This window comes from Bacteroides sp. OM05-12, from assembly GCF_003438995.1.
Lineage (GTDB): Bacteria > Bacteroidota > Bacteroidia > Bacteroidales > Bacteroidaceae > Bacteroides.
Genome location: NZ_QSUN01000010.1, coordinates 1 through 57,671, shown reverse-complemented (window position 1 = coordinate 57,671; position 57,671 = coordinate 1). Strand labels below are relative to the sequence as shown.

Below are 57,671 nucleotides of genomic sequence, written 5' to 3'. Positions count from 1 at the left end.
AAGTAGATTCTTTCTTATATTATAAGGTAGGGAAACAAGTTTTTTCATACTTTTGCGGGCGAAATTGATAAACAAAACATCATGCAGAAAAACCTTGTTATTGTCGAATCTCCCGCAAAAGCCAAAACAATAGAGAAGTTCCTGGGGAAAGATTTCAAAGTTCTTTCTAGTTACGGGCACATCCGTGACCTGAAAAAGAAAGAGTTTAGTATTGATATTGATGATAACTTCAAGCCACATTATGAAATTCCAGCTGATAAAAAGAAATTGGTCACAGAATTAAAGGAAGAGGCTAAGAATGCAGAAGTTGTATGGTTGGCGTCTGATGAGGACCGTGAAGGAGAGGCTATATCCTGGCATCTTTATGAAGTATTGGGATTAAAGCCGGAAAATACAAGGAGAATTGTATTCCATGAAATTACTAAACCTGCTATTTTAAGAGCAATAGAGCATCCGCGTAATATTGATGTTAATTTGGTAAACGCTCAGCAAGCACGCCGTATTCTTGACCGTATAGTAGGTTTTGAACTTTCTCCTGTACTTTGGAAGAAAGTAAAGCCGGCTTTGTCTGCCGGACGTGTGCAGTCTGTTGCTGTTCGTCTGATTGTGGAACGCGAACGCGAAGTTCAGGCATTCAAAAGCGAAGCTTCATTCAGAGTTGTAGCGGTTTTTATGGTTCCGAATGAGAATGGTGCTCAGGTAGAAGTAAAAGCAGAGCTTTCCCATCGTTTTAAGACAAAGAAAGAAGCACAGGACTTTCTTGAAAGATGCAAGAATGCGAAGTTCACTATTGAAGATATAACTACCCGTCCGTTAAAGAAATCACCGGCAGCTCCGTTTACCACTTCCACTTTGCAGCAGGAAGCAGCACGTAAACTTGGTTTTACCGTTGCTCAAACGATGATTGTGGCACAGAAGCTCTACGAATCGGGAAAGATTACCTATATGCGTACCGACTCCGTTAATCTTTCAGAACTGGCGATTGATGCTAGTAAACTGACTATTATGGGTACAATGGGTGAAAGGTATTTGTTTACTCGTCATTTTGCTACTAAAACAAAAGGAGCACAAGAAGCTCATGAGGCGATTCGTCCTACTTATATGGATCAGCAGGAAGTTGAAGGTACGGCACAGGAACGTCGTCTTTATGACTTGATATGGAAACGTACGATTGCTTCACAGATGGCTGATGCTGAGTTGGAAAAGACTACGGCTACCATTACCGTCAGCGGAGAAAGCGATAAATTCGTAGCAACAGGAGAGGTCATTAAGTTCGATGGTTTCTTGCGCGTTTATAAAGAATCTTATGATGATGACAACGAACAGGAAGATGAAAGCCGTCTGTTGCCTCCTTTATCTAAAGGTCAGTCATTGGAGAGAAAAGCCATTGTAGCAACAGAACGCTTTACACAGCATCCTCCCCGTTATACGGAAGCAAGTCTTGTACGTAAATTGGAAGAATTGGGAATCGGACGTCCGTCTACCTACGCTCCTACGATATCTACTATCCAACAACGTGAATATGTAGAGAAAGGGGATAAGGAAGGAGAGGAACGTAAATACGATATCCTTACTTTAATGGGGGATAAGGTGGTAGAATCAACTAAGACAGAAATAGTAGGAGCGGAGAAATCCAAGTTGATACCTACTGATGTCGGTACGGTTGTAAATGATTTCCTGACGGAATATTTCCCGAATATTCTAGACTATAACTTTACCGCCAGTGTAGAAAAGCAGTTTGATGAAGTAGCAGAAGGCGATATTGAGTGGACGAACTTGATGCAAGCTTTCTATAAGAAGTTCCATCCGTCGGTAGAGAATACGTTGGCTACAAAAACAGAGCATAAAGTCGGTGAGCGTATCCTTGGTACAGATCCGGTTACGGGTAAAACGGTCTCTGTTAAGATCGGTCGTTTTGGTCCTGTGGTGCAAGTGGGCACGGTGGATGATGCAGATAAACCTAGCTTTGCACAATTAAAGAAAGGTCAGTCTATTGAAACGATTACGTTGGAGGAAGCGTTGGACTTATTTAAATTGCCTCGCACTTTAGGAGAGTTTGAAGATAAGACGGTGATAATCGGTACAGGTCGTTTCGGTCCCTATGTGCGCCATGATAATAAATTCATTTCTTTGCCTAAAGGTACAGACCCGATGGAAGTAACGCTGGAGGAAGCCATCGAATTAATCAAGGGCAAGCGTCAGGCAGAAGCACAGAAGTTGATTCGTACTTTTGCCGAAGATCCCGAAATGGAGATATTAAATGGTCGCTATGGCCCTTATATTTCCTATAAAGGTTCCAATTATAAAATTCCTAAAGATATAGAACCAAGAGACCTGAATCTGGAGGGTTGTTTTAAATTGATAAAATTGCAAGAGGAAAAGGCGGCAACGACTCCTAAACGCGGACGCTTTGCTGCTAAAAAGAAATAAGCAATTCTTCTTTTTTAATTAAGGAAAGAGAATCCTTCTACTAGGATATTTGAATATAATCAGCCGGACTGTCGAATCGTTCAGTCCGGCTGATTCTTTCGTTTACCCTAGGTCAAACGACAGGCTTCCCATGCGTAAACGACAGGTTGCCCATGGTGAAACGATTCGATTGAGAAGAGCGAAATATCTAAAATTATAGAGAACAATGGCTTAGCTCTAAAATGTTTTCATGATGTCCTCCAATGTTTTCTGCTGTCCTTCCAAATTCATCTTTTCATGCTTGATATTCTCTATAGTTGCGCTAAGTGATTCCTGAGTCAGTGCCATGATAGAAGCTATGTGCCTGTTTTGTACACCTTCTTTTAATAAAGCGCAAATACGAATATCATTGTCCGTAAGTGAAGGGTAGTCATGTTTAAGACGGGAAATAAAATGAAAGATGTCCTCTAGCAGACTTAGGTAAGCATGCCATTCCTGTTCTGATAAAGCGGCTTGTTCCGGTCTGTCGTTGAAAGTCCGTATTTTATATACGATCGGGTCCGTATTGTATAATGAGCGTTGTAGTGAAATAATGTCTTTTCTTAAAGCTATAATTTCAAGTCGTTGATCGGCTATTGTTTGATTGGCAGCATTAAGTAAACGTTCTTGCTTTCCCAACTTTTTTTCTCCATTACAAATCCGGAAATACCACCGGATAAGAATGATAAGTAGAATGAGCACTAATATCAACGTACTGAAAAATAATGTAACTATTTTCATAGTAATCGTTTTAATGTATCTGTTCGTGTCAAAGTTTTGGCACTATATTTAAGAACTTTTCTAACCCTTGTCGTATAGACTGTAACCCGAAATCTTCCGGTTTTAACTTCTCAAGAGGCATGAAGAAACACTCCGCTACATCATCATGCGCTTTGATTTTATTCGCGTTTTCTACTTTACAAAGGAAGAACATATCTAATGTATGAACTAAAAAACCGGAATATTCGTATAAATTGGGTATGGAAAAAAGGTATAAACTTTCATTTACTTCTATTCCGGTCTCCTCTTTTACTTCTCGCGCTATTCCTTCTTCTCCTGTTTCATACATATCGATAAATCCACCGGGCAGGTCTAATGTCCCTTTTGCAGGGTTCTTTGCCCGGCGGCAGACTAATAGTTCCATCTTATTGTTAAGAATAAAAGCTACCGTTGCTGCACTCGGATTGAAATAGTAAGTAAAGCCACAATCATCACAATGCTTGGACTTTTCATTATAAATATTGAAATGTGAGGAACCGCACTTGGGGCAATATTTGAATTGTTCTAATGGGTGCATAATTTATATTCTTTCTTTGACTACAAATATAAAATGTATTCGTATAAAAAGCAAAAGTTCCTTCCGAAAAGAACGAGAGGAACTTTTAAGTCATCCTAAAAACAATTGGTAACTTTGTGAATTTAAATCTGATCTTATGTGTTTTATTGTGCTGTTATTTCAATGACCCGGCTATTTGCATTAGTTGTTGTGAATGCATTGAGCCCGACTTTCATTAAATAATCACCGGAAAATATTTTTCCGTTGACATCTAGTGTGGACGCTACTCCCGGCATTAAATTTATTTCTTCCACTTTATACATCTGTTCAGGATTCAGTCCTTGCAGTTTTATCGGTAGAAGCTTTTCTTGAAAGCGGGGATGTATATCATAAGCGAATAGAACAGATTTGTTTTTGTCCGGTGCTACATACATGATACTCATGTGATTGCAATCATAAGGAGAAACGAGACGATATTGTTCTCCGTCAAGAATTACTTTCTTCAGACGTTTCCAGTTAGCCACTGCATCTTGGCAATAAGTAAGTTCATCTGCATTTAGATCCTTTAATCCTAAATCGAATCCGAGTTTGCACATGCTGGCTATATCTGTACGAAACTTAACACTGGTATTTTTGTTCCAGCTTGTAACGTGGGCACACATTGCTTTTGAAGGGAATATTTGTGAAAATCCCCATTGAATATAGATACGTTCTATAGGATCGGTATTGTCACTGCACCAGAACTCTGTGAAGTATTTCAGTGCTTCATAATCGCAACGGGCACCACCACCGGAACAAAGCATAATCGGCAGATTAGGATATTTTGCCTTTACACGATTAAATACGTTGTAAACACCACGGACATGGTCTATATATAACTGCCCTTGTTTATTTTCTAAGTATGGAGAATAGATGTTGGTAATAGGGCTGTTGCAATCCCATTTAAAATAAGCCATTTCGGGGTTCTCTGTCATTATTTTATCTACAACGTTGAATACATAATCTTGTACTTTAGGATTACTCATGTCTAAAACCAATTGATTACGGTAATAATAGGTTTCACGATTAGGTAACCGGATTGCCCATTCCGGATGGGCTTCAAATAAATCACTTTTAGGATTTACCATTTCCGGCTCAATCCAGATTCCGAATTTGACTCCGGCTTCTTTTGACAATTGAATTAGGGCAGGTATACCGCCGGGTAGTTTGGAACGCATTGCCTCCCAGTCGCCTAGTCCGGCATGATCGTCATTGCGTGGGTGTTTATTCCCGAACCATCCATCGTCCAATAAAAACATATCCACACCGAGATGCTTGGCTTCTTTCATTAGATTACCTAGTAATTCCTGATTAAAATCGAAATAAGTGTTTTCCCAGTTATTAAGTAAAGTCAGGCGATCACCTTGTCCGTTATTTATTTGATACTTGCGTGCCCACGTGTGCAAGTTACGACTGGCTTTGCCTGTGCCTTGATTGCTTAAAGTGAATATGAACTCCGGAGTTGTGAATACTTCATTCGGTTTTAATTCATAAGTGGAAGCATAAGGATTAATGGCCGGGATAACCCGTAGATTTCCTACATTGTCTATTTCAAAGGTAAAACGGAAGTTACCGGTCCATCCAATCGTTCCTACCAGTACATTTCCCTGTTGTTCTTGTGCCGGTTGTTCCAGTCCAAGTTGGAAAAACGGTTGAACGTGCATAGCAGCACGGCTACCTAATTTTGTATCGAGTATCTTCTTTCCGAATTGAAGTTGTTGAGTACTCATTTGTGCTTCACGTGCCCAATCACTACTGAATTCCGTAAGGAAATAATTTGCATTATTGAAATATAATATCGTAGAAGCGTAACGCCATAATGTTACTGGCTTTTTTTCCTGATGTTTGATTTCACTCCATGTTTTAATTATATTTTCTTTTGGATATGTGGCATAGTGAAGTGTAACGTCTACGGGATATTTATCATCGCGAAGAAGAATGATTGTTTCCGTGCCTCCGGTAATTTCTTTTCGTTCGGAAGAAACATATCGTAGGATAGTACTCGGATTACCATCGTTGTGTGTGATGGCAATAGCTGGTTCAAAATAATCTTCAGCTCCACTGCCGGCATAAACTTCCCATCCACGAGGAGTAACACTACCATCACTTCCTGCATGTACATAGTATGGAAGATTCTTTATATCAACTTCATTCATTAGTTTGCTTCCATAGTAAGATTGATAGAGTCGTCCGTTAGGTGCAACCTGTAAAATTAGGTCGGTGGCGTCTGTTGATATACGGATGAATTTCTGCTCTGTGGCTTTTACTTGCATGGCGCATAGCATAATTAATAATAATACAGTTAACTTTTTCATGGCTTTTATTATTTAAATGGTTTTCTAAAATTTAATTGATGCTCCCAGTTCTAAGGTGAATGGGCGTAGATAATTGCCGCTCATTAGGTGGTTGTTGAACTTTGCGGCATCCTTTTTACTAGTCAGTTCAGAACCGTTGATTGTGCCAGACGCTCCTTTTTGATTTAAAAAGTTTACAACACTTGCATTTAAACTAAGATGTTTGTTTACATTCCAGTTTATGCCAGCGAATGTTTCCCAATGACCATTGAAATACAAAGCGTCAGTCAGGTTTGCATAAGTTTTGCCGAAATAACGAAAACTTAACCATATACGCAAATTTTCAGTTATATTATAACTTGGGTCTAATTCAACAAGTATTTGTGGTATTTCTTTCACAATATTACCGCTTGCATCTAAGTTGAAAGTTTGTCCGTCTTTGAACGTAACGTCTACTTTATAATTGTTGTATTTAGGCTTTTGATAGGTGAACAATGCGTGTAAATGGAAACCTTTAAAAGGATCTATTTTTGCAGATGTTGTCCATCCGATTGTTTGGATACTGTATATTAGAAGCTTTGTCTGTGACTCTGTTGTTCCAGGTTGCGTAATGTTTTGTTGGTCGATATTATTGGATTTTGAAATGTAAGTAACCATTGAAGTGGCGTTAATCCAGTTGTTTTTATAGAATAATCCTCCACGTACCAATGGAATTACAACCTGTCTGTATTCTTCTTCGGAAGGACCTTTTCCTGCATATTCATTAATGCGAGGGTAACGTGTTGCCACAGTTCCATCGGCAGTAATACCAAAATTTCCGTTGATGTTATAAGTGATTTGTGCCGTAGCGGCATAGTTCAATTTGTCTTTGGTTACTTTCTGTGAACTGATTGTTTGTCCGGCGGTATTGACTGCATTAATATGAAAGTTTGCAAACCGGTCATAAGGGAGCTGTTCCGCATCCATGCGATAATATTCTAATCTTCCTCCATAGTAGATATTCAGATTATGGAGTGGACGCCAATTATCTGTAAAATAAAGTGCAAGTTTGTTTTCATATCCTTTCGTATATTCCGGGCTTAATTCATTAAAACCATAGAACTTATTCATATTACCGTTTTCATCTTTAAAAGAGAGAATAGTAGGATATTCGGTTACGGTTCCATTCCACTGTGTAGAACTTGAGTGATAATTAATACGATAGTACCATTCATTTAATCCGACTTTCCAATTATGCAAGCCATTATCTTTACTTAATTCGGATGTGATAAGGAAATTCTTTACTTTTCCGGTATGAAACCATGTACGTCTACCTTCCTTTAAACCGGAATAAAGTTCAGCGTCTTTATAATATAAGTTTTTGTCGGATGTGTCATCCAGGTTTATGCCATTCTCAATATGTGAGATAGTGCTTCCACCAAAATCTGTGTAATTGGCTGTCGCATCCATATATTTCATATTAAAGCTGAAAAGCATATTGTTGTTGAATCTATAATCGCTAAGAAAAGAAACTTCATTTGCTTTGTTCAGATCAAACTCATTGATACTGCCTTCCTTAATTTTTCCATCCATTACATCCATATAAGTCATACGTCCGTCCTCTGGTGCATAGGAACTAGTACCTAGTTTAAAGTCGGGAAGCTCTTTCACGCTACCGTCACCTACATAGATGAAAGGAGCTGCAGTTGTGACAGATGCCATGCGGCGGTCATAAGAATATTTATAAAGAAGACTGATTTTACCTTTGTCTGCAATTTTTTTGGTAATGCCGGCTTTATATATTTGTGTACGGTCATTGAAGTCCGTAAATTTAATTTTGAATGATCCGGGATCAAAGTTTTGATAAATACTTCCGCTATAAAGCCATCCTTTTCCTATTCCACCGGAAAGATTCATGTCGAATTGCTGTAAACCGAAATGATTGGCTTTGTAATTTAATACACCTTTAAATCTTTCACTGCCCAATTGTGTGAAAGAGTTTACTGCATAAGCGATGTTTCCGGTAGTGATAGCTGACTCGGAAGGAGTGAGTAGACCTATACGCTCAAGACTAGAATCACTTCTCCAATGTGCAGATACTTGGTGAATTGTTGAAGAATAAACAGCAGGTAACCCATTCTCATATACATTCACGTCTTCACTGGGTAGTCCTATTTGAATCTCTCGAGGTTTATTGGCATCTGAAGCATTGAGCATGACGTTTCGTCCGCTTTCTTCTTTTGTACTTATAGAATCTTTTTTTTCTTGTGCAGTTACTGTAAGACTTACGAAAGTGGTTGTAACAACAATCATTAATTTCGGTGCTTTAAAAAAATAATGTTTTCTCATATTATGAAACTATTGGTTAATATTCAAAGGTTTTCTAATCTGTCAATGGTGCAAATGTAGGGAAGAGCTAGTTATGAATTGGGATACAGATTTTGCAAGAATTAGTTGATATGTTGATTTTTAAGTGTGATGAAACATTTGTGTTATTTCATGCAACATTCGTTTGTTCTTTTATTTTAAAAGATTTATCTTTAAGCACTAAATTAAGATTATCTGCATGATATGAAAGATAAAAATAGATTGGCTTTGTTAGCTATCTTAATAATTTTGTATGTCTCCAGCTTTGCTTCAGAAGCTTCCGATTACTATTTCACTTATGTTAATAGTGAGAATGGTCTATCGCAATGTCATGTAAAGTCTATTTTACAGGATAGCCGTGGCTTTTTATGGTTTGGCACACAAAATGGGCTGAATCGCTACGATGGCATATCCATGCGTCTTTTTGATTGTTATGATAAGAAACAAAAGAGAGGGAATCAAGTTATTTCTGCTCTCTATGAAGATTCGGATAGTTGTTTATGGGTAGGGACAGATGATGGTATTTATATTTATAATCCGTCTAAAGAAAATTTTTCTTTTTTTGATGTACAAACAGACGATGGTGTGCTGATAGCTGAACAATGGATAGAAGATATTATATCTGATAAAAATGGTAATATATGGATTATGGCTCCTAATTTGGGCTTGTTTCGTTATGATAAACAGGATAAAGGATTGCATCATTACTTCAGTCGCATAACAAATAATAAAAGTAAAGACTATCCTCATTGCTTAACTGTAGATAAGAAGAATCAGGTTTGGGTCGGAACAAACGGCTCTGGTATATTTTTATATAATCCGGCTAAAGATAAGTTTGTTCAGTGCTCGGATTCTTTAGGAAATATTTCTTTGCAAAATGAGTTCGTATTTACACTTTGTGATTATAACGATGAATTGATTGTAGGTTCGTATGATGGGCAATTGATCAAGTTTGATAAACAAATACATTTAGTAAGACCTTTTGATGCAGTAGATGTTCATTATAAAATCATTCGCTGTATTACCCGTTTTGGAAATGATATTTGGGTTGGCACACAAAATGGTGTTTATATATTGAATGAATCAAATAAAACAGAAACACATATCCCTGGTAATACCTTGGCTTTGGATGGATTATCAGATAATATAATAGAGAAGATTTATAAAGATAAAGAAGGAGGAATTTGGATTGGCACTAATTTTGGTGGCGCAAATTATTTACCTAATCACAGTATTAATTTTAATAAATATTTGCCTACAGGAAAACAAGGATCTATAAACGGTCGACGAATCAGTGAATTAGGGGTTGATGGTAAAGGAAATATTTGGGTTGGTACACAAGATGGCGGAGTTAATAAGTTTGATCCTGCTACGGGCCTTTTTTCACAACCCAATTTAAAACAGGAACGTAAAAATGTCTTGAGTCTTTATGCGGATAAAGATGAAATTGGGATTGGTTATTTCCAGGGAGGAATAGATGTTTTTGATAAAGATGGAAAAGTACGGACTTATTCTTCAAGTCAGCTTCATTTAGATGAAGGGAGTCCGTTTGCTTTCTATCGGGATAGTAATGGGAACATCTGGTTGGGTGATGGTTGGAGTATTTTTCGTTCTATGGATAATGGGGATACTTTTCATCGTATGTCTCAATTTGGATATGCTTTTATGCAAGATATCTTAGAAGATGATAAAGGGCGTATTTGGGTAGCAACGATGGGTAACGGTGTGTTTTGTTATGATCCTGTGATGGATAAAATTAAGAATTATATGCCGGATACTAATGACAGTACCAGCATTAGTACAAAAGAAATAACAGGAATATCCAAAGATGCTAAAGGTAATTTATGGTTTTCTACAGATAGAGGTGGAATTTGTTATTATGCAGTTGATAAAGATTATTTTATCACATTCTCAGTAAAAGATGGTTTGCCCGATAATGTTTCTTATCGTGCATTAGAAGATAATGATGGTTATATCTGGTTTGGTACAAACAAGGGGCTTATTCGTTTAAATCCTGAAAATAGAGATATTCGTGTATTCACAAAACAAGATGGTTTACCCGATAATCAGTTTTCATATAAATCGGCAGTTAAAGGTAATGACGGAACTTTTTGGTTTGGGACTATAAATGGCTTAATATCATTTAATCCGTACCAGATAAAAAGAAACACATTTGTTCCACCTGTTTTTATCACCAATCTTTCTATTTTTAATAGAGAAATGAAAGTGGGTGAACCGGATTCTCCTTTGAAGAAGAGTATAACGATGACGGAGAATATTGTTTTACCTTACAATCGTTCAAATATTAGTTTTGATTTTGTAGCCTTAAGTTTCACATCCCCTAAAGCTAATCGTTATGCTTATAAGATGGAAGGAATTGATAAAGAGTGGATATATACTGATGAGACACATACGGCATCTTATGCTAAACTACCTCCCGGACATTACGTGTTTTGCGTAAAAGCAAGTAATAATGATGGTGTTTGGAATGAAAATGAACAGACAATTAGTATTGATATTTTGCCTCCTTGGTGGAAAACGTGGTGGGCATATTTATTGTATATAGTAGTGCTTATTGGCGTTTTTTATAGTTGGTTTCGCAACTATAAGCGTAAACAAGAGCATAAAGCAAAAGAAAAACAAAATCTTTTTGAAATAGCAAAAGAAAAAGAATTGTATCGGGCCAAAGTAGACTTCTTTACACAGATAACGCATGAGATACGTACACCTTTAACCCTCATAAATGGTCCGTTAGAAGCTTTGTGTGAAATGGATGTAAGAGACTCTGGTATCCGTAGAAATTTGCAGGTAATGAAACAAAACACGAATCGATTACTGACGTTAATAAACCAATTATTGGATTTCCGTAAAGTGAATTCAAATAAGTTTTTGATGATTTTCACAATGATTGATGTTAATAAGTTGTTGCTGGATACAAAGGAACGTTTTGAACCACTGATTACACAACAGCATAAAGATATTAAGTTGTCATTTCCTAATGTTACGGTAGTAGCAGCTGTGGATAAGGATGGATTGATAAAGATAATTAGTAACCTTTTCAATAATGCGTTGAAATATTCCGAATCTGTAATATTGGTAGATTTGCAGGTCGAAGCCACGACTTTCACCTTACGTATCAGTAATGATGGGAAACTAGTTCCTGTTCATTTGCGTCATAAAATATTTGAACCGTTTTTCCGTATTGATTGTAATAAAGAAAATAGTTCGGGCATAGGGTTACCTTTGGTGAAATCGTTAGCAGAGTTACATAATGGAGAAATTCATTTTGAGGAAGTGAATGGACTGAATTCTTTTGTGCTTACATTGCCGCTGAATCAAGAATGCGTGATTAAATTAGAACCAGAATCTGTTGGAGATAAAAAAGATGATGAGAATATTCTTCTTGCAAAATCTTCATATACTCTTTTGGTTGTGGAAGATAATGATGATATGCGTAATTTTATAGCTGAACGTTTATTGCCTTATTATGCAGTGGAAATGGCTATCAATGGCGAAGAAGGACTTTTGGTTCTGGAAAATAAAAGAATAGATTTGATTATTAGTGATGTGATGATGCCGGTAATGGATGGATTGGAATTATGCCGTCATGTAAAATCGGTTCTTGATTATAGTCATATTCCGGTTATTTTATTGACAGCGAAAAATGATCTTGAAAGTAAGATAAAGGGATTGGAACAAGGTGCGGACGCTTATTTGGATAAGCCATTTTCTTTTCGTTATTTGCTTACTCAGATAAGTACATTATTAAGAAATCGGGAGAAAGAACGTGAAGCATTTGCTCGGAGGCCGTTTTTTCCTATAAATAACTTGGAGATGAGTAAGGCAGATAAGCAATTTTTGAACCATTGTATAGAATTGATTGAGGCAAATTTGGCTGATCCGGAATTTAATGTAGAAAAGATGTCTGATCTTATTTGTATGAGCCGTTCTAATCTTCACCGCAAGATAAAGGCTTTATCAGGAATGAGCTCCATTGATTTTATTAGAACAATAAAGCTAAAACGGGCGGCTGAATTAATTCAGGAAGGAGAACACAGCATAGGAGAAATCAGTGAAATGATAGGTATTCAGTCTGCTGCATATTTTAGTAAGATATTCCAGAAACAATTTGGAATAACTCCTAAAGATTTTGCTATGCAAAACCGTTTTGCGAAAGAAAATTAAGAGTTGATGGAAAAATCTCTAATCTTAATAGGAAATGTTCAAAGGGATGTTTATCTTTGTTTCCTATATTTAACCGAAAAATATACAAACTATGATTACAAATCAATTACTGCACCCGAATAGCATTGTTGTTGTAGGTGCTTCTAATAATGTGCAGAAACCGGGCGGAGCAATATTGCGAAACGTAATAAACGGTGGTTATAAAGGAGAACTTCGTGCGGTGAATCCTAAAGAAGCTGAAGTGCAGGGCATTCTTTCTTATGCTGATGTTTCTTTAATTCCAGAAACGGACTTGGCCATTCTTGCCATTCCGGCTCCTGCTTGTCCTGCTGCCGTTGAAATTTTGGCGAAAGATAAAGGTGTAAAGGCTTTTATTATTCTTTCTGCCGGATTTGGAGAGGAGACACATGAAGGGGCAGAATTGGAAGACCGTATTCTTGAAACCGTAAATAAATATGGTGCATCTTTGATAGGTCCTAACTGTATCGGGTTAATGAATACGTGGCATCACAGTGTGTTTACACAACCTATTCCTAACCTTCATCCACAAGGGGTAGACCTTATTTCCAGTTCCGGTGCAACAGCAGTTTTTATCCTTGAGAGTGCTGTAACCAAAGGCTTGCAGTTTAATTCCGTGTGGTCTGTCGGTAATGCGAAGCAAATAGGTGTGGAAGATGTGTTGCAGTATATGGACGAACACTTTGATCCTGGAAAAGATTCAAAAATTAAGTTGCTTTATATTGAAAGTATCGGAGACCCGGATAGACTTTTATTCCATTCAGCCTCATTAATCAGAAAAGGTTGCAGGATTGCTGCTATAAAAGCTGGAAGTTCGGAAAGCGGAAGCCGGGCGGCTTCATCCCATACTGGAGCTATCGCCAGCTCTGATTCTGCTGTTGAGGCTCTTTTCCGTAAAGCGGGTATTGTTCGTTGTTTCTCAAGGGAAGAATTGACTACCGTCGGAGGTATTTTTACATTGCCTCGCTTGAAGGGTCGGAATTTTGCTATTGTAACTCATGCCGGCGGACCGGGAGTTATGTTAACGGATGCTTTGTCAAAAGGAGGTTTGAATGTTCCTAAACTGGAAGGTAAAGTAGCCGACGAATTGAAAAGCAAACTCTTTCCGGGTGCGGCAGTAGGCAACCCTATTGATATTTTGGCAACAGGAACTCCGGAGCATCTTGGCATTGCAATCGATTATTGTGAAGAAAAGTTTGATACGATTGATGCTATTCTGGTAATTTTCGGAACTCCGGGATTGGTGAAGATGTATGATGCTTATGAGGTTTTACATAAAAAGATGCTTACCTGTAAGAAACCTGTATTCCCGATTCTTCCGTCTGTGCATACTGCCGGTAAGGAAGTGGATGCTTTTTTAAAGAAAGGTCATGTGAACTTTTCTGATGAAGTAACTTTAGGTACGGCCCTTTCACGAATTATTAATGCTCCGAATCCTGCGGTAAAAGAGATAGAATTGTTCGGAGTAGATGTTCCCCGTATTCGTCACATAATTGATGATGTGCCGGAGAACGGTTACATAGCTCCAAATTATGTACAGGAATTGTTGAGTGCGGCAGGAATACCTTTGGTTGCAGAGTTTGTTTCTGCGGAAAAAGAAGAAGTTTTGGCATTTGCCCGCCGTTGTGGTTTTCCTGTGGTTGCGAAAGTAGTGGGACCTGTGCATAAGTCTGACGTAGGTGGAGTAGTACTTAATATTAAAACAGAAGAGCATTTGTCTTTGGAGTTCGACCGGATGATGAAGATTCCTGAAGCTACGGCTATAATGGTACAGCCGATGTTGAAAGGAACAGAGTTGTTTATTGGAGCTAAATATGAGGAAAAATTCGGGCATGTCGTATTATGCGGTTTGGGAGGCATATTTGTTGAAGTCTTGAAAGATGTTTCTTCGGGTCTTGCACCTTTGTCGTATTCGGAAGCCTATTCAATGATTCATTCACTCCGCGCTTATAAGATTATAAAAGGAACACGTGGACAGAAAGGTGTCAACGAAGATAAATTTGCTGAGATTATAGTTCGCTTGTCTACTCTCTTGCGTTTTGCCACTGAGATTAAAGAGATGGATATCAATCCGTTATTGGCAACAGAAACAGATGTTATTGCTGTCGACGCGAGAATTAGGGTAGAAAAATAAAAAAATATGTGGAAAAATGTAATAATTATATGCAGTATCTCCCATTTTGTCCGTTTATATAGTAAAGCCTTTTAAAAGACTTTGATTTTAGAAGAAGAATTAGGCATGATAAAGAAAAGTTGTAAGGCAAAATGGCTGCATTTATATAACAAAATGCTGTCAGGGCTTTTAGCCCTGATGGGTTTTGGTTCGTGTTCGGATGAAGACGAAGTAAATGAGATCGTCCCTATGTATGGGATGCCTGCTTCTATATATAAGGCAAAAGATAAATCTGCAGAAGTTGCATCGGATACAATGATTTGTGAATCCGGAGAAACATATATTTTAAATACTTTAAACGAGAGAAAGAATCATGCCGTTTGAACTTTCTCTCCGTAAACGTCTTGCGTTGGAAGCTGCGCGCAAGATAAGAAAAAACAATATCGAGCTTCATTCTCTCCGACAGTTATTTTGGGAATGTACTTTGCGTTGTAATCTTCATTGTCGGCATTGTGGCAGTGATTGTCAGAAGAACATCGAGAAAGAAGATATGCCTGTCGAAGATTTTATTTCTGTGATTGATTCTATTACCCCGCACGTTAATCCGCATGATGTCAGTGTTATTATTTCCGGAGGAGAACCACTCCTGAGAAATGATTTGGAAGAATGTGGACAGGCACTTTATGAACGTGGCTATCCTTGGGGATTCGTTTCAAATGGTTTCTACCTTTCTCGGGCACGGTTGGATAATTTGATGGATGCGGGGGTGCGCTCCGCGACCATCAGTTTAGACGGTTTTGCCGAGGAGCACAATTGGTTGCGTGGCAATAAAGAAAGTTTTGAACGTGCTACGAAAGCGATAAAAATGCTTGCAGAGGATGGTGAATTGTTATGGGACGTTGTTACTTGCATCAATCGGAAGAACTATCCGTATCTCGTGACTTTTAGAAATTTCCTAGTCAATCTGGGCGTGCGTAATTGGCGTATCTTTACTATATTCCCTGTAGGAAGAGCCGCTCAATCTCCGGAATTGCAATTAACGAATACTGAACTTATCGGTTTAATGGAGTTTATCAAACGTATGCGTAAGGTAGGAGGGATGCATATTTCTTTCGCTTGTGAAGGCTTTTTGGGAGAATATGAGGGAGAGGTACGTGACCATTTCTACTCCTGCAATGCCGGAATAAGCATAGCTTCTGTCTTGGCAGACGGTACGATCTCTGCCTGTCCGAGTATCCGTAGTGATTATCATCAAGGGAATATCTATAAGGATAATTTTATGGATGTATGGGAAAATGGTTTCCGTGAATTCCGTGACCGTGAATGGGCAAAGAAAGGACAGTGTGCCGATTGCAGTTTCTTCCGTTATTGTGAAGGTAATGGTATGCATCTGCGTGACAATAACGGGGAACTTTTGGTTTGCCACTATAATCGATTGAAATAATTAACCAGCCCAGCTTTCCCTGTCTAAATTACGATAGCCGATAGCCTCTGCAAGATGGGAACTTTTTATTTCCTCGCTTCCTTCCAAATCTGCAATTGTACGTGATACTTTTAATATCCTGTCATACGCACGTGCCGACAGATTCAGTCGTGTCATGGCATTCTTCAATAATATCAATCCTTTTTCATCCGGTTGTGCAAATTGTGATAATAGCTTTGGGGTAATTTGTGCGTTACAATAAATGCCTTTGTAATTGGCATAACGCCGTTCCTGTATCTGTCTGGCGTTAATAACCCGTTGACGGATGCTTTCGCTGGATTCTCCGACGCGTGTGTCTGATATTTTTTCGAAAGGTACGGGCACAATTTCTATTTGTATGTCGATACGGTCCAGTAACGGGCCGGAAATACGGCTAAGATATTTTTGTACAATTCCGGGATTGCATACACATGGTTTGGTGGGATGATTGTAATATCCGCATGGACAAGGGTTCATGGAAGCGATCATCATAAAACCTGCCGGGAAGTTAATGCTGTATCTGGCGCGTGAAACCGAAATCTGGCGGTCTTCCAAAGGTTGGCGTAGCACTTCCAAAACACTTCTGTTGAATTCCGGAAGTTCATCCAAAAACAAAATTCCATTGTGAGACAAACTAATTTCCCCCGGTTGAGGATAACTTCCGCCGCCTACCATTGCAACTTGCGAGATGGTATGGTGAGGACTTCGAAACGGTCGCTTGGTAATCAGCGAAGTATCTTTCCCCAGTTTACCGGCTACGGAGTGTATCTTGGTCGTTTCCAGACTTTCTCCCAATGATAAAGGAGGAAGAATGGATGGTAATCGTTTCGCCATCATGGATTTACCACTACCCGGGGCGCCAATCATAAGAAGGTTGTGCCCGCCAGCAGCGGCAACTTCCAAAGCACGCTTAACATTCTCTTGCCCTTTAACGTCGGAGAAGTCAACATCAAATTCATTTTGTTGAGCATAAAACTCTTCTCGCGTGTTTACAATAGTTTGCTCTAATGTCCTTTCACCATTCAAAAATTCAATAACCTCTTTGATGTTTTCTACACCAAATACATTCAGATTATTGACAACGGCGGCTTCTCGGGCATTCTGTTTCGGCAGAATAATACCTTCATATCCCTCTTCGCGTGCTTTGATGGCAATGGGCAATGCGCCTTTTATGCCTTGTAAACTTCCGTCGAGACTTAACTCTCCGATTATGATATATTTATGGAGCTTCTCATCGGATATGGATTTTACTGCGGCCAATATGCCTATGGCTAAAGGTAAATCATAAGAAGAACCTTCTTTTCGTATATCGGCAGGAGCCATGTTTACGACGATCTGGCTTGTCGGAAATTTATATCCGTTGACCTGTAATGCGGAAATAATGCGTTCATGGCTCTCTTTGACGGCGGAATCCGGCAATCCTACCAGGTAGAACTTGCATCCTCGGGAACTATTCACTTCAATGGTAACGACGGTAGCATCAATACCTTGAACTGCCGCCCCGAAAACTTTTACAAGCATGTATGTTTATTTGTTGTTTTTATTGTTTTTGCCGCTACTTTCTTTTAATACTTCTTCTAATTTGTCGGTTAGTTGTTTCCCGAATAAGTTAACAGCTATAATTTCTTTTTTAGGACCAATCAATACATTGGCAGGGAGCTTTTCTATACAGAACTGTTCTGCTGTACTTCCATCAAAACCATCGAGCTCTATCACTTGTTCCCAATTGAGTGTATCTTTTTGGATTGTTTCTTCCCATGCTTTTTTATCAATATCCAAAGAAATACCGAGCATTGTAAATGCCCTTTCTTTCTTGAATTTCTTACTAATTTTTTTCAGTGCTTGGTTTTCTTTTAAAGAAGCATCATCCCATGTAGCCCAGAAGTTAATCAATAGATATTTGTCTTTATAGTTTGCCAATGTCAGTAATTCTCCTTTTTTGTTTTTGATGCTAAAGTAGGGAGATATCTTATTGTTAATCCTTTCTTTTTGTTTTTTGGCGATTTCGCTCAGTTGCTTCATGGACGGCTGGTCTTGTAACTCTCCGTTTATTGACTTTATCAATGTCAGAATCGTTTTAAAATCCGGTGATGCCGTTTGGGCAAAATACTTATCTATTAAATAAAGGTTTGCATAAGAATTGGGATGTTGACGGATGAAGCTGTCGGCTTTAGCCGTAATCAGTTCTTGTTGTGTTATACCATTGATGGATTTGTGAAACTCATTTAAGTCCTCATTATGCACTCCTCCTTCTATGATAAAAGACTCTATCATGTTGGCATCTCCGTCTACTGTTACTTTTAGGTTTTTGTCGGCATAGATGGGATATTCTGTCGTCTCATTTATCAATAGTGTCAGAGGGGTGATTGTATCCAGGCGGGTGGTATACGTAAATGAACCGTTTTGGGTGATAATCGTATCTAGTTTACCCTTTTCGCTGAAATCGTTGTAGATGAAAAGCGTGTCGTTTTTTAGATTACTGATTGTTCCGTTCAGTGTAAAAGTGCGATTATCTTTTTGACATCCACATAAACAGAGCAGTAATAATATAATTGGAACTATCTTTTTCATACACAAGCTTACTTTCCTGCGAAAGTACTTATTTTGTTTTATAGACAGACAAAATTTCCTGATTATTTTTGATTAATTTAGTCAGAAGTATAAGAAGATAGTTTAGCATACGGTCGATTGTTTGCAAACTCCTATCGTTTGCAATCAATCGACCGTATCTTTGTCTTCAATCGTCCTATGATTTTTTCAATCAACTTTATGTTTTTAAAAACATAAAGGTCATTTCAAAATCACATAAGGGGACGTTGTCTATCGCTCAAGGAGGCATCACTTAACGCTCAAGGGAGCGATAGCTTACATCTACTGGAGCGTTGTCTATCACTCCCTTGGGTGATTTTGTTTGCTCTTTTTGCCAATTTCGCAGTTTCAACTTTTACTTGGACTTGCCTTCACCTTATCACTTTTTACTCTTATATTATTGATTACTATTTAATTAAAGTGAAGGCAGTTTTTTAGGCAATGGAAAATTGAAAATGGGAAATCGAAAATTTACCCTCCCATTTTCAATGCTCAATTCTCAATTGACATAACTTCCGATAAAAGAACTGCATTCACCTTCTACTCGCTATACATCAGCAATTTACGCTGCCGTAGTGATAAGTGAAGGTAAGGCGAATGTAATTTGAAATATGTGCATAAATGCCGATGTTTTGTTTGGATTGGTATTTTCTATACTTGCGGGAATAAAAAAACGGGACTATCCGAAGATAATCCCGTTCTTATAAGTTTAAATATCTATCGCTTATTTAATGATAGAGCTGATAGCATATTTTGAGAATTCGATATCGTTAGCAGCATATTTAGCTAAAGCTGGTTCTTTCTTGATAGCGCTAGCCAAGCTGTTAGTTACCATAGAACTGTTGTTAGTTCTTGCACCAAGAACAGCCATCAAGTAATCAGTGTAAGCGTCAGGATTCTGGATACCTGAAAGAGTGTTCTTAGCTTTGTTGTAATCCTTAGCAAGGATCTGAGCAAGAGCAGCACTGTTAGTCTTAGTATCACCGAATGCGTTTACAGCTCTTTCGTATTGACCTTGAGCAACGTATAAGTTACCAAGAGCTTCGTTCAATTCTTTAGCACCGGAAGCCTTGCCAAGATAAGTTTCAGCAGCAGCTTTATCACCCTTAGCCAATGCGATCAAACCGAGGTTCATGTTAACTTCAGGAGCGCTAGCGTTAATCTTAGCTGCTTTGTTAACGAAAGATTCAGCTTTTGCAACGTCACCGTTTCTGTAAGCGATTTCGCCTAAGTTGTTATATGCACGATAGTCGTTAGGGAATTGTTCTACTGTCAAAGTATAGATCTTTTCTCTCTTAGCTCTGTCATTAGTCAATGTTCCTGCATAAAGAAGTTCTTCTACATTCAGTTGTTTCGGATCTGAATCAACGAATTGCATGATTTCTTCGTCAGACTTACCGATTAAGTCATAGTTCAAAGTCAAACGAGAACGTCTTAATTGAGGAAGGATTTCGTCAGCCAAAGTTTTGTAAACAGAAGAGATGTTCTTGATTTCAGCTTCTCTTTGTTCAGGATCTTGATACATAGAAAGAACGCGAAGGATAAGGTCTTTATCCTGGATGTTTGATTTAGAAACCAATTCTTGGAATCCTTCCCAGTCTTGAGCGGTGTATTTAGAATCTACAGTAGCTTCAACTTTACCTTTCTTCAATTCTTTGTTTACATAGTTAGCAGTGTTACCTTCACGATTTTCTGCCAAACCTGTGTTCAACTTAACACCACCATCAGGAGATGCATAAGCAGAGATTTCGATATTGTTGATCTTCTTACCCTTTTGGTCAGCGTAAACATCAACTACAGTTTGATTGAAATCTTGAATTTCATTAGACTTCAATTCGCTTGCACGAAGATTAGCTTGTTGGATAAGGAACATGATCTTAGCTTCTTTAGCTTGTTTGATAATGCGTTGGAATGCATCTTCTGCATCAGCAGGATTTGCGCTACCAACTGTCTTGCCAAGCAATTCAGATGTAGAAATTACACCGTCTGCAATCTTGATAGAAGGAATATTAACTTCTTTCTTTCCAACTTTAGCTTTGAATTCAAGATATAACTCAGATTTAGCCATCTCAGGAACATAGTCGAAAGATGCTTTCATAGTGTAGTTACCACCAGCTTTGTAAGAGATAGTCTGGTCGTTGCCTTCTACTTTTTCACCTTGGAAAGTTGCAGGTTGACCTTTAACTTCGCCACCATTCCATTTTAAAACAGGAGTTACTTCAACAACTGCGTTCTTCTTTAGATACTTTTCCGGGAATTTTCCGTTGATTGTAACAGGAACTTTACCACCAACAGCTTCCAATACCTGAGGAGTAGTTGTGAAATATTCAGGCTTTAATTCGCCCATTTTACCGCAAGATGCTAATGCGATAACCAACGCCATTAGTAATGGCAAATACAACTTCTTAGTCATTGTTTGATATAAATTAAATGTTTGTAATTGAAATTCTCTCAAATTGTGAGCTTTTTGAAAGCTCTATTTTGAGGCAAAGATATTAAAAAGTCTCATATCTTCGTTATTGTTGTGCTAAAATTATAATAATTTATATGTAAAAATTAGGATTTGGACAGCATTCCCATAAAAAGGACATCTCTTTTGTTTCTCTATTTTATGAAATGTTATTTTCCTTACGGTATTTAATATTTCTCGGATGATGTTCGATGATTTCGCTTTTCAACATATTTCGGTCAATGTGTGTATATATTTCCGTTGTCGTAATTGACTCGTGTCCGAGCATGCATTGTATTGCCCGCAAATTTGCCCCTCCCTCCAGCAGATGAGTGGCGAATGAGTGACGGAAAGTGTGTGGACTTATGTTTTTGGTGATTCCGGCAGCTTCGGCCTGCTCTTTTATAATGTGAAAAATCATGATACGGGATAGGTTTGTTCCTCTTCTGCTCAGGAAAACAAAGTCCTCATAATCTTTTTTTATTTCTATTTGGTTCCGGTCTATAAAATAATGGGTTATTTCTTTAATTGCACGTGGAGAGATAGGTACCAAACGTTGTTTGCTGCCTTTTCCTTCCACTTTAATGAAGCCTTCCTTGAAATAGAGTTCGGATAATTTTAGGTTGATTAGTTCGGATACTCGTAAACCGCAACTATAAAGAGTTTCAAGTATGGCCCGATTCCTTTGTCCCTCTTTCTTGCTCAGATCTATTGAAGATATAATGGTGTCAATCTCTTCTACGGTTAAGACTTCCGGAAGTTTAAACCCCTTTTTAGGCGTTTCAAGTAATTCGGTAGGATCTGATTCTATATAGTCCTCTAGCAACAGAAATCGGAAAAATGATTTGATGCCCGATATGATTCTGGCTTGTGAGCGAGGATGTATTCCGATGTCATGTAGTCCTGCTGTAAATTCCTGCAAATTATCGAGCGTAACGTCAATGACATCTATGCCTTCAAGCGTCAGATATGCCATAAGCTTATCCAAATCAGTTAAATAAGCTGCTAAAGTGTTGGGCGAGAAAGACTTTTCTAATAATAAATATTGTTTATATTTCTTTATTATCAGATAGTTTTTATCCTTCTTGCCTGTTTTGTTAATAATTTCCATTTCTTTTTTTACCTTTGCAACTTGAAATAATGTTTCTACAAAGGTATCAAAACATTCGTAAATTATTGTTTTATGAGAATACAAATTATTAACGGGCCTAATATCAATTTATTAGGAAAGCGTGAACCTTCCATTTACGGAAATGTTACATTTGAAGATTATTTGGCAGAGCTTCGAAAGGATTATCCGGAGGTCGAGATAGATTACTTCCAATCAAACGTGGAGGGAGAGATGATAAATAGGATTCAGGAAGTCGGCTTTGATGTAGATGGCATTATTTTGAACGCCGGTGCGTACACGCATACTTCTATTGCGCTACAGGATGTAATTCGTGCAATTACTTCACCGGTTATTGAGGTGCATATTTCGAATGTGCATGCCCGTGAATCTTTTCGTCACGTGTCCATGATTTCTTCTGCGTGTCTTGGTGTGATATGTGGTTTCGGACTTCATTCTTATAAGTTGGCGGTAGAAGCCTTGTTGTTGAAAAAGAAATAAATAGGTATATATAAATAGGTATAAAGGTATGATGCTAAAGCAGACAAAAATCGTTGCTTCAATTTCAGATCAACGTTGTGAAGTAGATTTTATAAAACAATTATTTAATGCCGGAATGAATGTGGTGCGGATGAATACTGCCCATGCCAGCCGTGAAGGTTTTGAAAAGTTGATAGCGAATGTTCGTGCAGTTTCCAATCGGATTGGGATATTGATGGATACAAAAGGGCCGGAAGTGAGAACGACTGTTTTAGAAGGCGATGCGATTGAATTTAAGATAGGCGACCGAGTGAAGATTGTAGGTGATGCAAATCAGGTGACGACTCGTGAATGTATTGCGGTGACATATCCTAATTTTGTACGTGATCTGGCCGTTGACAGTGATATTCTTATTGACGATGGTGACTTGGCGTTAAAAGTAATTGAGAAAACGGATGACGCTTTGGTTTGTGAGGTTCAGAATGAAGCTGCTTTGGGTAGTCGTAAAAGCGTTAATGTGCCGGGTGTGCGCATTAACTTGCCGTCGCTGACGGAGAAAGACCGCAATAATATATTGTATGCAATAGAAAAAAATATTGATTTTATAGCACATTCTTTTGTCCGTAACAGACAAGATGTATTGGATATAAAAGCAATATTGGATGAGCATGGCAGCGATATAAAGATTATTGCCAAGATAGAAAATCAGGAAGGCGTAGATAATATTGATGAAATTCTTGCTGTAGCTGACGGAGTGATGGTTGCCCGTGGGGATTTGGGTATTGAAGTGCCACAGGAACGTATTCCGGGTATTCAGCGTATGCTTATCCGTAAGTGTGTGATGGCTAGAAAACCGGTAATCGTGGCTACACAGATGTTGCATACGATGATTAATAATCCACGTCCTACACGTGCGGAAGTTACGGATATTGCTAATGCTATTTATTATCGTACGGATGCGCTGATGTTGAGTGGTGAAACAGCCTACGGGAAATATCCGGTAGAGTCGGTAAAAACGATGACTAAAATTGCTGCACAGGCAGAGAAAGATAAATTATCGGAAAATGATATTCGTATACCATTGGAAGAGAACAGCAATGATGTTACCGCATTTCTTGCTAAACAAGCAGTGAAAGCTACTAATAAGTTAAAAATACGTGCGATTATTACAGATAGTTTCAGTGGACGTACGGCACGCAATTTAGCCGCTTTCCGTGGTAAGTATCCGGTATTGGCTATTTGCTATAAAGAGAAAACGATGCGTCATTTGGCTCTGTCATATGGGGTAGAAGCTATTTATATGCCTGAATTGGCTAACGGACAGGAATATTATTTTGCGGCTTTGCGTAAACTTATTAAAGATAATGTTTTGCATGAAGATGAAATGGTTGCTTACTTGAGTAGTGGCAAGCAAGGTACTCAAACTTCGTTCCTTGAAATTAACGTAGTGGGCGATGTGTTGAAATATGCAGATGATTATGTGCTCCCTAACCGGAACAGATATTTATAATGTATGGAAGAGACGGAATCTATAGACGAATATATTCTGAAGCATATTGATGATGAGGGCGACTATTTGCACGCCCTTTATCGTGATACGAATGTAAAATTGCTCCGTCCCCGAATGGCTTCAGGACATTTGCAGGGACGTATGCTGAAGATGTTTGTAAAGATGATCCGTCCAAAACAGATTCTGGAGATAGGCACATACAGTGGATATTCCGCTCTTTGTATGGCTGAAGGCTTGGAAGAGGGAGCGATGTTGCACACATTTGAAATTAATGATGAACAGGAGGATTTTACACGTCCGTGGCTGGAAGGTTCTCCCTATGCGAAGAAAATAAAGTTTTATATAGGTGATGCTTTGGTACTTGTTCCTCGAATGGATGTTGTATTTGATTTGGCATTTATAGATGGAGATAAGCGTAAATATTTGGAATATTATGAGATGGTATTGTCTAAGTTGTCCAACGGAGGATATATCATTGCCGATAATACGCTTTGGGATGGACATGTGCTGGAGACTCCGCATAGTAATGATTATCAGACGATAGGCATTAAACGTTTTAATGATTTTGTGGCTACGGATGAACGTGTTGAGAAAGTAATCCTTCCGCTTCGTGATGGTTTGACGATTATAAGGAAGAAATAGTGTATATAATAATGAAAGGAGATAAGTATGGAAACAACCAGACAAAATAAAATTTCCCGCTTGATTCAAAAAGAGTTGAGTGAGATATTCTTGCTTCAGACGAAAGCAATGAATGGTGTGTTGGTTTCTGTCAGTGTAGTGAGAATCAGCCCTGATATGAGTGTGGCACGTGTATATTTAAGTATATTCCCTTCTGAAAAGAGTAAGGAAATCGTTGAAAATATCAATAACAATACTAAATCAATCCGCTTTGAACTGGGTACACGTGTGCGTCATCAGTTGCGTATCATTCCGGAATTGAAGTTTTTTGTTGACGATTCATTGGATTATATTGAAAAGATAGACCAATTATTGAAATAGTTGAATCTTCCTTTTTACATAGCCAAGCGTTATTTATTCTCGAAAAAGTCACATAATGCGATTAATATTATTTCGGGAATATCTGTCTGTGGTGTCTCTTTGGCGACACTGGCTATGGTTTGTACGCTTTCTGTAATCAATGGATTTCAGGATATGGTGGCTACTTTTTTTACGGTTTTTGATCCGGAAATAAAAGTAACTGCCGCTATGGGCAAAACTTTCGATGTGAATGACGATCGCATAAAGCAACTGCGTTCATTACCGGAAATTGCAGTTTTTACTGAAACATTGGAGGATAATGCAATGGTACAGTATAAGGACAGGCAAATGATGGCAACGATAAAAGGGGTGCAGGATAATTTTGAGCAACTTACTTCGATAGATAGTGTCCTCTATGGTAAGGGGGAGTTTGTACTCCACGACGAAGTGGCAGATTATGGAGTGATAGGGGTAGAGTTGATGTCGGTTCTCGGTACAGGGGTACAATTTGTTGATCCGTTGGAAATATATGCACCTCGACGCGGAGAAAAAGTGAATATGGCAAATCCTGCTGCTTCTTTTACAAAAGAGTTCTTATTCTCTCCCGGAGTTGTATTCGCTGTAAATCAACAGAAATACGATGCTTCTTACATACTTACATCATTAGACTTTGCCCGGAAACTATTTCATTATGATACGGAAGTTTCAGCAGTAGAACTTCGTTTAAAGCCGAACCAGAATATAACTTTGATGAAAGGTAAGATTGCGGATATGCTCGGAAAAGATTTTGTAGTGCGTGACCGCTATGAACAACAAGAAGACATTTTCCGTATTATGGAGATAGAGAAACTAGTTTCTTATCTCTTCCTCACTTTTATACTTTTAATTGCTTGTTTCAATGTAATTGGTTCCTTATCTATGCTCATTATTGATAAGAAAGAGGATGTGAGAACGCTTCGTAATCTGGGTGCGGACGATAAGTTGATCTCTCGTATTTTTCTTTTTGAAGGACGAATGATATCCATGTTCGGAGCTGTGACCGGTATCGTTTTGGGATTAATACTTTGTTTGATTCAACAGAAATTCGGTCTTATCTCTCTTGGAGGTGATGGTAATTTTGTTGTGGATGCTTATCCTGTCAGCGTACATTGGGGCGATGTCTTACTTATATTCTTAACAGTTTTAATAGTAGGATTCCTTTCCGTTTGGTATCCGGTACGTTATCTTAGTAAGAGATTGTTGGATAAATAATCACTTAAAGAATTATTTATCCAACCATATTTCCGGATTCAGCTTCGCTGTTTCTTTTCGTAATTGAAAATGCAGTACCGGGCGTCCGGCATCTGAATAAATTTTTCCGATGATATCTTTGGTTTTTACTTTATCTCCTTTACTGACCGAAGCGGAGGAGAGGTTACAGTAAACAGATATATAGTTCCCATGACGGACTAAGACTCCTACCAGACCATTGTATTGGAATACGGCCGAAACTTCACCGTCGAAAATTGCGCGTGCCATTGCTCCCGGTTTTCCTTGAATGTCAATGCCTTTATTGTCGAGCTTTACATTTTTCAATCCTTCTACTGCGTATTGACCGTAGTGGCTGACAATAAGATGCGGACCGGTAATAGGCATTGGAAGTAAGCCTCTATTTTTCTCGAAATTACCGGAAAGTTGTCTGTCTGCTTTGTCCATGGAATAACGTTCCATCGGCTCACTTTTTTTAGGTGTAGGAGATGATTTCTCTGTAGAAGAAGTTCCTTTACCTGTGGATTCTTTCTTCTTGGCAGCTTCGCGGCGTGCTTCTTCTTCTGCGCGTTTTTTAGCTTTGGCTATTTCTGCCTCAATCAAGCGATCTATTTGTGCATTCAGTTTATCTGCCTGTTTCCGTTTTTGACGGATTTCGTTTTGCAGACCTTTCTGTTTCTTTTGTAAGCTGGAAAGTATGGTTTTCTTTTCTTTTTCCTGATTTTCAAGTTTTATTTTTTCTTGTTCGCCTTCTTTCAGTAAGACAGTCTTTGCTTTACGAGTCTGCTCCAACTCTTTTTGTTTTACACGAATTTGCTCTTGTTTTTTCTTTATTTCTTCGCCTTGAATTCGTTGATAAGTTGCATATTCTTGTACATAACGCATTCGCCGATAGGTTTGGCTCAAACTTTTGGCAGAAAAGATAAACATGAGTTTCTCCTCTATTGACTTGTTCTTGTACATGTATTGTACGGACGATTCGTATTTCTTCTTGCGGTCTTGTAAGTCTTTCTCCAGCTTTCGGAGTTGCCGTTGAAGAGAAGCAATCTCATTCTCAAGCACTCTTACATCAGCTTCTATTGCGTTGATGTATTTTCTTCTTTCTGCTATCTGGTTGGTAAGCAATGCCAAGCTGCTTAATTGGCTACCTACATCCTTTTTAGTAGAACGAAGTAGCGTTTCCGATTGTGCTATTTGCTTTTGCAATTCACCACGTTTGTTTTCCAGGTCTTTTATCTTTGGCGTGGATTGTGCAAAAGATGTAAGGCTGATACAGACTGTTACCAACAGAATAAGAAAGTGTTTCATAAGCTAAGCAACAGTTTAAGTAGTTCGTTTGTACTTATTTGTTTATATTTTCCGGAAACTGACGTTTTTGCTATTCGTATTTTGTCCGTTCCCATCTTAGAAAGATCTATTTGTGCTTTAGCTTCTTTTCCTATTCCGGCAAGAGTAATGTTCATTTGAGACGGAAAACTCTGTTTGTTTAACGGCTTAAAATCCCTGTATTCCCATTTTAGTTGGTATTTAGCTAAAGCGAATATATCTGTATTGGTGAGTTGCTTGTTTGGATCGGTCGTAAAGTTATAGTCGAATTTCTTGGTTTTCTTTAAACGGATAGTAGCTTTGTTGTTTTCTTGCCGCACAGTAAAGGCTGACAAATCCGACGGAGTTACTTCCTGTTTGCCCGGTAGAAACAGTTCGTTAAAGAATAATGCCTGAAGCGTATAGAAATTCATATCCCCATTGGCAAGAAATGAGAGGGTGGATATTGGTACATATACATATCGTTTGTTGATGCGGTCAATAACCAAGACACTGTCTTTGCTTATTTCAATCCGTGCCACTTCTATTCCTAGAATAGGAGCAATGGATAGCTGGATTAAATCATTCTTTTTCATTTTCAATGAACCGTTGACGGATGTCTCTTTTCCATCTAAATTGATAGTTAAGCGCATTTTAGATGAGAATGAGTCAAAGGACGGAGCATTTTTAATGACCTCTTCCAAGTATTTGGTATCGGATAATTCTTTAATACCTCCTGATGAATCCATAGATTTGGATGTTTTACAGGAAGCTACTAGTATAAGCAGTAAGTAAACAGGTAATATCTTACATATATGTAATAAAAATCGTTTCATTATTCCGCAATGTATTTCTTTCGTTCTATCTTTTTGTCGAGTGTTTTCGATTCACACCCCATTTCTTTCGCTTTGAACCAAAACTTTAGCGCTTCTTCTTTTTCACCGTTCATGAAGTAAATATCGCCACAGTGTTCTACGATGACGTCACTTTCTTCTCCACCGTTCTTCATAGCATCGTCGATGTAAATCTTAGCCTCGGCATATTTCCCTTTTTCGAATAATATCCATGCGTATGTATCTAAATAAGTAGAGTTCTTAGGTTCCGCTTTTACAGTCTTATAACTCATTTCTTCTGCTTTGTCCAAGTCTTTTCGTTCCACAGACAAATAATAAGCGTAATTATTTAATGCACCGATGTTATCCGGATTATAGACTAAGGCTGAATCATAGGCAGCATAAGATTCTGCTGCCATCTTCTTCTCATGATAAATATCTCCCATGATGCTATAAAAATCAGATACTACGAGCTTGTTACTTTCAGCACTTACCATGCCCACTCCTTTCCGGAAAGTTTTTAAAGCATCTTCTTTTTTATCTGTTTGGAAATAGGAAAGCCCGAGGTAGAAGTAAAACTCCAATGTTTCGGGTGAATATTCTATCGCTGGCTCGCAGATGTTTATGACCTCTTCATAATTATTGTCTTTTATTGCGTAGCTAAGTAACTGCAAACGTGCCGCTACATTCTCCGGATCTATCTCTAAAATGCGATTTAAAACAGGTATGGATTCTTTCTCCATTCCTTTGGAAATAAGATATTGTGTATAGAGCATTGGGATTTGTGCATCTTCCAGTTTTTGCTTCATCATGGCATCAAAAAGCGCAATGATTTGTGTGCTGTCTTTGTCGGACTGCTCGGACTGAATGATTAATTGCCGCATAATGGTAAGTTTGGCATCCGTATCGACATTCTTGTTCAGTAAAACGGTATCCAACTGTTGGCGGTACAACTCTTTCTGACCTGTTTTGTCGTAATATGTAGCCATAGATAGCAGCGCCATTGCATTGTTCGGCTCTATTGCAAGTACTTTCTGATAAGTATCGTATGCTTCTTGTGTCTTCCCATTATTTAGATATACATCACCGAGAATGGATAAATATCTCATATCGTTCGGGTATTCTTTTGCCAGATTTTCGATTTCCCTAAAAGCTTTTTTATCGTCACCCATCGTCAGATAAATGCGGAACTTCTCCATGCTGATTTGTTCGGATTTACCTTGAGTAGCCTCTAAACGATCAAGCGTATGAATTACATTCGGATAGTCTTTTACACGGTTGTACAAGTCTATCAATGCTAATAGAGATTCTTGTCTGCCGGGAAATTGTTCAAACATATCTTCGTATACTTCAATTGCTTTTTTTACATTTCTGTTGGATTGATAAAATGCGGCCAGAGTTTGCTTGTACCAGAAGTTATCCGGTGCTTCCTCTACGGCTTTAATCATACAAGATAGTCCCGTCTCCAGTTGTTTTAGGAATAGATAAAATTGTGCAATCTCGTATAAGGCGGAAGCGGCGTTCGGATTGATTTGCAAGCAATGTTTGTATAATTCGAAAGCAGCATCATAATCTCCTTTTTCTTTCATGCGTGCAGCTTCCAGAAAGAAATAATCATATTTTCTCTGTGCTTCAGGACTGAGCGTTTCAACAGCTGTGACCTTTGCCTTTCTCTTAGAAGATTTTGAATCCTTTGATGCTTTGCTTGGGGAAGCGCAGGAAGATATAATAATAGTAAGTATTAATAGTATGCCCGTCAATAAAGCATGTTGTAATGTATTTTGCTGTTTCATGACTTTTTTACTTTTTACCCGTATGACCGAAACCACCTGCTCCGCGTTCTGTCTCATCCAGTGTCTCCACCTCTACCCATGTTGCTTGTTCATGTTTGGCTATAATCATTTGGGCAATGCGTTCTCCATCTTCAATAATGAAATCTTCGGATGACAGGTTTACGAGAATAATGCAAACTTCCCCTCGATAATCCGCATCAATCGTGCCGGGTGAGTTTAATACAGTGATTCCTTTCTTGATGGCTAAACCGCTACGGGGACGCACTTGAGCCTCATATCCTTCCGGTAGGGCTATATATAATCCGGTAGGGACAAGGCAGCGTTGCAAGGGTTTCAATACGATAGGTTCTGTTAAGTTGGCACGGATATCCATTCCTGCGGAAAGTCCGGTAGCGTAAGCAGGAAGCGGATGCTTTGATTTATTTATGATTTGTACGTTCATGAGGCTATTTTATTATATAATAATGTGCGAAAATACGGATTTCATTGCAATAATCTAAACATTTTCATAAAATTAAGCGAATCAGAGGATAAAGGAGGTAATATTAAAGGCTTTTTTATACTTTTGCATATAAAAGATATTCAAAAAGGAAGTAGGATTATGATGAATTGGAGGCAATTAATATCGACGAAGCGTTTTGGAATGGAAGAGTTCCATGAAGCGAGGAAAGATGATCGTTCTGAGTTTCAACGGGATTACGACCGTCTTATTTTTTCGGCTCCTTTTCGTCGTTTGCAAAATAAAACTCAGGTGTTTCCGTTACCGGGCAGTATTTTTGTCCATAATCGTTTAACGCATAGTCTTGAGGTTTCTTGTGTAGGTCGTTCTTTGGGACATGATGTTGCGAAAGCCTTACTTTCCTCTCATCCGGAATTGGAGGATTCTCATGTTTCGGAAATTGGTTCCATCGTGGCAGCTGCTTGTTTGGCTCATGATTTGGGCAATCCGCCTTTCGGACATTCGGGCGAGAGAGCTATTTCTACTTATTTCTCGGAAGGAAAAGGCGTTAGATTGAAGCATGACTTGTCGGATGCCGAGTGGGAAGACTTGATACATTTTGAAGGTAATGCCAATGCACTGCGTTTGCTTACCCATCAGTTTGAAGGAAGACGAAAAGGTGGTTTTGTTATGACTTATTCCACTTTGGCGGCAATTGTGAAATATCCGTATTCTTCCGGTTTGGCAGGAAAGAAATCCAAGTTTGGTTTTTTTCTGAGTGAAGAAGAGGGCTTTCGCAGGATAGCCGAGGAGTTGGGGTTGATATGTTTAAGTGAAAAACCCTTGAAATATGTCCGCCATCCGTTGGTTTATCTGGTAGAGGCTGCCGATGATATTTGTTACCAGATGATGGATATTGAAGATGCGCATAAATTGAAAATACTTACTACAGAGGAGACTAAAGGGCTTTTCATGGAGTATTTCGATGACAGGAAGAAGGAGCGTGCGGAGACAATCTTTAAAATGGTGACCGATGTCAATGAGCAGATTGCATATTTACGCTCTACGGTTATAGGATTGTTGATTCGGGAATGTACAAACGTTTTTATTGATAACGAACAGAAAATTTTGTCGGGAGACTTTGAAGGTGCGTTGATAAAGCACATAAGTGATCGTCCACGATTGGCCTATGAAAGTTCTGCATCTTTGTCGTTTAAAAAGATATATCGTTCGAGTGATGTTTTAGATATAGAACTGGCGGGTTTTAGAATTATTAGTACTTTGATTGATTTAATGATAGAAGCCGTTACTTCACCGGAAAAGGCATATTCGCAATTATTGATAAGCCGGGTATCAAATCAGTACAATATGAATGCTTCTACTCTTTATGGAAGAATTCAAGCGGTTCTCGATTATATTTCCGGAATGACGGATGTGTATGCTCTTGATCTTTATCGGAAAATCAATGGGAATAGCCTGCCTGCGGTTTAGGAATTGAGTCTAAAACAAATCACGGTTGTTTATCTACATAAATTCTTATTTTGGTATATATTTTTAAATTACTTGTTATTGCCTTCACCTTAGCACTATTTGGCGTAAGTTGTTGTTGCATAATCAATAAAAGTGAAGGCATTTTTTGAAGTTAAAAAGTATATGTTTAAAATTTGGAATTTTACCCACTATTTACTGCTTTTCACTTCCTTAAAAAAGTAAATTCACTGGAATTAATTGATAATCAGATGGAAGATCGAAAACGTGATAAGGTGAAGGATGATTCTAGTAATTTCTTTTTTCGTAGTAAACAAGATAAATCATCGTGGTGTTTGTAAAAATCACCTTGATGTTTTTTACAAACACCGTTAGTTTTGAAAAAAACATCAGGTCGATTGCAAACAAACATACGGTCGATTGTTTGCAAACGATAGGAGTTTGTGAACAATTGACCGTATATTAAGTGGCAGTTTTCATTTTTTTATGGGAATGGTCTGTATGTATAGTCATCATTTATTTTCTATTAAAAATATATTGCAATTGGTTTACAATGTCTTCTCCATTTATGTTGATTATAGTATCTACTTTTTCTTGTTCTATATAAACAACGCTGGAATTGTAGAATAAGTCTTTCGGATCATTTATTATTGAATGTTTGATAATGACATTGGGATTTGTTAATCTTTTATTCTCGAAAGCATCTAAGTCTACGTTTATGCCTCTTGAATTAATTATGATAAGCGCCCTGTTGTCATTTACGTGATTTTTGATGGATTCGGAAAATGATAATATACAGTTTCCACATCCTATATCATTGACCACATATATTTTGTTGATATTTTGATCTAGTTTTATATTATATTGTTTATTTAGATAGTTTTTTATCTCTGTTGTCTGAGCATCTTCTTTGTGAGTACATTGCAGAGACGATAATGTCACTACTAAAAAACAGCTATAAATCCAGAAAGTCAAATGTCCTTTTTCCATATTCTTTATCTTTAGTAATTTTTTCTATCATTATTCCTTTGGATGTTATCATTGCAGCTTTGGGGTTATATTCATCTGTATTAAAAACGATCTCTCTCTCTTTATTAAAGAGATTGTCATAAATATAGATTTTAAAAGGATAGCCGAGCTCATCTACACTACTAAAATCTTTGGAGGTTCTTAGAAAGATATAGTATTTATGATTTTTATCATTATAAAGCATATTAGTTATTCTGCACTCTTTGTAAAGTTCTTGTTCTGCGAGTATATCTTCAGAAATTTTGATGTCATTGGCAAACACTATTCCTTCAGGTATCCTATAATTTGAAGGTATTACAGGTATTGTATCTTCTATTTCAAGGGTTCTGAAGTTTAGTTTATAAATATTTCTGTCATGTGCGCTGATAAAAAATAGATCATTATTTAAAAGGGCATATTCCTTGTCACTGGCTCCATATGATTTTATCGATTTAGATTTATTGTAATAGAATTCATTTAAGGTAAATTTTATTTTAGGAGAGTTACTAAAGATGGATTCAACTTTGCATAACATTGGAGAATGCATTCTGTTTTTGAGAATGTATTTGTAATATTCAAGATTGGAAGCAAACGTTGTATCTCCTTTTTCCTTTTTGCCGTCCCATGTTGTAATGAATATTGCATTATTCTCTTTAATGATAGAATTAGGGAAAAAACTACCCCAGAATCGGTATTCATCTTCATTTGTTAAGTTAGACAGGGCACTTAAATCAGTCTTGAAATAAAAAGAATTATTTCGTTTTATTCCGGCCATTATTCTGTTATGATAGGATATAACGATGATAGAGTCTTTAGAAATGATTGATATCCGCCCTATTCTCCCTATGCTGTCTTCTGCTTGCTTTAGTGATATGGAGTCTGTGGATTTTCCTGATAAATCGTAAAATCTGATATAAGGATTAAAGTTTGTTTTTACAAAGAAAATTTCTTCTTTATCGTTTGTTTTGTCTTTATATATTCCTTGATGTGTTTTTAATTCTTCGAATCCTACGTTAAATGTAATTGTTTTATGAGAGTTTTCTTTTTCTTTGTCACATGCAATAAATGATAATGATGCAGTGATAAGTATTGTTATTTTAAAATAGGATGATGTATTCATGATTTATGATTGGTTTTTTACTCTTTCATAAAAGTTAATATTACCTCTGTTACAATTATGTAGAGAGGTAATATGGAGTTTTTATTTATTCCTGTATGCTACTGGTACAACTAGTTCTGTTCTATTATTGCCTGTGCTATTATAGATGTAGAATTCAGTGTTACTGGTTGCGTTGAAATCTTTTTTCAAAACGACTTTATTGTCATTTACTAGCTTTTGTAATTCTGAACCCATAATTGTTTGATTCCATACTGTTCTAGAATCAGAAATTACAATAACTTCTGGGAGACAGCTCCCGTTACCATCAAAACAGTCAACTCCGCCGGTTGCATACATTCTCATTTTTACTTGATCTTTTGTATGGTTAGTAGAAGTAAGAGCTTTTGTTTCTACACCGTTAATTTGGTTAATAAAATTTTGAATTGCATATTCGTTATCGGATACCATTTTTACTTGTGTCATATTATTAGGTGTAATAATTTCTTCTTCATTATTACAGCTAGACATAAGCGTAACGCCTATAAAAAGCATTATTAAAATAGATATAATTTTTGTTCTCATGATTTAAATTTTATAATGTTAGATACTATATTCCCATTTAAAATCATTATCTTTACTCTTGCTTATAGTTGCAAAGCAACGATTTTTATCGGCAGGGAAAGACGGGAATTATTTCTCATTTCCTGTCGATTCAGTTTTATTATTCTAATGGCTGTAACTGTCAAAACTGAATTCAACTTAAACAGGTACAGCCAAATTGCTGATTTTGTTTTTACCTAGCTTGAAAATAGAGTTCATAATTAGGATGATTTAGAAAGACAATAATTTATTCTGTGAGTAAAAAATCTCCCGAAACTTCGTTCCCTTCAGCATCTTGAAAATAAATGCTATATTCTCCATTCTGATATTGAGCTAAATCTACATAAATAGATTTCGCTGTGTTGGTGGTAATTTCACGTTGATAGATTATTCCATCCGGACCAACTACGGTTACAAATACTTGTTGTACTTTTTTTGTAAAATGGATTCCTAATAAAGCTTCACTGATATCTACATGGACAGGTACTATATATTGATTAGTTTTACTTGATGGGTGTCGGTCACTTAGTTTGATTTCATGGTCTGTGGCAAAACTATCCATGCATAATACCATCCATCCGATAATTATTATAAATGCATTTTTCATAATCAATTAAATTTAGTTAGCGTTTTATTGATTGTTTGATACAAAAATAGAGGCAAGAAGTGAATTATGCAAGGAAATGATTGGACAGTTAGGTGGACATTTGTGTCTTATCTTATTATGTTAAGTATATAATATACAGTCAGATATGAAAATATGAATAAAAAAAACGTGGACATTTGGTCTCGTGGGTTGGAATTAGAAGAGAAGTAAAGGACTTTTGGCTTGTATTTTCAATAATCTTTTAAATATTCTTCTAAAGAGATGCCGTCTTGACTGAGATTCATTCTTTCTCGTTTAATGCGGTATTTGCGTTTTTTGAGTGCTTCCTCGTTCATTTCTAATAAAATTATTATATTTTGATTGTTAACTCCCATCTTTAACAAACAGCAAATATAGATGTCATCATTGGTTAGATGAGGATATTCAGTACGTAAGCGTTCCTCGAAGTTATTGTAACAGAAATTGATGGCAGAGAAGAGATTTGCAAGTTCTTGTTCAGACAATATTAATTGGGCTTTAGCTTGTTTCTTTTGGTAAAGATTTAAAGAATTCATAGCTTCTATTCTCTGTACTGTTTTATTCATTTTGAATATTTGTTCTTTTAGTTTTTTCTGTTGTTGTATGTATGATTGGAGCTCTTTTTCCTTCAATGATATATCTTCTTTTAATCCTCTTTCTTTCAGGATATACTCTCTTAATTTATTTTCTTTGTCTTGAACTGCTTGTTTATTCTGTAGTAATTCATTGGTCTTTTGTTGCAGTTGCCGTACGGTCTGCTCCAATAATGTATCTTTGAGGCGGATAATGTTTTCTTTTTTTCTTTCTGATTTATTGTATATATAATAAGTTACAAAAAGAGTAATAAGCAGTACGATGGTAATAGCAAGTATGGCAATACCACGCCTTTGGAGTTTTGCTTTTGATTGTATGTTTTCATTTTGTATCAATGAATAATCATATTTTTTTTGAAGTTCCATTAAGTTACGGTCTCTTTCATAGATTTCAATGGAATCTTTATAAGAGGAGTATAACCTGCTCCACATTAGTGCTTTTTTGTAATTACCTAAGCCTTCTTCTATTCTGGACATTTCGTTTTGGTAGCTGGCAATATTGTAGAGATTGTCAGTTCTTTTACCTTTTTCAATATAATAATAGGCTGAATCGTATTGTTGAAGATCATTAAATATAAGTCCTTTCGTTGCCCAGACATACAGTAAATAAACAGAGTCATTATGAGAATACTTTATGGACTCATTGATTTTTTCTAATGCAGTTGTGAATTGATTGTTTTGCAGGTAAGACATGCTTAAATGCTGATATAACCAAGAAATTTGTTCGTCGCTTTTTAAGTGTTGTGCCAATTTGATTCCTTCCCATACATAAGCTTGAGCCTGTTGAAAGTCTTCTTTGTACATATAGCTCCATCCTATTTCTCCAAGTACGTTGATTAGGCTGACAGTATCTTTGTTCTGTGTTTCATATTCTTTGGCTTTCATTAATTTATTTATTCCTTCTTCGTAAGGAAACTCTGTTTGCAGCAATCTGCCCCAATGATAATAGAGCAAGGCTAATAATTTATTGTTTTGGCATCCGTTTGAAGCTATTGCTGCTTTTTGGAAGTAGGTAAGTGCTCTTTTGCTGTCTTTAGTATCTCGGCAAACTTGTGCCATATAGAAATAACTCCATGCTTTGCGGAGAGAATCTTTTCGGGTAGAATAATAATCGACAGCTATGTGGATGAGTGAATCATTTTCTACCGGAATATAATTCTTATATTGAGCTTGTGTCATAAGTAGGGCATAGAGTGCTGCGTTTTCTCCATATAAGTGTTGCGGATTATTGAATTTCTGTAATATATGCAATGCACTATCTGCATGTTCTGTCATTAATTTGTCAACAGAAAGTAGTAAATTATGTTTTTTATTGATATTATATTGCCATGAGAGTATACCTGCTGTTGTAAGAATAAAAAGAGAGGTAGTGATTATGATTAGATTTTTTTTCATAGTTTATCCTGTTTTGCAAGCAAATATATATAAATATTTTTGAATGCAAAGCAGGCTTTCCCAAGAAAGATAAAAGTAATGTAAATAATTTGTTTATTTACTTGTTTACATCGCTTGGAACATCGGTTTGTTTAGGTTTTTAGAGAATTCTTTTCGATGAATCTTATAAAAAACTATTTTATTTTTGTGATAACTTTATTCGCTCCAGATGTCAGTTGTAAATCCTGAGGATGCTCTTTGATATAAGACTCGATATGACGAATTCTTTTATCTTCAAGTATCTCATCTACGGCAATAAGAATGCCGGTTTCTTCTACATCTCCAAAACCATAGTTGATGGCAGTTCCGAACATACGCATCGTTGGAGAAAGGCTCATATAGGCATTTACCAATGGAGGTATATTATATCCTAATTTTCTGATTTCGCTATTTAGTATTTTATAATCTTCTTTGAAAGTATCTTTATTAAATAGGCGGGCAAGTGTCTCAGGATGTGTTTCCAGTTCCAGCGGTTTCATTGGAGTTATCAGTCCGTCCTTGTCTTCAAAATGTTTGTTTAAGAAATGAAGTATCATATCTCTTCCTTTGCGATTGTAGCTAGGATACATGGTGACCTTTCCGAAGAAATATTTCACGTTGGGCATGACGACGGTTAGTGCTCCCAATCCGTCCCATAAATTATCTAAAGCAAACAGACCTTTGGAACCGGCACGGGTTGATTGGTATTCTAATGTTACAAATGAGCGCCCTAGTTCTATTGTTGTCGGAAGATATTCTTTAATAAATTTATCAGAGAAATTAAACATATGCGACGTGGCCAAAATGGGTTTTCCTTTTTCGTCAAATTGGACGTCAGTTCCGAGAAGATAACGATAACCGCCTAAAATCTCTTCAGCCTCCGGATTCCATACAATTAATTGTTTGTAAGGGTTTTCCATTGTGTCATATTCGTCAATATCCAAAGGTAATCCTGTGCCTCCTCCGGCAGCCCGAAATGCTATCTCACGTAGACGACCGATTTCACGCATGACATTTGGAGAGTCTTGGTGAGTAATTATGTAAATTTCATTATTACTTTTATTAGTGAAACGTAAACGTTTATCCTCAGTCAGTTCTGATTTTAATATTTCCTTACTTATAGGAGCAATAATCTCTTCCATGTGTCTATTGTAATTTCTTCTTTTTACCTATTTACAGTTTATATACAATCTCTTTCACATATTCTGCCCATTGAGCAGGTGTTTTTGATTTATCGAATGTTTGCCATGATATTGGTTTACCAATCGTAATAGTAAATGTTTTATGCCGGTTTTTAAACATTTCATCGGCAAGATAAACCATGGCAATGTTAAATTTAATTCCAAGCATTTTACTGATGTTCGCCAGATTGTAAAAAAAGTTGGAGTTCCTGCCTTCGAAATGGATAGGAACAACATCGCGTTGGCTCTTTACACTTTCAACAATGAAAGATTTTTTCCATTCCAAATCTTTTATAACGCCATTTTGTCGACGGGAACAAAGCCCTGCAGGAAACATAATAAGATGGTTATCCGACTTGAATCCTGCTTCTACCATTGCAGGGAAGTTTCTACCTTGTGAACCGGTTTTATTTACCGGAATAAAAAGTGGAGCAAGATTACGAAGATTCATTAATAGATCATTAACAAGGTATTTTACTTTACCATTGTAATGTTTTCCCAAGATATATCCGAGTGCTACTCCATCTTGTCCTCCAAGCGGGTGATTGGATACGAATGTGTAAAGTCCGTCTTTCGGAAGATTTTCTTCTCCTTTTACTTTGATGTGGATATCCAAAAAATCCATTGTTGCTTCTAGGAAATCTACACCGATTTTATCTTTGGATTCTGCCAAAAAAGGATTGATTTCGTCTTGATGGACGATTTTTTTTAGATACGAAATAACGAACTTAGGAATGTACTTATATTTATCCGGTGCTTTCGTACGTAAGATATTATCTATGTCAATCAAAAAAACAGAGTCTTCTGCCATTGCCTCTCTTAAATTATGAAAGTGCAAAAATAACTCATCTTTTTAATAAATCGCAAAAAAAACGAAAAAAGGAGATGAAAAATAGATATTTTGTTCTTATTCGTCGATAAAATGTAGAATTTGAATTAGGATTGGCATATTTTTACACGTTATACCCGTTGGAATAATGGCTGACAATTAATTACACTCAAACTAAAATGTCTGATTTAATTTTTGCTGCATTCATTGCCTTGAGCTTGTCTTTGAATCGGGTATATTTAATTTTTAGAATACTCTGCAAATCAACTTAATATGTTAAAAATAGCCTGTTGATAACTTATTTAAAAAAAATGCATGGAAAGTTGTGGGGAATTGTGGTGAATTGTGTATTTTTACAGCTCGAAATGTATAATAAGGTGTGGGATATGCAATTTATCGGTAATGTAGAGGCGAAAATGGATGCAAAGGGAAGGGTCTTCTTTCCGGCTTCATTTAGAAAACTCCTTCAGGCAGAAGGACGTCTGATTATGCGTAAGGATATTTATCAGGATTGCCTTGTTCTTTATCCGGAAGATATATGGAATCGACAGCTTGAGGATTTGCGTAGTCGTTTGAATCGTTGGAATCCCTCTCACCAAATGTTGTATCGTCAGTTTGTTTCGGATGTGGAAGTCATTAATCTTGATGCTAATGGAAGAATCTTAATACCGAAACGCTATCTGAAAATATGTGGGATAGTCTTGGATGTTCGTTTTATTGGTATGGATGATACTATTGAGATTTGGGCAAAAGAGAAAGTTGATGTCCCGTTTATGGAGCCGGAGGTATTCGGTAGAGAGCTGGAGAAAATAATGAGTGCAGAACCTTTTAATGAGAAACGTGAAGAATGAATGAAAATGTTATATACCATGTACCGGTGTTATTGAAAGAAAGTGTGGACGGAATGAATATTCGTCCTGATGGTACTTATGTAGATATGACATTTGGCGGTGGTGGTCATTCCCGTGAGATACTTGGTCGTTTAGGTGATGGAGGTAGGTTGTTGGGGTTTGATCAGGATGCGGATGCGGAGAATAATATCGTAAATGATGAGCATTTTACTTTTGTTCGTAGTAATTTTCGGTATCTGAAGAATTTTTTGCGGTATTATGATGTTGAAAGTGTAGATGCAATTCTTGCTGATTTAGGTGTCTCATCTCATCATTTTGATGATGTCGACAGAGGCTTTTCTTTTCGTTTTGATGGAAAACTGGATATGCGGATGAATAAACGTGCAGGAATAACTGCTGCGGATATTGTAAATACGTATGATGAGGAAAAGTTAGCGGATATATTCTATTTATACGGAGAGTTGAAAAATAGTCGTAAACTGGCAGCTTTCATCATAAAAGCGCGAGCTGACAAACAAATAGAAACTACTGAAGATTTTTTGGAGATTATAAAACCATTGTTTGGACGGGAACGGGAGAAAAAGGAATTGGCTAAGGTGTTTCAGGCTTTGCGTATTGAAGTGAATCGGGAAATGGATGCTTTAAAGGAGATGCTGAATGCTGCCGTTGAGGTCTTAAAACCGGGTGGGCGATTGGTTGTCATTACTTATCACTCTTTAGAAGACCGAATGGTGAAGAATATGATGAAAGCAGGAAATGTAGAGGGCAAGGAAGATAAAGATTTCTTTGGTAATTTAATGACGCCTTTTAAGTTGGTTAATACAAAAGTGATTGTGCCCAATGACGATGAAATAGCCCGTAATCCACGTTCGAGAAGCGCAAAATTGAGAATAGCAGAAAAGAAGTGAGTGATATGGAAGAACAAAATATTATAAACGAGACATCAAAAGGGCAGAAGCAAAAAAAGAATACTTCTGGTAAAGGAATGTCGTTGAAAAGCATCCTTGGCGGAGATATTTTAGCCAATGATTTTCTCAAGCGGCAAACTAAGCTTTTAATTTTAATTATGATATTGACGATATTTTATATCAGCAATCGTTATTCCTGTCAGCAGGAGATGATAGAAATAGATAAGTTGAAAAAGGATTTGACGGATATTAAATATGATGCTTTGACACGTTCGTCAGAGCTAATGGAGAAAAGTCGTCAATCTCGTATAGAGGAATATATATCTACGCAGCAAAGCGAATTACAGACAGCTACTAATCCTCCTTATTTAATAAAAAAGTAAGTTATGCCGGTGAATAAGAAAAGTATCATGACACGTTATTCGCTCATCACGTTGGTGATGGCGCTGACTGGTGTGATTATTATCATAAAAGCAGGTATTACGATGTTTGCGGAAAGAGATTATTGGCAGGCGGTGGCAGATCGTTTCAAGAAAGAAAATGTTATAGTAAAACCTAACCGTGGCAATATCATTTCTTCTGATGGTAAACTGATGGCAAGTAGTCTTCCCGAATACCAAATATATATGGATTTCCAGGCCGGTGGAGAAAAAAAAGATACGATGATGATCAATCACATGGATGAGATATGTGAAGGTCTGCATAAAATATTTCCGGATAAAAGTGCGAAAGAGTTCAAACAGCATCTCTTGAAAGGACGTAAAAAGAAAAGTCGTAATTATTTGATTTACCCAAAGCGCGTTTCTTATATACAATATAAAGAAGCGAAGCGGTTGCCTGTTTTCAATCTTACTAAATATAAAGGAGGGTTTCATGAATTGGCATTTAACCAACGAAAGCAGCCGTTCGGTTCTTTGGCTACACGTACGTTGGGTAGAGTATTTGCTGCCAAAGACTCAGCTGTGAATGGTTTGGAACTTTCGTTTGACAGTATATTGAAAGGTAGGAATGGAATAACCCATCGCCAAAAGGTGATGAATAAATATCTGAATATTACGGATGTCCCCCCTGTTGACGGGTGTGATATTATTACAACTATTGATGTCGGTATGCAGGATATAGCAGAAAAAGCATTGGTCGACAAGCTAAAAGAGATTGATGCCAACGTGGGTGTTGCTCTTTTGATGGAGGTTTCTACCGGTGAGGTGAAAGCTATTGTCAATATGACGAAATGTAGTGACGGCGTTTATCGTGAAATCAAGAACAATGCTATATCCGATATGATGGAGCCTGGTTCTGTCTTTAAGACTGCTGCTCTTATGGTGGGATTGGAAGATGGAGTAATTAGTCCGGATGATGGCGTTGATACAGGTAATGGAGTGATGATGATGCATGGACGTCCTATGAAAGATCATAATTGGCGTAGAGGTGGGTATCAATATCTGACTCTTCCACAGATCCTGATGTATTCGTCTAATATTGGTGTGTCTTATCTTATTGATAAGCATTATTTTGATAATCCGGATAAATTTGTGGACGGTATTTATCGTATCGGAATTAATCAACCTTTACATCTGCAAATACCCGGTGAAGGAACTCCTAATATACGTCGTCCTAAAGATGGTCGTTGGTCTAAAACTGCGTTGGCATGGATGTCTATTGGATATGAAACACAAATTCCGCCAATGAACGTATTGACATTTTATAATGCTATAGCAAATAATGGTGTAATGGTGCGTCCTAAATTCGTGAAAGCGATTGCTAGGAATGGTGAGATTCTGAAAGAGTATCCTACAGAAATCATGAATCCTGCTATCTGTTCACCAAAGACTTTAAAGATAATTCAGGATATGTTGGAAATGGTGGTAAGTAAAGGTTTAGGGAAATCGGCCGGTTCCAAACAATTCCATGTCTCCGGTAAAACAGGTACGGCACAGGTTTCGCAAGGTGCGAAAGGTTATAAATCGGGTCAAGTAAACTATTTACTTAGTTTTGCCGGTTATTTCCCGTCCGAGACTCCCCAATACAGTTGTATGGTAGCAATTCAGAAATCCGGCACTCCGGCTTCCAGCGGTTGGTCTGCGCAAGTCTTCAGTAAAATAGCGGAGAGGGTTTATGCGAAAAATCTTACTGATAATCTAGCGAATGCAATAGACTCGAATTCTGTAGTAATACCTAATGTGAAGGCTGGTGATGTTAATAAATCAAAGTATATATTGGATGCCCTAAAAATTCAGAATCAACCTCAGTTTACGTTGGCAAAGTCTGATAAACCAATTTGGGGAAGCGCGCAAGTAAGTCCGAATGCCGTGATTTTAAGCCATAGGGATATTTTAAGAGATTTCGTTCCGAGTGTTATCGGTATGGGGGCGAAGGATGCGGTATATTTATTAGAAAGTAAAGGTCTGAGAGTCAATCTTTCCGGAGTGGGAAAGGTATACTCCCAAAGTATTTCGCAAGGAACACTTGTAAGAAAAGGCCAGACAATTGGATTGATTTTAAAATAAATGTAATAAGCCATGAAATTAGAAGAACTTCTTAAACATATACAAGTCAGCGAGATTGTAGGGAGTCAGCAAGTTGAAATTACGGGTGTAAATATGGATTCCAGATTAGTTCAGTCCGGACATTTATTTATTGCAGTAAAGGGCACACAGGCTGATGGGCATAGTTATATCTCTAAAGCAATAGAAAAGGGAGCTGTCGCTATTTTGTGTGAAACCATTCCGTCTGAACGTTTGAAGGAAGTAACTTATATTTGTGTACAAGACAGTGAAGACGCTGTCGGGAAAGTGGCTACGGCTTTTTATGATGATCCGACTTCTAAACTTGAGTTGGTTGGTGTAACCGGAACAAATGGCAAAACGACAATTGCCACCTTATTATATAATATGTTTCGTCATTTCGGTTATAAGGTAGGTTTGATTTCTACTGTTTGCAATTATATTGATGAAGAAGCTATTCCGACTGACCATACTACTCCGGATCCGATTACCTTGAATAAGTTGCTTGGGCAGATGGCCGATTCTGGATGTAAATATGCTTTTATGGAAGTTAGTTCGCATTCAATTGCACAAAAACGGATAAGTGGATTGAAGTTTGCCGGAGGCATCTTTACTAATTTGACGCGTGATCATTTAGATTATCATAAGACGGTTGAAAATTATCTGAAAGCTAAAAAGAAGTTCTTCGATGATATGCCGAAGAATGCATTTTGCCTGACTAACTTGGATGATAAGAATGGGTTGGTGATGATGCAAAATACCAAAGCGAAGGTCTATACTTATTCTCTGAGAAGTTTATCAGATTTTAAAGGAAAGATATTGGAATCCCATTTCGAAGGTATGATTCTAAATTTCAATGAAAAAGAGTTGGCTGTCCAATTTATCGGTAAGTTTAATGCATCCAATTTGTTGGCTGTATTCGGGGCTGCTTGCTTGTTGGGTAAAAAGGAAGAAGACGTATTGGTCGCTTTAACAACATTGCGTCCTGTTGCCGGTCGTTTTGATTCAATGCGTTCGTCGAAAGGGTATACGGCAATTGTAGATTATGCACACACTCCTGATGCCTTGGTGAATGTATTGAATGCAATCCATGAAGTTTTGGAAGGAAGAGGGCAGGTAATAACTGTCGTAGGTGCCGGAGGGAATAGGGATAAAGGAAAACGACCGATTATGGCGCAAGAAGCTGTAAAAGGAAGTGATCGAGTTATCATAACCTCCGATAACCCCCGTAACGAAGAACCGCAGGATATTATTGACGATATGATGGCGGGGCTGAATGCAGAACAGAGGGGTAAGGTCTTAACAATTGTAGATAGAAAAGAAGCTATCCGTACGGCATGTATGTTGGCACAGCCGGGAGATGTCATTCTTGTTGCTGGTAAAGGCCATGAGAATTATCAGGAAATTAAGGGAGTAAAGCATCATTTTGATGACAAAGAGATATTGAAAGAAGTGTTTGAACATGAATAATTAGATGTTATGTTATACTATTTATTTCAGTTTTTAGAGAAGTTTGATTTTCCCGGAGCAAGAATGTTCGGTTATGTATCATTCCGTTCATTAATAGCCGTTATCCTTGCATTACTGATTTCTGCAATATTCGGTTCCAAATTTATTAGTATATTGAAGAGGAAGCAGATAACCGAGACACAACGGGATGCATCAATTGATCCTTTCAACGTCAATAAGAAAGGGGTACCGACAATGGGAGGAATTATTATTATTGTAGCTACACTTATACCTTGTCTCTTATTGGGTAAGCTTCATAATGTCTATATGATCTTAATGCTCATTACTACTGTCTGGCTTGGTACTCTTGGTTTTCTGGATGATTATATTAAGGTGTTCAAGAAGGATAAAGAAGGATTACATGGGAAGTTTAAGATTATTGGTCAGATTGGTCTTGGGCTGATTGTCGGACTAACACTTTATCTGAGTCCAGACGTTGTTATACGTGAAAATATCGAGATGCAACGTGCTGGTGAAGTGGTAGAAATAGTTCATAAGAGCCAAAGTGTGAAGTCTACGCAAACCACTATTCCTTTTTTTAAGAATAACAACTTTGATTATGCCGATTTAGTAGGTTTCATGGGAGATTATGCTCAACCTGTAGGATGGATTATTTTTGTGTTGGTGACAATTTTTGTAGTAACGGCAGTATCCAATGGTGCTAATTTAAATGATGGAATGGATGGTATGGCTGCGGGCAACTCGGCCATAATAGGACTAACCCTTGGTATATTGGCTTATGTGTCTAGCCATATTGAATATGCGGGATATCTTAATATTATGTATATTCCCGGAAGTGAAGAACTGGTAATTTATATCAGTGCATTTATCGGAGCTCTAATAGGATTTTTATGGTATAATGCATTTCCGGCACAAGTCTTTATGGGAGATACGGGGAGCCTGACAATAGGTGGAATTATTGCAGTATTGGCTATTATTATTCATAAAGAATTATTGATTCCAATCTTATGTGGCGTCTTTTTAGTTGAGAATTTATCCGTGATTCTTCAAGTCAGATATTTTAAGAAAGGAAAGAAGAGAGGAGTTGCTCAACGAATTTTCAAAAGGACACCTATTCATGATCATTTCAGAACGACAATAGCTCAGTTGGATCCCAACTGTACCTATATATTTACTAAGCCAACCAATGTATTCCATGAATCGAAGATTACGGTTCGATTCTGGATTGTTACGATTGTATTGGCTGCAATAACGATTATAACTTTAAAGATAAGATAAAAATGGCTAAGAGAATTGTCATATTAGGGGCTGGTGAAAGTGGTGCCGGAGCAGCTGTTTTGGCAAAAAAGAAAGGCTTCGATGTGTTTGTATCGGATATGTCTGTCATTAAAGATATATATAAAGAACTTTTGGTTTCTAAAAATATTCAGTGGGAGGAAGAACACCATACGGAGGAATTGATATTGAATGCGGATGAAGTTATAAAAAGTCCCGGTATACCTAATGATGCTCCGATGATTCTTAAATTGAAAGCTAAAGGAATTCCTGTTATATCTGAAATAGAATTTGCAGGAAGATATACAAATGCAAAGATGATTTGTATTACCGGTAGTAATGGTAAGACTACTACTACTTCATTAATTTATCATATTTTTAAGAGTGCAGGGCTGAATGTCGGGTTAGCTGGAAATATAGGACAAAGTCTGGCATTACAGGTTGCGGAATGTAATTATGATTATTATGTGATTGAGCTGAGTAGTTTTCAGTTGGATAACATGTATGATTTCCGTGCTAATATTGCTGTACTAATGAATATCACTCCTGACCATTTGGATCGTTACGATCACAAGATGCAGAATTATGTGGATGCCAAATTCCGTATTATTCAGAATCAGACAGATGAGGATGCTTTTATTTTTTGGAATGATGACCCGATTATCCAGCAAGAGCTGCATAAATATGGCATTCATGCGAGACTCTATCCGTTTTCTGCTATTAAAGAAGAGGGAGTAAAAGCTTATGCAGAAGATCATAAGGTCTATTTTACAGAACCAATGGCTTTCAATATGGAACAAGAGGAATTGGCTTTGACCGGTACACATAACTTATATAATTCGCTTGCTGCCGGTATTTCTGCAAACCTTGCCGGTATACGTAAAGAGTGTATCCGTGCAGCATTGAGTGATTTTAAAGGAGTGGAACATCGTCTTGAAAAGGTCACCCGCGTACGGGGTATTGATTTTATTAATGATTCCAAAGCGACGAACGTGAATTCTTGTTGGTATGCACTTCAAAGTATGACGACAAAGACAATTCTGATTTTGGGTGGTAAGGATAAAGGAAATGATTACACGGAAATAGAGTCGTTGGTTAAAGAAAAGTGCAGTGGTTTAGTCTATCTGGGATTACATAATGAAAAGTTACATGATTTCTTTGATAAGATGGGATTGCCAGTTGCGGATGTTCAAAGTATGAAAGATGCAGTAGACGCTGCATATCAAATGGCTAAAAAAGGAGAAACTGTGTTGTTGAGTCCTTGTTGTGCAAGTTTTGACCTTTTTAAAAGTTACGAGGATCGTGGTGATCAGTTTAAAGAATGTGTTAGAAACTTATAATACTAAATAATGGATTTTGTAGGTAAATTATTCAAGGGTGATAGGGTGATATGGATTATATTCCTTTTCCTGTGTTTGATATCCATCGTGGAGGTCTATAGTGCGTCGAGTACGTTGACTTACAAGAGCGGGAATCATTGGGGACCTATTACGCAGCATATTATCATTCTTACAGTTGGTGTCGTCATCGTTTTACTTGTTCACAATATCAACTATAAATGGTATCAGGTATTACCTATTTTTCTCGTACCTTTTTCTGCTATTTTGTTAGCTGTTGTTTCGTTATTAGGGGCAATGACGAATGGTGCAGCTCGTTGGATGAATATTTTCGGAATCCAGTTTCAACCTTCTGAGATTGCTAAGATGGCAGTTGTTATTGCGACAGCACTCATCCTATCGAAAATGCAGGAAGAAAATGGTGCTAACCGGAAAGCGTTTAAATATATAATGTGGATTACCGCTGTAATTTGTTTGCTTATTGCACCGGAGAATCTTAGTACGGCTGCTTTGCTTTTTGGAGTAGTCGTTTTGATGATGTTTATAGGTCGTGTGCCTTTTGGTCAGCTTGGTAAAATGATTGGAATACTTGCTCTTGCCGGAGCATTGGGAGCCGGTACTTTGGTTGCTATTCCTTCGGATACATTACATAATACTCCGGGGCTTCACCGTTTGGAAACATGGCAGAATCGCTTTAAGAATTTCTTTGAAAACAAAGATGCTGTACCTCCCGAGAAGTTTGATATTGATAAAGATGCACAGATTGCTCACGCTAATATTGCTATAGCAACAAGCAATGTTGTCGGTAAGATGCCGGGAAACAGTATTCAACGCGATTTTCTGTCTCAAGCATTTTCTGATTTTATCTTTGCCATCATTATCGAAGAGTTAGGCTTGATAGGTGGTGCTTTCGTCGTATTCTTATATATATGTTTGTTGGTACGAGCCGGAAAGATAGCTAAAAAGGCAAAAGGGAATTTCGCTACTTTTCTTGTTATGGGAATTGGACTGATATTGGTTACCCAGGCCATATTGAATATGTGTGTTGCAGTGGGATTGTTCCCCGTTACGGGTCAGCCCTTGCCTCTCATTAGTAAAGGAGGAACTTCTACGCTTATTAATTGTGTTTATATCGGTATGATTTTAAGTGTAAGCAGATATACATTGGAGCAAGAAGAAAAAGAAAAATTAGCAGGGGAAGCCTTAATACAGGATGAACCAACAGCGGAGTCTTTGCAAGATGAGGTTATTATTGAATAAATAGTAGGATTGTCTGTTGATTTAGATAGTTTATTTATACTTTTGTTTGTTGATATACAACTGGAGAATGAAAGAAAATTTGAGAATAATAATCAGTGGCGGAGGAACCGGAGGACATATCTTTCCGGCTGTTTCTATCGCGAATGCTATTAAAGAACAGCATCCTGATGCAGAAATTCTTTTTGTCGGTGCAGAAGGCCGGATGGAAATGCAGCGTGTGCCTGCTGCCGGATACAAAATAGAAGGCTTACCTATTTGCGGGTTCGACCGTAAGAACCTGTTGAAAAACTTTGCGGTGCTGTATAAGTTGGCAAAAAGCCAGTTGAAAGCACGAAGGATTATAAAGAAATTCAGACCATATGCAGCTGTTGGTGTAGGAGGATATGCAAGCGGACCTACTCTTAAAGTCGCAGGAATGATGGGCATTCCTACATTAATACAGGAACAGAATTCTTATGCCGGAGTAACGAATAAGCTGTTGGCAAAGAAAGCCAAAAAGATATGTGTGGCTTATGATGGTATGGAGAAGTTCTTCGAAAAAGATAAGATTATCCTAACTGGCAATCCGGTGAGACAAGGCTTACTGAATGCGCATATTACAAAAGAAGAGGCTGTTGCGTCTTTTGGCTTAGATCCGAATAAGAAAACGATATTGATTGTTGGAGGCAGTCTTGGTGCCCGTACTTTGAATCAATGTATGATTGCCGGATTAGGAAAGATAAAAGCATCGGATGTACAGTTTATCTGGCAGACTGGTAAAATCTATTTTGAACAGGCAAAGACGGCTGTTGCCAAGGCTGGAGATTTACCTATGCTATATGTGATGGATTTTATTTCTAAAATGGAAGATGCTTATAGTGCCGCAGATTTAGTAATATCTCGTGCCGGCGCAGGATCTATTTCTGAATTTTGTTTGTTAAGTAAGCCTGTAGTGCTAGTTCCTTCTCCAAATGTTGCAGAAGATCACCAGACAAAGAATGCATTGGCTTTGGTTGAAAAAGATGCCGCATTATATGTTAAAGACAGTGAGGCAAATGAGAAGCTGCTGGATGTGGCAATGGAAACTGTTCATAAAGAAGATATTTTAAAAGGTTTAAGTGCGAATATTGCTAAATTGGCTCATGTTGATTCGGCAAATATCATTGCAGAAGAAGTTTATAAGTTGGCGGAGAAATATAAAAAGGGACATGGATATTGATACCATTAAATCGGTCTATTTTATCGGTGCGGGAGGCATAGGCATGAGTGCACTGGTACGATTCTTCCTTTCTAAAGAGAAGAAAGTTGCCGGGTATGACCGTACTCCAAGTGAATTGACCGAAAAGTTGATAGAGGAAGGGGCTGATATACACTATAAGGAAGATGTTGATTTGATACCGGATAGTTTTCGGAGTAAAGAGGAAACATTAGTCGTTTATACACCGGCTATACCTCAGGATCATCAGGAACTAAAATTCTTTGTAGAGAACGGTTTTGAAATCCACAAGCGTTCGCAGGTATTGGGTATGATAACCCGCTCGGCTAAAGGTTTGTGTGTTGCCGGTACACACGGTAAGACGACGACTTCTACCATGGCTGCACATCTGCTGCATCAATCCCATATTGATTGTACTGCTTTCTTGGGAGGAATCTCAAAGAATTATGGTACAAATTTAATATTGTCGGATAAAAGTGAATTCATTGTTATCGAGGCTGATGAGTTTGACAGGTCATTCCATTGGTTGTCTCCTTATATGTCCGTAATTACGGCTACCGATCCTGATCATTTGGATATTTATGGTACGAAAGAGGCTTATCTTGAAAGTTTTCGTAAATATACAACGCTTATCCAACCGGGAGGCTGTCTGATTATCCGTAAGGGAGTAACCTTAAAACCGGAAGTACAGGACGGAGTGAAGGTGTATACTTATTCTAAGGATGAAGGAGATTTTCATGCAGAGAATATACGCATCGGTAATGGGGAGATTTTTATTGATTTTGTTACTCCGACGGAGACGATTAGAGATGTTCAGTTGGGGGTTCCGGTAACCATTAATATAGAAAATGGTGTTGCCGCAATGGCGTTGGCATGGCTTAATGGTGTGACGGCAAAAGAGATAAAGGATGGGATGGCAAGTTTCAGAGGTGTAGACCGTCGTTTTGATTTCAAAATAAAGAATGATAAAGTGGTGTTTTTGAGTGACTATGCCCATCATCCGGCTGAAATAAAGCAAAGTGTGATTTCTATCCGTGAATTATACAGGGATAAAAAGATTACGGCAATATTCCAACCGCACCTGTATACACGTACCAGGGATTTTTATAAAGAATTTGCCGAAAGTCTTTCGTTGTTGGATGAAGTGATATTGGTTGATATCTATCCGGCTCGCGAACAGCCGATACCGGGCGTAAGCAGTCAGTTGATTTATGATAATTTGCGTCCCGGAATTGAAAAGATGGTTTGTCGCAAGGAAGATATATTGGATGTTTTAAAGGATAAGAAGATAGAAGTTTTGATAACTCTTGGAGCAGGGGATATAGATAACTATGTACCTGAAATCCAGAAATTGCTTAATAATAGATGATAAAGAAGGTCTTATTATTCATTGTTTTATTGCTTATCATTGCATATTTGATTATTGCATTGACAGCCTTTAGTGGTAAACCTGCCGACCAGGTCTGCCAAAGGGTTGAATTGATTATAAAAGACAGTGTCAATGCCGGATTTATAACCAGAGACGAAGTGGGTAGCCTTTTACGAAAGAAAGGGCTTTATCCGATTGGAAAGAAGATGGAAAGTATACGGACGGATTTGCTTGAAAAACAATTGAATGAACATCCTTTAATAGAAAATGTTGAATGTTATAAAACTCCTGGAGGCTCTCTTTGTGTCGAAGTTACCCAGCGTTTGCCCATTCTAAGAGTAATGAGTAATAAAGGGGAAAACTATTATATTGATAATAAAGGCAAGATTATGCCACCGGAAGCGAATTGTGTAGCCCATCTGGCTATTGTAACCGGAAATGTAGATAAGACGTTCGCAACAAAAGATTTATATAAGTTCGGTTTGTTTCTTCAGAATGACAAGTTTTGGGATGCGCAGATTGAACAGATTAACGTAACACCTGAGAAAGAAGTAGAATTGGTTCCTCGTGTTGGTGAGCATATTGTGTTCCTTGGTAAGATTGATAATTTTGAAGAGAAGCTGGCTAAGTTGAAACTCTTTTATGAGAAAGCTTTGAATCAGGTAGGATGGAACAAATATAGCAGAATCAGTTTGGAATTCAATAATCAGATAATTTGTACTAAAAAGGAGTAAGATATGGCAGTAACAGATTTTATTGTGGCTATCGAACTGGGGTCGTCCAAGATTACCGGAATAGCGGGAAAGAAAAATAGTGATGGGAGTATTTATGTACTGGCTTGTGCCAGTGAAGATTCATCCTCATTCATTAGAAAGGGAGTGATTTATAATTTGAATAAAACTGCACAAAGTCTGACTTCAATTATCAATAAGTTGGAGGGTAAACTGGGTGCGACTATCGCTAAGGTGTATGTCGGTATAGGCGGTCAGTCCTTGCGTACAGTTAAGAATACGGTTGTCCGTCACTTAGAAGGGGAGAATACGATTTCGGAAGAGTTGGTTGCCGAAATTAATGATGAAAATATTCAGGTTCCTTTAATTGATTTGGATATTTTGGATGTAGCACCGCAGGAATATCGTATCGGAAATAACTTTCAGATAGATCCGGTAGGTGTGTTGAGTAATCATATTGAAGGCCGTTTCTTAAATATCATAGCCCGTGATTCTGTTAAGAAGAACTTGGAGAAATGTTTTGCTCAGGCAAATATTGAAGTTGCCGACTATTTTATATCTCCGATTGTTACCGCTGATGTGGTATTGTCTGATACAGAAAAGCGTTCTGGTTGTGCATTGGTTGATTTAGGAGCAGATACTACTACGGTTTCCGTATATAAAAACAACATTCTGCGTCATCTTACGGTATTGCCTATCGGCGGAAACAGCATTACACGTGATATATGTAATCTCCAAATCGAGGAGTCTGAGGCCGAGCAGTTGAAAAAGCAATACGGAAGTGCTGTTAATGAACCGGAGGCAGAAGGCGAATCACCCAAGACTGTAGAACTTAATGATAAACGTGTCATTGAGGAAAAGATTTTGAACGATATAATAGAAGCACGTACAGAGGAAATTGTAGCCAATATCTGGAATCAAATTCAGGTGTCCGGTTATGAAACGCAGCTTTTGGCAGGGATTATCCTGACAGGCGGAGGGGCTAATTTAAAGAATATTGAAGAAGTCATTCGTAAAAAGACCAAGATAGAAAAGATTAAGATCGTTCGTTCTGTTTTGCAGGGAGTAAAAGCCTGTGAACCGGATATGATAAAAAGTGATGCCACCTATAATACTGTTCTGGGGCTCATGTTTGCCGGAGAGGATAATTGTTGTAAACCGGAAGAAGTTAAACCTGTAAATTCGTTGTTGGAAGATGCTGAAGAAGAGGGGGGAGCAGCTGTCACTCTTGATGAAGCAGAAAGAAAACTTCGGGAAGAGGACAGAAAGCAACGTGAAGAGGAAAAACGATTGAGGAAGGAACAGCTGGAAGAAGAAAAACGGCGCAAGAAAGAAGAGAAAAAGAACAAGAAAAGTTGGTTTGATAAGGTGAAAGAGTCCGGAACAAACGCACTTGGAACTCTTTTCGACGATGAAGATAAATAAAACGAGTAATTTACATCATATAAAAAAGGTACAGTTATGACAGATAATAATCAACTTATGCCATTTGATTTCTCCGGCGATGAAACTCCCAGTATCATCAAAGTTATCGGTGTGGGAGGCGGAGGTGGTAATGCCGTTAATCACATGTATAAAGAAGGCATACATGGTGTAACATTTGCTCTTTGTAATACGGATAATCAGGCTCTTGCTAAATCTCCTATCCCGGTAAAATTGCAGTTGGGGCCTACGATAACCCACGGACTTGGAGCCGGGAATAACCCTCCTAAGGCAAAAGATGCCGCAGAGGAGAGTATTGAAGATATAAAACATTTATTGAGCGATGGCACTCAGATGGTGTTCATCACAGCCGGTATGGGTGGTGGAACCGGTACGGGAGCAGCTCCGGTGGTTGCCCGCGTAGCCAAAGAAATGAATATCCTGACAGTCGGTATCGTTACGATTCCATTCTTGTTTGAAGGTAAAGAGAAAATCATACAGGCTATCGAAGGGGTGGAACAGATAAAACAGAATGTGGACGCATTGATGATTATCAATAACGAACGTCTTCGTTCTATTTATTCCGATCTTACCTTTATCAACGCATTTACCAAGGCGGATGATACCTTGTCTATCGCCGCAAAAAGTATTGTCGAAATTATTACCGAACAAGGTATTATGAATCTTGACTTTGCCGATGTAAGTACTACGTTGCGTAATGGCGGTGTGGCTATCATCAGTACCGGATTGGGCGATGGAGACAATCGTGTGGAAAAAGCCATTCAGGATGCGCTTCATTCGCCTTTGCTTAATAATACGGATATTGTCAATGCGCAGAAAGTGTTGATTAACCTGACATTTAGCGAGAGTGCCAATTTTATGATGGATGAAGTTGGTGCTATTCATGATTTCATGAAGAAACTTAATCCGAATGTAAAAGTCATTTGGGGATATGCGACGGATAATTCTTTAGATACATCCGTTAAAATAACGCTTTTGGCATCCGGTTTCGATGTGAAGGATTTTGCCGGAGAAGAGATTACCGACGAGATAGAAGATGCAAAACAGAAGAAGATAACCGATGTTTACGGTGCGGATCTTATTTCGGGCATACAGCGTGCACGTGCCAAGAAACGTCATCTTTATATCTTCTCTCCGGAAGATTTGGACAATGACGATATTATTTCAATGGTAGAGATGTCACCTACTTACCAGCGTGATAAAGCTACATTGGATACTATCTGCTCGAAAGCGGTTGTCGAAACGGAAGCATTTGAAGAGGATGCCTCGGATGAAAACTCTAGAATAATAACATTTTAAAAACAGAATAGATTATGGACTTATTTGATCAGATCAGCAATGATATCAAGGAGGCTATGAAGGCCAAAGATAAAGTGAAACTGGAAACGTTGAGAAACATTAAGAAATTCTTTCTTGAAGCTAAGACTGCTCCGGGAGCAAATGATACGTTGACAGATGAGGCTGCGATGAAAATTATACAGAAACTTGCCAAACAGGGGAAGGATGCAGCCGAGATTTATATCGGGCAGGGGCGTCAGGATCTTGCCGATGAGGAATTGGCTCAGGTAAAAGTTATTGAAACCTATTTGCCGAAGCAAATGTCTGCCGAAGAATTGGAAGCTGCTCTTAAAGCTATTATTGCAGAGGTAGGAGCTACAGATGCAAAAGATATGGGTAAAGTGATGGGTGTAGCTACCAAACAACTTGCGGGAAAAGCAGAGGGACGTGCTATCTCCAGTATGGTGAAGCAGTTACTAGGGTAATACAAGATACTTTAAAATTAAGATACGGTCGATTGTTTGCAAACGATAGGAGTTTGTCGGCAATCGACCGTATCTTTGTTTACAAACGACCGTACGATTTTTTTAATCAATCTGATGATTTTTAAAAACATCAAGGTTATTTTATAAATCGCCTAAGGGAGCGTTGGTGATCACTCAAGGGGACGACAGCTACCGCTCCCTTGAGCGTTGGCTTACATCTACTGGAGCGTAAACTGATACTCCCTTAGGCGTTTTAGTTTATTTATTCTGCCAATTTAGCTGTTATTCAACTTTTACTTTGACTTGCCTTCACCTTAGCACTTTTGCTCTTATATTATTGATTACTATTTAATTAAAGTGAAGGCGCTGTTTTTTGAAGTGCACCCCCAAAGTTGGATAGTTAATTTTGTACCGTCCCATTTTTAATTTTCAGCTGTCTTGTCCTGCTATAGGTTGACTCAAACAGATCATCAAATGAGTTCAAAAGAATTAAAAAAAGTAGTACAACGTCGTGGTCAAATGGGCAGGGCTTATCCAGTTTGCTTACGTACAGCAGTCCTCCGCGATTATCTTAGCGGTATGTCTCGTTCTGAGGTTGCCCGTAAATATTCTCTTCCTGATGCTAGTATAATTTCACACTGGAAGCGTAAATTTGCATGCACAGAAGATTTGAAAGCATCCACCATTATGGTAAAGCGTCGTAATAAACGTCTTTTGCAGACAGACATGGAATCCGCCCAGTCTAATCGTATCCGTGAGCTTGAGCGTGCCCTTTCCAAAACTCAAAAGGCACTGTCAGACAAGGATAAGCAACTGGCAGAAGCTACTCTCCATTTCCGTTTGAGCGAGACGATGATAGATTTGGCTGAAGAGAAGTTCGGTGTCGAGATTCGAAAAAACTTTGGTTCCAAGCCGTGAGCAGGCTTCATGGCATTGACGGGGTTAGTATCCCCTCCTGCTGTGCACTGCTTGGATACTCTAAACAAGCCTATTACAAACACTTGAATCGCGGGCAGAAGTCTGCCCTTGCGGAAGAGATTGTCCTTCGTGAGGTTGTGGCTATCCGCAAGGAACTTCCCGTTCTGGGTGGAAGAAAGCTACTGCATTTGGTACGGCAGCGTCTTCCCGCAGGTACTGTTCCGGGGCGTGATGCATTCTTCGACTTGCTCGGAGTCAACGGGCTGTTGGTCAGGAAGCAGAGGACATCCCGTCCTGTGACCACCTTGTCCTGGCATCATTTCCATAAGTTCAGCAATCTATGGAAAGGGCGCATTCCGGATGGTCCGAGCCAGGTTTGGGTAGCTGACATCACGTACATAAGGCTGCGTGACGGCACATTCATCTATCTGAGCCTGCTGACCGATGTGTATTCCCATAAGATAGTGGGCTGGTATCTGTCCGCTAACCTGGGCATGGAAAGTCCTCTCGCCGCACTGAAAATGGCTTTGGAGAACCTGCCTTCCGGGCACAGGCTGATGCATCACTCTGACCGCGGGGTACAGTATTGCAGCAAGGCATATGTGGAACTGCTGCAATCGCACGGAATACAGATTAGCATGACAGAGAACGGTGACCCTAAGGAAAATTCTGTTGCCGAAAGGGTGAATGGCATCCTGAAAGAGGAGTGGTTAAACAGGGAAACTATAGAATCTTTGGAGCAGGGAAGGGAGCGGATAGCAGAGATTATAGGGATCTACAACAAGAGAAGACCGCATCTGAGCAATAGCTACCTTACTCCTGAAGAAGCGCACGGACAGAGTGGCATATTAAAGAGACAGTGGAAAACATACTATAAAAACAAACAAGATATGTA

General features: G+C 38.0%; 46 protein-coding genes. 27 read left to right on the top strand and 19 right to left on the bottom strand.

The genetic code is table 11. The features are described from left to right. The first annotated feature begins 81 nt into the window (after nt 1-81). Nucleotides 82-2,430 (top strand): type I DNA topoisomerase, encoded by a 2,349-nt coding sequence (topA, locus tag DXB63_RS09930; RefSeq protein WP_122126260.1) that lies wholly within the window; start codon nt 82-84, stop codon nt 2,428-2,430. 216 nt (nt 2,431-2,646) lie between these two features. Here topA and DXB63_RS09925 read toward each other — a convergent pair whose 3' ends face one another. The 4 genes from DXB63_RS09925 to DXB63_RS09910 form a co-directional block, all read right to left on the bottom strand. After that, nucleotides 2,647-3,189 carry a hypothetical protein gene (locus tag DXB63_RS09925; protein ID WP_122126259.1) on the bottom strand — a complete coding sequence of 181 codons (543 nt, stop codon included), beginning with the start codon at nt 3,187-3,189 and terminating at the stop codon, nt 2,647-2,649. Between the two features lie 28 nt (nt 3,190-3,217). Then, nucleotides 3,218-3,745 carry an NUDIX domain-containing protein gene (locus tag DXB63_RS09920; protein WP_122126258.1) on the bottom strand — a complete coding sequence of 176 codons (528 nt, stop codon included), beginning with the start codon at nt 3,743-3,745 and terminating at the stop codon, nt 3,218-3,220. A gap of 143 nt (nt 3,746-3,888) precedes the next feature. Then, nucleotides 3,889-6,078, bottom strand: coding sequence for an alpha-galactosidase (locus DXB63_RS09915; protein WP_122126257.1), 2,190 nt, complete (start codon nt 6,076-6,078; stop codon nt 3,889-3,891). A gap of 24 nt (nt 6,079-6,102) precedes the next feature. Next, nucleotides 6,103-8,385, bottom strand: a complete 2,283-nt coding sequence (locus DXB63_RS09910; protein ID WP_369869599.1) for a TonB-dependent receptor — start codon at nt 8,383-8,385, stop codon at nt 6,103-6,105. 222 nt (nt 8,386-8,607) lie between these two features. Between DXB63_RS09910 and DXB63_RS09905 the strand changes: the two genes are divergently transcribed. From DXB63_RS09905 to DXB63_RS09890, 4 genes are all read left to right on the top strand, one after another. Further along, the gene (locus DXB63_RS09905; RefSeq protein WP_122126256.1) at nt 8,608-12,588 is read left to right on the top strand and encodes a hybrid sensor histidine kinase/response regulator transcription factor; all 3,981 of its coding nucleotides are present in this window, start codon (nt 8,608-8,610) and stop codon (nt 12,586-12,588) included. A gap of 91 nt (nt 12,589-12,679) precedes the next feature. Then, nucleotides 12,680-14,740: an acetate--CoA ligase family protein gene (locus tag DXB63_RS09900; RefSeq protein ID WP_122126255.1), complete on the top strand. Its 2,061-nt coding sequence runs from the start codon at nt 12,680-12,682 to the stop codon at nt 14,738-14,740. A gap of 81 nt (nt 14,741-14,821) precedes the next feature. Beyond that, nucleotides 14,822-15,103, top strand: coding sequence for a hypothetical protein (locus DXB63_RS09895; RefSeq protein ID WP_122126254.1), 282 nt, complete (start codon nt 14,822-14,824; stop codon nt 15,101-15,103). After that, entirely contained in the window at nt 15,093-16,163 is a 1,071-nt protein-coding gene (locus DXB63_RS09890) for a TIGR04133 family radical SAM/SPASM protein (RefSeq protein ID WP_122126253.1), read from the top strand. The genes DXB63_RS09895 and DXB63_RS09890 overlap by 11 nt, the downstream gene beginning before the upstream one ends. Here the strand turns inward: DXB63_RS09890 and DXB63_RS09885 are convergent, their stop codons facing one another. The 4 genes from DXB63_RS09885 to xerD form a co-directional block, all read right to left on the bottom strand. Then, entirely contained in the window at nt 16,164-17,702 is a 1,539-nt protein-coding gene (locus tag DXB63_RS09885; RefSeq protein ID WP_122126252.1) for a YifB family Mg chelatase-like AAA ATPase, read from the bottom strand. Between the two features lie 6 nt (nt 17,703-17,708). Further along, on the bottom strand, nt 17,709-18,752 hold the full coding sequence (locus DXB63_RS09880; RefSeq protein ID WP_122126251.1) for a TlpA disulfide reductase family protein: 1,044 nt from the start codon (nt 18,750-18,752) through the stop codon (nt 17,709-17,711). 742 nt (nt 18,753-19,494) lie between these two features. Next, a complete protein-coding gene (locus tag DXB63_RS09875; protein WP_199604185.1) occupies nt 19,495-21,183 on the bottom strand; it encodes a lipopolysaccharide assembly protein LapB in 1,689 nt (562 codons plus the stop codon). Between the two features lie 196 nt (nt 21,184-21,379). Continuing rightward, nucleotides 21,380-22,330: a site-specific tyrosine recombinase XerD gene (gene xerD, locus DXB63_RS09870; RefSeq protein WP_122126299.1), complete on the bottom strand. Its 951-nt coding sequence runs from the start codon at nt 22,328-22,330 to the stop codon at nt 21,380-21,382. Between the two features lie 72 nt (nt 22,331-22,402). Between xerD and aroQ the strand changes: the two genes are divergently transcribed. From aroQ to DXB63_RS09845, 5 genes are read left to right on the top strand one after another with little or no spacing between them, the layout of a single operon-like run. Then, complete coding sequence (aroQ, locus tag DXB63_RS09865; RefSeq protein WP_122126249.1) at nt 22,403-22,828, top strand: type II 3-dehydroquinate dehydratase; 426 nt, start codon at nt 22,403-22,405, stop codon at nt 22,826-22,828. A 28-nt stretch (nt 22,829-22,856) separates the two neighbouring features. Continuing rightward, the gene (gene pyk / locus DXB63_RS09860; RefSeq protein ID WP_122126248.1) at nt 22,857-24,317 is read left to right on the top strand and encodes a pyruvate kinase; all 1,461 of its coding nucleotides are present in this window, start codon (nt 22,857-22,859) and stop codon (nt 24,315-24,317) included. Between the two features lie 3 nt (nt 24,318-24,320). Beyond that, a complete protein-coding gene (locus tag DXB63_RS09855) occupies nt 24,321-24,959 on the top strand; it encodes an O-methyltransferase (protein ID WP_122126247.1) in 639 nt (212 codons plus the stop codon). Nucleotides 24,960-24,986: 27 nt separating this feature from the next. Beyond that, entirely contained in the window at nt 24,987-25,319 is a 333-nt protein-coding gene (rbfA, locus tag DXB63_RS09850; protein WP_122126246.1) for a 30S ribosome-binding factor RbfA, read from the top strand. After that, nucleotides 25,320-26,549, top strand: a complete 1,230-nt coding sequence (locus DXB63_RS09845; RefSeq protein ID WP_122126245.1) for an FtsX-like permease family protein — start codon at nt 25,320-25,322, stop codon at nt 26,547-26,549. Between the two features lie 12 nt (nt 26,550-26,561). On the opposite strand, the gene DXB63_RS09840 is transcribed toward DXB63_RS09845, so the two are convergent. The 4 genes from DXB63_RS09840 to dut all read right to left on the bottom strand — a co-directional run bounded on the left by DXB63_RS09840 (nt 26,562) and on the right by dut (nt 30,919). Next, nucleotides 26,562-27,854, bottom strand: a complete 1,293-nt coding sequence (locus DXB63_RS09840; RefSeq protein WP_122126244.1) for a murein hydrolase activator EnvC — start codon at nt 27,852-27,854, stop codon at nt 26,562-26,564. Next, a complete protein-coding gene (locus tag DXB63_RS09835) occupies nt 27,851-28,600 on the bottom strand; it encodes a DUF4292 domain-containing protein (RefSeq protein ID WP_158563666.1) in 750 nt (249 codons plus the stop codon). Before DXB63_RS09835 ends, DXB63_RS09840 begins: the two co-directional genes overlap by 4 nt. 86 nt (nt 28,601-28,686) lie before the next feature. After that, nucleotides 28,687-30,477, bottom strand: a complete 1,791-nt coding sequence (locus DXB63_RS09830; protein ID WP_122126242.1) for a lipopolysaccharide assembly protein LapB — start codon at nt 30,475-30,477, stop codon at nt 28,687-28,689. 7 nt (nt 30,478-30,484) lie between these two features. After that, nucleotides 30,485-30,919, bottom strand: coding sequence for a dUTP diphosphatase (gene dut / locus DXB63_RS09825; protein ID WP_122126241.1), 435 nt, complete (start codon nt 30,917-30,919; stop codon nt 30,485-30,487). Between the two features lie 159 nt (nt 30,920-31,078). Here dut and DXB63_RS09820 point away from each other — a divergent pair, with 159 nt between their 5' ends. Continuing rightward, the gene (locus DXB63_RS09820) at nt 31,079-32,407 is read left to right on the top strand and encodes a deoxyguanosinetriphosphate triphosphohydrolase (protein ID WP_122126298.1); all 1,329 of its coding nucleotides are present in this window, start codon (nt 31,079-31,081) and stop codon (nt 32,405-32,407) included. Nucleotides 32,408-32,920: 513 nt separating this feature from the next. Here DXB63_RS09820 and DXB63_RS09815 read toward each other — a convergent pair. The 7 genes from DXB63_RS09815 to DXB63_RS09780 form a co-directional block, all read right to left on the bottom strand. After that, a complete protein-coding gene (locus DXB63_RS09815; protein ID WP_122126240.1) occupies nt 32,921-33,394 on the bottom strand; it encodes a hypothetical protein in 474 nt (157 codons plus the stop codon). Then, on the bottom strand, nt 33,360-34,532 hold the full coding sequence (locus DXB63_RS09810; protein WP_122126239.1) for a hypothetical protein: 1,173 nt from the start codon (nt 34,530-34,532) through the stop codon (nt 33,360-33,362). Before DXB63_RS09810 ends, DXB63_RS09815 begins: the two co-directional genes overlap by 35 nt. An 81-nt stretch (nt 34,533-34,613) precedes the next feature. After that, nucleotides 34,614-35,093, bottom strand: a complete 480-nt coding sequence (locus tag DXB63_RS09805) for a hypothetical protein (RefSeq protein WP_122126238.1) — start codon at nt 35,091-35,093, stop codon at nt 34,614-34,616. A 265-nt stretch (nt 35,094-35,358) separates the two neighbouring features. Continuing rightward, the gene (locus DXB63_RS09795; RefSeq protein ID WP_122348125.1) at nt 35,359-35,718 is read right to left on the bottom strand and encodes a DUF3244 domain-containing protein; all 360 of its coding nucleotides are present in this window, start codon (nt 35,716-35,718) and stop codon (nt 35,359-35,361) included. A gap of 230 nt (nt 35,719-35,948) precedes the next feature. Next, the gene (locus tag DXB63_RS09790; protein WP_122126235.1) at nt 35,949-37,724 is read right to left on the bottom strand and encodes a hypothetical protein; all 1,776 of its coding nucleotides are present in this window, start codon (nt 37,722-37,724) and stop codon (nt 35,949-35,951) included. A 173-nt stretch (nt 37,725-37,897) separates the two neighbouring features. Further along, a complete protein-coding gene (locus tag DXB63_RS09785) occupies nt 37,898-38,884 on the bottom strand; it encodes a GNAT family N-acetyltransferase (protein ID WP_122126234.1) in 987 nt (328 codons plus the stop codon). 31 nt (nt 38,885-38,915) lie between these two features. After that, nucleotides 38,916-39,734, bottom strand: a complete 819-nt coding sequence (locus tag DXB63_RS09780; protein WP_122126233.1) for a 1-acyl-sn-glycerol-3-phosphate acyltransferase — start codon at nt 39,732-39,734, stop codon at nt 38,916-38,918. Nucleotides 39,735-40,138: 404 nt separating this feature from the next. Between DXB63_RS09780 and mraZ the strand changes: the two genes are divergently transcribed. The 16 genes from mraZ to DXB63_RS09700 form a co-directional block, all read left to right on the top strand. Next, on the top strand, nt 40,139-40,603 hold the full coding sequence (gene mraZ / locus DXB63_RS09775; RefSeq protein ID WP_122126297.1) for a division/cell wall cluster transcriptional repressor MraZ: 465 nt from the start codon (nt 40,139-40,141) through the stop codon (nt 40,601-40,603). Then, nucleotides 40,600-41,511 carry a 16S rRNA (cytosine(1402)-N(4))-methyltransferase RsmH gene (gene rsmH, locus DXB63_RS09770; protein WP_122126232.1) on the top strand — a complete coding sequence of 304 codons (912 nt, stop codon included), beginning with the start codon at nt 40,600-40,602 and terminating at the stop codon, nt 41,509-41,511. The genes mraZ and rsmH overlap by 4 nt, the downstream gene beginning before the upstream one ends. A gap of 5 nt (nt 41,512-41,516) precedes the next feature. Further along, nucleotides 41,517-41,894, top strand: a complete 378-nt coding sequence (locus DXB63_RS09765; protein WP_122126231.1) for an FtsL-like putative cell division protein — start codon at nt 41,517-41,519, stop codon at nt 41,892-41,894. A gap of 27 nt (nt 41,895-41,921) precedes the next feature. Continuing rightward, the gene (locus tag DXB63_RS09760; RefSeq protein WP_199604183.1) at nt 41,922-44,018 is read left to right on the top strand and encodes a penicillin-binding protein; all 2,097 of its coding nucleotides are present in this window, start codon (nt 41,922-41,924) and stop codon (nt 44,016-44,018) included. Nucleotides 44,019-44,030: 12 nt separating this feature from the next. Then, on the top strand, nt 44,031-45,485 hold the full coding sequence (locus DXB63_RS09755) for a UDP-N-acetylmuramoyl-L-alanyl-D-glutamate--2,6-diaminopimelate ligase (protein WP_122126229.1): 1,455 nt from the start codon (nt 44,031-44,033) through the stop codon (nt 45,483-45,485). Between the two features lie 9 nt (nt 45,486-45,494). Beyond that, complete coding sequence (gene mraY, locus DXB63_RS09750) at nt 45,495-46,763, top strand: phospho-N-acetylmuramoyl-pentapeptide-transferase (RefSeq protein WP_122126228.1); 1,269 nt, start codon at nt 45,495-45,497, stop codon at nt 46,761-46,763. A gap of 2 nt (nt 46,764-46,765) precedes the next feature. Further along, entirely contained in the window at nt 46,766-48,100 is a 1,335-nt protein-coding gene (murD, locus tag DXB63_RS09745) for a UDP-N-acetylmuramoyl-L-alanine--D-glutamate ligase (RefSeq protein WP_122126227.1), read from the top strand. Between the two features lie 9 nt (nt 48,101-48,109). After that, nucleotides 48,110-49,357, top strand: a complete 1,248-nt coding sequence (locus tag DXB63_RS09740) for an FtsW/RodA/SpoVE family cell cycle protein (protein ID WP_122126226.1) — start codon at nt 48,110-48,112, stop codon at nt 49,355-49,357. A gap of 67 nt (nt 49,358-49,424) precedes the next feature. After that, a complete protein-coding gene (gene murG / locus DXB63_RS09735) occupies nt 49,425-50,555 on the top strand; it encodes an undecaprenyldiphospho-muramoylpentapeptide beta-N-acetylglucosaminyltransferase (protein WP_122126225.1) in 1,131 nt (376 codons plus the stop codon). After that, entirely contained in the window at nt 50,545-51,921 is a 1,377-nt protein-coding gene (murC, locus tag DXB63_RS09730) for a UDP-N-acetylmuramate--L-alanine ligase (RefSeq protein WP_122126224.1), read from the top strand. Before murG ends, murC begins: the two co-directional genes overlap by 11 nt. Next, on the top strand, nt 51,918-52,655 hold the full coding sequence (locus DXB63_RS09725) for a cell division protein FtsQ/DivIB (protein WP_122126223.1): 738 nt from the start codon (nt 51,918-51,920) through the stop codon (nt 52,653-52,655). Before murC ends, DXB63_RS09725 begins: the two co-directional genes overlap by 4 nt. A gap of 3 nt (nt 52,656-52,658) precedes the next feature. Then, a complete protein-coding gene (gene ftsA, locus DXB63_RS09720) occupies nt 52,659-54,077 on the top strand; it encodes a cell division protein FtsA (protein ID WP_122126222.1) in 1,419 nt (472 codons plus the stop codon). 36 nt (nt 54,078-54,113) lie between these two features. After that, nucleotides 54,114-55,394 (top strand): cell division protein FtsZ, encoded by a 1,281-nt coding sequence (ftsZ, locus tag DXB63_RS09715; RefSeq protein ID WP_122126221.1) that lies wholly within the window; start codon nt 54,114-54,116, stop codon nt 55,392-55,394. A gap of 14 nt (nt 55,395-55,408) precedes the next feature. Beyond that, nucleotides 55,409-55,858 carry a GatB/YqeY domain-containing protein gene (locus DXB63_RS09710; RefSeq protein WP_122126220.1) on the top strand — a complete coding sequence of 150 codons (450 nt, stop codon included), beginning with the start codon at nt 55,409-55,411 and terminating at the stop codon, nt 55,856-55,858. Between the two features lie 474 nt (nt 55,859-56,332). Beyond that, a complete protein-coding gene (locus DXB63_RS09705; protein ID WP_122126219.1) occupies nt 56,333-56,776 on the top strand; it encodes a hypothetical protein in 444 nt (147 codons plus the stop codon). Next, nucleotides 56,773-57,671, top strand: an 899-nt coding sequence (locus DXB63_RS09700) for an IS3 family transposase (protein WP_147332283.1), incomplete at its 3' end; no start/stop codon positions are given. The genes DXB63_RS09705 and DXB63_RS09700, both read left to right, overlap by 4 nt.

Coding starts and splice junctions, on each gene's coding strand:
- DXB63_RS09795 (WP_122348125.1), bottom strand. CDS start 35,718: ATGAAAAATGCATTTATAATAATTATCGGATGGATGGTATTATGCATG.
- DXB63_RS09875 (WP_199604185.1), bottom strand. CDS start 21,183: ATGACTAAGAAGTTGTATTTGCCATTACTAATGGCGTTGGTTATCGCA.
- topA (WP_122126260.1), top strand. CDS start 82: ATGCAGAAAAACCTTGTTATTGTCGAATCTCCCGCAAAAGCCAAAACA.
- DXB63_RS09925 (WP_122126259.1), bottom strand. CDS start 3,189: ATGAAAATAGTTACATTATTTTTCAGTACGTTGATATTAGTGCTCATT.
- DXB63_RS09790 (WP_122126235.1), bottom strand. CDS start 37,724: ATGAAAAAAAATCTAATCATAATCACTACCTCTCTTTTTATTCTTACA.
- DXB63_RS09915 (WP_122126257.1), bottom strand. CDS start 6,078: ATGAAAAAGTTAACTGTATTATTATTAATTATGCTATGCGCCATGCAA.
- xerD (WP_122126299.1), bottom strand. CDS start 22,330: ATGGAAATTATTAACAAAACAGGCAAGAAGGATAAAAACTATCTGATA.
- DXB63_RS09705 (WP_122126219.1), top strand. CDS start 56,333: ATGAGTTCAAAAGAATTAAAAAAAGTAGTACAACGTCGTGGTCAAATG.
- rsmH (WP_122126232.1), top strand. CDS start 40,600: ATGAATGAAAATGTTATATACCATGTACCGGTGTTATTGAAAGAAAGT.
- DXB63_RS09805 (WP_122126238.1), bottom strand. CDS start 35,093: ATGAGAACAAAAATTATATCTATTTTAATAATGCTTTTTATAGGCGTT.
- rbfA (WP_122126246.1), top strand. CDS start 24,987: ATGGAAACAACCAGACAAAATAAAATTTCCCGCTTGATTCAAAAAGAG.
- DXB63_RS09710 (WP_122126220.1), top strand. CDS start 55,409: ATGGACTTATTTGATCAGATCAGCAATGATATCAAGGAGGCTATGAAG.
- DXB63_RS09810 (WP_122126239.1), bottom strand. CDS start 34,532: ATGAATACATCATCCTATTTTAAAATAACAATACTTATCACTGCATCA.
- mraY (WP_122126228.1), top strand. CDS start 45,495: ATGTTATACTATTTATTTCAGTTTTTAGAGAAGTTTGATTTTCCCGGA.
- DXB63_RS09920 (WP_122126258.1), bottom strand. CDS start 3,745: ATGCACCCATTAGAACAATTCAAATATTGCCCCAAGTGCGGTTCCTCA.
- DXB63_RS09900 (WP_122126255.1), top strand. CDS start 12,680: ATGATTACAAATCAATTACTGCACCCGAATAGCATTGTTGTTGTAGGT.
- pyk (WP_122126248.1), top strand. CDS start 22,857: ATGATGCTAAAGCAGACAAAAATCGTTGCTTCAATTTCAGATCAACGT.
- DXB63_RS09835 (WP_158563666.1), bottom strand. CDS start 28,600: ATGGATTCATCAGGAGGTATTAAAGAATTATCCGATACCAAATACTTG.
- DXB63_RS09820 (WP_122126298.1), top strand. CDS start 31,079: ATGATGAATTGGAGGCAATTAATATCGACGAAGCGTTTTGGAATGGAA.
- DXB63_RS09910 (WP_369869599.1), bottom strand. CDS start 8,385: ATGAGAAAACATTATTTTTTTAAAGCACCGAAATTAATGATTGTTGTT.
- aroQ (WP_122126249.1), top strand. CDS start 22,403: ATGAGAATACAAATTATTAACGGGCCTAATATCAATTTATTAGGAAAG.
- murG (WP_122126225.1), top strand. CDS start 49,425: ATGAAAGAAAATTTGAGAATAATAATCAGTGGCGGAGGAACCGGAGGA.
- ftsA (WP_122126222.1), top strand. CDS start 52,659: ATGGCAGTAACAGATTTTATTGTGGCTATCGAACTGGGGTCGTCCAAG.
- ftsZ (WP_122126221.1), top strand. CDS start 54,114: ATGACAGATAATAATCAACTTATGCCATTTGATTTCTCCGGCGATGAA.
- dut (WP_122126241.1), bottom strand. CDS start 30,919: ATGAACGTACAAATCATAAATAAATCAAAGCATCCGCTTCCTGCTTAC.
- DXB63_RS09740 (WP_122126226.1), top strand. CDS start 48,110: ATGGATTTTGTAGGTAAATTATTCAAGGGTGATAGGGTGATATGGATT.
- DXB63_RS09840 (WP_122126244.1), bottom strand. CDS start 27,854: ATGAAACACTTTCTTATTCTGTTGGTAACAGTCTGTATCAGCCTTACA.
- DXB63_RS09755 (WP_122126229.1), top strand. CDS start 44,031: ATGAAATTAGAAGAACTTCTTAAACATATACAAGTCAGCGAGATTGTA.
- DXB63_RS09880 (WP_122126251.1), bottom strand. CDS start 18,752: ATGAAAAAGATAGTTCCAATTATATTATTACTGCTCTGTTTATGTGGA.
- DXB63_RS09780 (WP_122126233.1), bottom strand. CDS start 39,734: ATGGCAGAAGACTCTGTTTTTTTGATTGACATAGATAATATCTTACGT.
- DXB63_RS09855 (WP_122126247.1), top strand. CDS start 24,321: ATGGAAGAGACGGAATCTATAGACGAATATATTCTGAAGCATATTGAT.
- DXB63_RS09830 (WP_122126242.1), bottom strand. CDS start 30,477: ATGAAACAGCAAAATACATTACAACATGCTTTATTGACGGGCATACTA.
- DXB63_RS09885 (WP_122126252.1), bottom strand. CDS start 17,702: ATGCTTGTAAAAGTTTTCGGGGCGGCAGTTCAAGGTATTGATGCTACC.
- murD (WP_122126227.1), top strand. CDS start 46,766: ATGGCTAAGAGAATTGTCATATTAGGGGCTGGTGAAAGTGGTGCCGGA.
- DXB63_RS09765 (WP_122126231.1), top strand. CDS start 41,517: ATGGAAGAACAAAATATTATAAACGAGACATCAAAAGGGCAGAAGCAA.
- mraZ (WP_122126297.1), top strand. CDS start 40,139: ATGCAATTTATCGGTAATGTAGAGGCGAAAATGGATGCAAAGGGAAGG.
- DXB63_RS09905 (WP_122126256.1), top strand. CDS start 8,608: ATGAAAGATAAAAATAGATTGGCTTTGTTAGCTATCTTAATAATTTTG.
- DXB63_RS09815 (WP_122126240.1), bottom strand. CDS start 33,394: ATGGAAAAAGGACATTTGACTTTCTGGATTTATAGCTGTTTTTTAGTA.
- murC (WP_122126224.1), top strand. CDS start 50,545: ATGGATATTGATACCATTAAATCGGTCTATTTTATCGGTGCGGGAGGC.
- DXB63_RS09725 (WP_122126223.1), top strand. CDS start 51,918: ATGATAAAGAAGGTCTTATTATTCATTGTTTTATTGCTTATCATTGCA.
- DXB63_RS09890 (WP_122126253.1), top strand. CDS start 15,093: ATGCCGTTTGAACTTTCTCTCCGTAAACGTCTTGCGTTGGAAGCTGCG.
- DXB63_RS09760 (WP_199604183.1), top strand. CDS start 41,922: ATGACACGTTATTCGCTCATCACGTTGGTGATGGCGCTGACTGGTGTG.
- DXB63_RS09785 (WP_122126234.1), bottom strand. CDS start 38,884: ATGGAAGAGATTATTGCTCCTATAAGTAAGGAAATATTAAAATCAGAA.